This is a genomic window from Streptomyces sp. WY228, assembly GCF_019287315.1.
Lineage (GTDB): Bacteria > Actinomycetota > Actinomycetes > Streptomycetales > Streptomycetaceae > Streptomyces > Streptomyces caviscabies.
The window spans coordinates 5,805,986-5,863,017 of the sequence record NZ_CP079114.1 but is presented as its reverse complement, the minus strand read 5'-3'; the positions used below and the strand labels follow the sequence as shown (position 1 = coordinate 5,863,017).

General features: G+C 71.6%; 50 protein-coding genes and 1 pseudogene (2 of these 51 running past the window's edge). 25 read left to right on the top strand and 26 right to left on the bottom strand.

Annotation, left to right across the window (positions count from 1 at the left end; translation table 11 throughout):
* Positions 1-2,686, bottom strand: the 5' portion of a protein-coding gene (locus KV381_RS25825; protein ID WP_218787300.1) for a nitrate- and nitrite sensing domain-containing protein. 611 nt of this gene lie to the left of the window's left edge; 2,686 of the gene's 3,297 nt are visible here — the first part of the coding sequence; it begins with the start codon at positions 2,684-2,686; the stop codon falls past the left edge of the window.
* 364 nt (positions 2,687-3,050) lie between these two features.
* On the opposite strand from KV381_RS25825, the gene KV381_RS25820 reads away from it, so the two are divergent.
* Positions 3,051-3,845 carry a hypothetical protein gene (locus KV381_RS25820; RefSeq protein WP_218786456.1) on the top strand — a complete coding sequence of 265 codons (795 nt, stop codon included), beginning with the start codon at positions 3,051-3,053 and terminating at the stop codon, positions 3,843-3,845.
* A 118-nt stretch (positions 3,846-3,963) separates the two neighbouring features.
* On the opposite strand, the gene KV381_RS25815 is transcribed toward KV381_RS25820, so the two are convergent.
* Complete coding sequence (locus tag KV381_RS25815; protein ID WP_193462506.1) at positions 3,964-4,446, bottom strand: MarR family winged helix-turn-helix transcriptional regulator; 483 nt, start codon at positions 4,444-4,446, stop codon at positions 3,964-3,966.
* 313 nt (positions 4,447-4,759) lie between these two features.
* Here KV381_RS25815 and KV381_RS25810 point away from each other — a divergent pair, with 313 nt between their 5' ends.
* The gene (locus KV381_RS25810; RefSeq protein WP_179889548.1) at positions 4,760-5,512 is read left to right on the top strand and encodes a polysaccharide deacetylase family protein; all 753 of its coding nucleotides are present in this window, start codon (positions 4,760-4,762) and stop codon (positions 5,510-5,512) included.
* Between the two features lie 145 nt (positions 5,513-5,657).
* On the opposite strand, the gene lon is transcribed toward KV381_RS25810, so the two are convergent.
* The gene (gene lon / locus KV381_RS25805) at positions 5,658-8,075 is read right to left on the bottom strand and encodes an endopeptidase La (RefSeq protein WP_218786454.1); all 2,418 of its coding nucleotides are present in this window, start codon (positions 8,073-8,075) and stop codon (positions 5,658-5,660) included.
* Positions 8,076-8,317: 242 nt separating this feature from the next.
* On the opposite strand from lon, the gene KV381_RS25800 reads away from it, so the two are divergent.
* From KV381_RS25800 to KV381_RS25785, 4 genes are all read left to right on the top strand, one after another.
* Entirely contained in the window at positions 8,318-9,046 is a 729-nt protein-coding gene (locus KV381_RS25800) for a spermidine synthase (RefSeq protein ID WP_030626153.1), read from the top strand.
* Between the two features lie 234 nt (positions 9,047-9,280).
* Positions 9,281-10,018 (top strand): response regulator transcription factor, encoded by a 738-nt coding sequence (locus KV381_RS25795; protein ID WP_030079431.1) that lies wholly within the window; start codon positions 9,281-9,283, stop codon positions 10,016-10,018.
* A complete protein-coding gene (locus tag KV381_RS25790) occupies positions 10,015-11,091 on the top strand; it encodes a HAMP domain-containing sensor histidine kinase (RefSeq protein WP_030626151.1) in 1,077 nt (358 codons plus the stop codon). The genes KV381_RS25795 and KV381_RS25790 overlap by 4 nt, the downstream gene beginning before the upstream one ends.
* A gap of 282 nt (positions 11,092-11,373) precedes the next feature.
* On the top strand, positions 11,374-15,180 hold the full coding sequence (locus KV381_RS25785; RefSeq protein ID WP_030079435.1) for a multifunctional oxoglutarate decarboxylase/oxoglutarate dehydrogenase thiamine pyrophosphate-binding subunit/dihydrolipoyllysine-residue succinyltransferase subunit: 3,807 nt from the start codon (positions 11,374-11,376) through the stop codon (positions 15,178-15,180).
* Between the two features lie 86 nt (positions 15,181-15,266).
* Here the strand turns inward: KV381_RS25785 and fxsT are convergent, their stop codons facing one another.
* From fxsT to KV381_RS25750, 7 genes are all read right to left on the bottom strand, one after another.
* Positions 15,267-18,245, bottom strand: coding sequence for an FxSxx-COOH system tetratricopeptide repeat protein (gene fxsT, locus KV381_RS25780; RefSeq protein ID WP_218786451.1), 2,979 nt, complete (start codon positions 18,243-18,245; stop codon positions 15,267-15,269).
* A 109-nt stretch (positions 18,246-18,354) separates the two neighbouring features.
* Positions 18,355-19,587, bottom strand: a complete 1,233-nt coding sequence (locus KV381_RS25775) for an FxsB family cyclophane-forming radical SAM/SPASM peptide maturase (protein WP_086777091.1) — start codon at positions 19,585-19,587, stop codon at positions 18,355-18,357.
* Positions 19,584-19,760 (bottom strand): YxD-tail cyclophane-containing RiPP peptide, encoded by a 177-nt coding sequence (locus KV381_RS25770; RefSeq protein ID WP_158101220.1) that lies wholly within the window; start codon positions 19,758-19,760, stop codon positions 19,584-19,586. Before KV381_RS25770 ends, KV381_RS25775 begins: the two co-directional genes overlap by 4 nt.
* Entirely contained in the window at positions 19,757-23,062 is a 3,306-nt protein-coding gene (locus KV381_RS25765; RefSeq protein WP_266490025.1) for an SAV_2336 N-terminal domain-related protein, read from the bottom strand. The genes KV381_RS25770 and KV381_RS25765 overlap by 4 nt, the downstream gene beginning before the upstream one ends.
* 97 nt (positions 23,063-23,159) lie before the next feature.
* Positions 23,160-24,179 carry a MoxR family ATPase gene (locus KV381_RS25760; protein ID WP_086777093.1) on the bottom strand — a complete coding sequence of 340 codons (1,020 nt, stop codon included), beginning with the start codon at positions 24,177-24,179 and terminating at the stop codon, positions 23,160-23,162.
* Between the two features lie 127 nt (positions 24,180-24,306).
* The gene (locus KV381_RS25755; protein ID WP_158101221.1) at positions 24,307-26,184 is read right to left on the bottom strand and encodes a trypsin-like peptidase domain-containing protein; all 1,878 of its coding nucleotides are present in this window, start codon (positions 26,182-26,184) and stop codon (positions 24,307-24,309) included.
* A 79-nt stretch (positions 26,185-26,263) separates the two neighbouring features.
* Positions 26,264-26,620 (bottom strand): CU044_2847 family protein, encoded by a 357-nt coding sequence (locus tag KV381_RS25750; protein WP_086777095.1) that lies wholly within the window; start codon positions 26,618-26,620, stop codon positions 26,264-26,266.
* Between the two features lie 178 nt (positions 26,621-26,798).
* On the opposite strand from KV381_RS25750, the gene KV381_RS25745 reads away from it, so the two are divergent.
* Positions 26,799-26,984 (top strand): DUF6104 family protein, encoded by a 186-nt coding sequence (locus KV381_RS25745; RefSeq protein WP_010061466.1) that lies wholly within the window; start codon positions 26,799-26,801, stop codon positions 26,982-26,984.
* 41 nt (positions 26,985-27,025) lie between these two features.
* Here KV381_RS25745 and KV381_RS25740 read toward each other — a convergent pair whose 3' ends face one another.
* Positions 27,026-27,850, bottom strand: coding sequence for a hypothetical protein (locus tag KV381_RS25740; RefSeq protein WP_030626145.1), 825 nt, complete (start codon positions 27,848-27,850; stop codon positions 27,026-27,028).
* Between the two features lie 153 nt (positions 27,851-28,003).
* Between KV381_RS25740 and KV381_RS25735 the strand changes: the two genes are divergently transcribed.
* Together KV381_RS25735 and KV381_RS25730 are read left to right on the top strand one after the other, a co-directional pair.
* Positions 28,004-28,861, top strand: coding sequence for a DUF4097 family beta strand repeat-containing protein (locus tag KV381_RS25735; protein ID WP_030626143.1), 858 nt, complete (start codon positions 28,004-28,006; stop codon positions 28,859-28,861).
* Between the two features lies 1 nt (position 28,862).
* The gene (locus KV381_RS25730; protein ID WP_086777096.1) at positions 28,863-29,924 is read left to right on the top strand and encodes a PadR family transcriptional regulator; all 1,062 of its coding nucleotides are present in this window, start codon (positions 28,863-28,865) and stop codon (positions 29,922-29,924) included.
* Positions 29,925-30,096: 172 nt separating this feature from the next.
* On the opposite strand, the gene KV381_RS25725 is transcribed toward KV381_RS25730, so the two are convergent.
* From KV381_RS25725 to KV381_RS25700, 6 genes are all read right to left on the bottom strand, one after another.
* On the bottom strand, positions 30,097-30,696 hold the full coding sequence (locus KV381_RS25725; RefSeq protein ID WP_218786449.1) for a Clp protease N-terminal domain-containing protein: 600 nt from the start codon (positions 30,694-30,696) through the stop codon (positions 30,097-30,099).
* Positions 30,696-30,905, bottom strand: coding sequence for a sigma factor-like helix-turn-helix DNA-binding protein (locus KV381_RS25720; protein WP_006127526.1), 210 nt, complete (start codon positions 30,903-30,905; stop codon positions 30,696-30,698). The genes KV381_RS25725 and KV381_RS25720 overlap by 1 nt, the downstream gene beginning before the upstream one ends.
* A 31-nt stretch (positions 30,906-30,936) precedes the next feature.
* Complete coding sequence (locus tag KV381_RS25715; RefSeq protein ID WP_218786447.1) at positions 30,937-31,476, bottom strand: GNAT family N-acetyltransferase; 540 nt, start codon at positions 31,474-31,476, stop codon at positions 30,937-30,939.
* Complete coding sequence (locus KV381_RS25710) at positions 31,454-32,875, bottom strand: cellulase family glycosylhydrolase (protein ID WP_218786445.1); 1,422 nt, start codon at positions 32,873-32,875, stop codon at positions 31,454-31,456. The genes KV381_RS25715 and KV381_RS25710 overlap by 23 nt, the downstream gene beginning before the upstream one ends.
* An 87-nt stretch (positions 32,876-32,962) precedes the next feature.
* The gene (locus KV381_RS25705; protein ID WP_218786442.1) at positions 32,963-33,931 is read right to left on the bottom strand and encodes a zinc-binding dehydrogenase; all 969 of its coding nucleotides are present in this window, start codon (positions 33,929-33,931) and stop codon (positions 32,963-32,965) included.
* A gap of 433 nt (positions 33,932-34,364) precedes the next feature.
* Positions 34,365-35,606, bottom strand: coding sequence for an NADP-dependent malic enzyme (locus KV381_RS25700; RefSeq protein WP_098025096.1), 1,242 nt, complete (start codon positions 35,604-35,606; stop codon positions 34,365-34,367).
* 523 nt (positions 35,607-36,129) lie between these two features.
* On the opposite strand from KV381_RS25700, the gene KV381_RS25695 reads away from it, so the two are divergent.
* From KV381_RS25695 to KV381_RS25685, 3 genes are read left to right on the top strand one after another with little or no spacing between them, the layout of a single operon-like run.
* Positions 36,130-37,092: an ABC transporter substrate-binding protein gene (locus tag KV381_RS25695; RefSeq protein WP_218786440.1), complete on the top strand. Its 963-nt coding sequence runs from the start codon at positions 36,130-36,132 to the stop codon at positions 37,090-37,092.
* Between the two features lie 28 nt (positions 37,093-37,120).
* Positions 37,121-38,089 (top strand): amino acid ABC transporter permease, encoded by a 969-nt coding sequence (locus KV381_RS25690; RefSeq protein WP_098025098.1) that lies wholly within the window; start codon positions 37,121-37,123, stop codon positions 38,087-38,089.
* Positions 38,086-38,850, top strand: a complete 765-nt coding sequence (locus KV381_RS25685; RefSeq protein ID WP_283782616.1) for an amino acid ABC transporter ATP-binding protein — start codon at positions 38,086-38,088, stop codon at positions 38,848-38,850. The genes KV381_RS25690 and KV381_RS25685 overlap by 4 nt, the downstream gene beginning before the upstream one ends.
* 81 nt (positions 38,851-38,931) lie before the next feature.
* Here the strand turns inward: KV381_RS25685 and KV381_RS25680 are convergent, their stop codons facing one another.
* Positions 38,932-39,693: a trans-aconitate 2-methyltransferase gene (locus KV381_RS25680; RefSeq protein ID WP_098025100.1), complete on the bottom strand. Its 762-nt coding sequence runs from the start codon at positions 39,691-39,693 to the stop codon at positions 38,932-38,934.
* An 88-nt stretch (positions 39,694-39,781) separates the two neighbouring features.
* Here KV381_RS25680 and KV381_RS25675 point away from each other — a divergent pair, with 88 nt between their 5' ends.
* Positions 39,782-40,402 carry an ABATE domain-containing protein gene (locus KV381_RS25675; RefSeq protein ID WP_030079464.1) on the top strand — a complete coding sequence of 207 codons (621 nt, stop codon included), beginning with the start codon at positions 39,782-39,784 and terminating at the stop codon, positions 40,400-40,402.
* Here KV381_RS25675 and sodX read toward each other — a convergent pair.
* Positions 40,315-40,743, bottom strand: coding sequence for a nickel-type superoxide dismutase maturation protease (gene sodX, locus KV381_RS25670; RefSeq protein WP_249625985.1), 429 nt, complete (start codon positions 40,741-40,743; stop codon positions 40,315-40,317). The two genes, KV381_RS25675 and sodX, sit on opposite strands and share 88 nt — an antisense overlap.
* Before the next feature lie 189 nt (positions 40,744-40,932).
* Here sodX and sodN point away from each other — a divergent pair, with 189 nt between their 5' ends.
* Positions 40,933-41,328, top strand: coding sequence for a superoxide dismutase, Ni (gene sodN, locus KV381_RS25665; RefSeq protein ID WP_015611295.1), 396 nt, complete (start codon positions 40,933-40,935; stop codon positions 41,326-41,328).
* 151 nt (positions 41,329-41,479) lie between these two features.
* Here the strand turns inward: sodN and KV381_RS25660 are convergent, their stop codons facing one another.
* Positions 41,480-41,749, bottom strand: a complete 270-nt coding sequence (locus tag KV381_RS25660) for a hypothetical protein (RefSeq protein ID WP_179889448.1) — start codon at positions 41,747-41,749, stop codon at positions 41,480-41,482.
* Here KV381_RS25660 and KV381_RS25655 point away from each other — a divergent pair.
* From KV381_RS25655 to KV381_RS25645, 3 genes are all read left to right on the top strand, one after another.
* On the top strand, positions 41,742-41,882 hold the full coding sequence (locus KV381_RS25655) for a hypothetical protein (RefSeq protein WP_179889449.1): 141 nt from the start codon (positions 41,742-41,744) through the stop codon (positions 41,880-41,882). The two genes, KV381_RS25660 and KV381_RS25655, sit on opposite strands and share 8 nt — an antisense overlap.
* Before the next feature lie 163 nt (positions 41,883-42,045).
* Entirely contained in the window at positions 42,046-42,228 is a 183-nt protein-coding gene (locus KV381_RS25650; RefSeq protein WP_256995152.1) for a S1 RNA-binding domain-containing protein, read from the top strand.
* A gap of 231 nt (positions 42,229-42,459) precedes the next feature.
* A complete protein-coding gene (locus KV381_RS25645; RefSeq protein ID WP_218786438.1) occupies positions 42,460-43,506 on the top strand; it encodes a hypothetical protein in 1,047 nt (348 codons plus the stop codon).
* A gap of 289 nt (positions 43,507-43,795) precedes the next feature.
* On the opposite strand, the gene KV381_RS25640 is transcribed toward KV381_RS25645, so the two are convergent.
* From KV381_RS25640 to KV381_RS25630, 3 genes and pseudogenes are all read right to left on the bottom strand, one after another.
* Complete coding sequence (locus KV381_RS25640; RefSeq protein WP_218786436.1) at positions 43,796-44,344, bottom strand: DUF4262 domain-containing protein; 549 nt, start codon at positions 44,342-44,344, stop codon at positions 43,796-43,798.
* A gap of 235 nt (positions 44,345-44,579) precedes the next feature.
* A pseudogene (locus KV381_RS25635) lies at positions 44,580-44,993 on the bottom strand (aldo/keto reductase); the annotation flags it as partial.
* A gap of 56 nt (positions 44,994-45,049) precedes the next feature.
* A complete protein-coding gene (locus KV381_RS25630) occupies positions 45,050-46,093 on the bottom strand; it encodes a trans-acting enoyl reductase family protein (protein ID WP_218786434.1) in 1,044 nt (347 codons plus the stop codon).
* Between the two features lie 134 nt (positions 46,094-46,227).
* Here KV381_RS25630 and KV381_RS25625 point away from each other — a divergent pair, with 134 nt between their 5' ends.
* The 8 genes from KV381_RS25625 to KV381_RS25590 all read left to right on the top strand — a co-directional run bounded on the left by KV381_RS25625 (position 46,228) and on the right by KV381_RS25590 (position 54,897).
* Positions 46,228-47,163, top strand: a complete 936-nt coding sequence (locus KV381_RS25625) for a helix-turn-helix domain-containing protein (protein ID WP_218786432.1) — start codon at positions 46,228-46,230, stop codon at positions 47,161-47,163.
* A gap of 144 nt (positions 47,164-47,307) precedes the next feature.
* Complete coding sequence (locus tag KV381_RS25620) at positions 47,308-48,180, top strand: alpha/beta fold hydrolase (protein WP_218787297.1); 873 nt, start codon at positions 47,308-47,310, stop codon at positions 48,178-48,180.
* 139 nt (positions 48,181-48,319) lie between these two features.
* Positions 48,320-49,285, top strand: a complete 966-nt coding sequence (locus tag KV381_RS25615) for an alpha/beta hydrolase (protein ID WP_218786430.1) — start codon at positions 48,320-48,322, stop codon at positions 49,283-49,285.
* Positions 49,282-50,454: an acyltransferase gene (locus KV381_RS25610; protein WP_218786428.1), complete on the top strand. Its 1,173-nt coding sequence runs from the start codon at positions 49,282-49,284 to the stop codon at positions 50,452-50,454. Before KV381_RS25615 ends, KV381_RS25610 begins: the two co-directional genes overlap by 4 nt.
* A gap of 28 nt (positions 50,455-50,482) precedes the next feature.
* Positions 50,483-51,811 (top strand): sensor histidine kinase, encoded by a 1,329-nt coding sequence (locus tag KV381_RS25605; RefSeq protein ID WP_218786426.1) that lies wholly within the window; start codon positions 50,483-50,485, stop codon positions 51,809-51,811.
* Positions 51,808-52,482, top strand: a complete 675-nt coding sequence (locus KV381_RS25600; RefSeq protein ID WP_030626100.1) for a response regulator transcription factor — start codon at positions 51,808-51,810, stop codon at positions 52,480-52,482. Before KV381_RS25605 ends, KV381_RS25600 begins: the two co-directional genes overlap by 4 nt.
* Positions 52,483-52,525: 43 nt before the next feature.
* A complete protein-coding gene (locus tag KV381_RS25595; RefSeq protein WP_030626098.1) occupies positions 52,526-53,704 on the top strand; it encodes a DUF1266 domain-containing protein in 1,179 nt (392 codons plus the stop codon).
* On the top strand, positions 53,701-54,897 hold the full coding sequence (locus KV381_RS25590) for a DUF1266 domain-containing protein (protein ID WP_030079490.1): 1,197 nt from the start codon (positions 53,701-53,703) through the stop codon (positions 54,895-54,897). Before KV381_RS25595 ends, KV381_RS25590 begins: the two co-directional genes overlap by 4 nt.
* 15 nt (positions 54,898-54,912) lie before the next feature.
* On the opposite strand, the gene KV381_RS25585 is transcribed toward KV381_RS25590, so the two are convergent.
* The 3 genes in view from KV381_RS25585 to KV381_RS25575 are tightly spaced (at most 33 nt apart) and all read right to left on the bottom strand, a layout consistent with a single transcriptional unit that may run on beyond the window.
* A complete protein-coding gene (locus KV381_RS25585; RefSeq protein WP_030079492.1) occupies positions 54,913-55,794 on the bottom strand; it encodes an SDR family oxidoreductase in 882 nt (293 codons plus the stop codon).
* The gene (locus KV381_RS25580; protein ID WP_030079494.1) at positions 55,791-56,159 is read right to left on the bottom strand and encodes a DUF952 domain-containing protein; all 369 of its coding nucleotides are present in this window, start codon (positions 56,157-56,159) and stop codon (positions 55,791-55,793) included. Before KV381_RS25580 ends, KV381_RS25585 begins: the two co-directional genes overlap by 4 nt.
* A 33-nt stretch (positions 56,160-56,192) precedes the next feature.
* Positions 56,193-57,032: the 3' portion of a choice-of-anchor A family protein gene (locus KV381_RS25575; protein ID WP_256995151.1), read on the bottom strand. It continues 672 nt past the right edge of the window; only the last 840 of its 1,512 coding nucleotides appear in the window; its start codon lies off the right edge, out of view — the gene reads right to left on this strand; it ends in the stop codon at positions 56,193-56,195.

Here is a 57,032-nt window from a genome sequence, read left to right as displayed (position 1 = left end):
TGGCCGGGGTGGCCGGGGTGGCCGGGTCGCCCGGCGGCTTCGGCAGGCGGACCTGCAGCGTGATCTCGGACTCCGACTCGACGTCCGGCTCGGTGCCCGGCCCGGTGTCGGTGCCCGGCCCGGTGTCGGTCGCGGCGGCGGGCTCGGCTTCGGGCTCGGCCCCCGCGAACGGCTGCTGTGCGTCCTGCTCCTGCGGTACGGCGGTGGCTTCCGGGGTCTCGTCGGCCCCTGCCTCCCCGGCTGCGGCGTTCTCGGCGGCGTTCTCACGGATCGTCCGCTCGGCGGCGGCGATCATCGGGTCCACGGCGGGCAGCGCCTCGGCCTCCGGCTCGGCGGCCGGCCCCGGGGCGGTCACCTCGTCGCGGTCCGACGGGTCAAGCAGGTCCGACGGGTCCGACAGGTCCGACGGGTCCAGCGGGTCCGACGCGGCCTCGGCCGGCGTGCCCGGCTCCGGCGCGGCCGCCGGGAGCGGTGAACGCCGGGGCAGGGCATTGGAGTTGGCCTCGGCCACCGAGCCCGGCAGGTTGAGCGTGGGCGCGTCGCCGGGCAGTTGCACGGCGGGCGGGGTGGCGGCGGGCAGGGTCTTGGGCAGCAGGGCCTGCGGCAGGACGACGACGGCCGTCACTCCACTCCCCTTCTGCTCGCGCAGCTGGACCCGTACGCCGTGCCGGGCGGCCAGCAACGACGTCACCTGGAGACCGAGTCCGGCGCCGTCGGCATTCTGTTCACCGGCCTCGAACGAGGCCGGGTCGGCCAGCCTGGCATTCAGCTCGTCCATCCGGACCGCCGACATGCCGATGCCCTCGTCCGACACGGAGAGCATCACCTCACCGCTCTCCAGCAGCCAGCCGGACAGCTCGACATGGGAGTCCGGCGGCGAGAAGGAGGTGGCGTTCTCCAGGAGTTCGGCCAGCAGGTGGCTGAGGTCGTCGGCGGCGAACCCGGCGATCTGGGCGTGCGGCGGCAGGGACTGGATGGTCACCCGCTCGTACCGCTCGATCTCGCTGACGGCGGCGCGCGCCACGTCGACCAGCGGGATCGGACCGGCGTGGCCGTGGCCGTGCTCGGCGCCCGCGAGGACGAGCATGTTCTCGCTGTGGCGGCGCATGACCGTGGCCATGTGGTCCAGCTTGAACAGGGTGGCCAGGCGCTCCGGATCCTGCTCGCGCTCCTCCAGCCCCTCGATGACGCCGAGCTGCCGCTCGACCAGGCCGAGGGTGCGCAGGGAGAGGTTGACGAAGGTGTGGTTGACCGTGTTCCGCAGCTGCTCCAGCTGGGTGGTCAGCTCGGCGGTCCGCTCCCGGAGTTCGGTCCGCTGCCGGTCCAGGGTCTCCCGGCTCTTGATCAGGCCGGACCGTTCGGCGGTGAGGCTTTCGACGCGTCCGCCGAGGTCCTGGTGCAGGGTGGTGAGCCGGCCGTGCAGGGCGTTCATCGACCGTACGACCTGGGCGAACTCGTCGTTGCGGCCGGTGTAGCGGACCGGTTCGGCGTTCTCGGGGTCCTCGGCGAGGCGGGCGGCGCCGATACGCAGGACGGCGAGCGGCTGGGTGAGGGTGCGGGCGACGGCGGTGGAGACGCCGACGGCGAGCAGGAAGCAGCCGCCGAGCAGGGCGATGCTCAGTTCGAGGGCGGTGACGTCGTCGTCGCGCAGGCCCTCCAGATGCCGGACCTGGCCGGTGGTCAGGGCGGACTCGACGCTGCGCATCCGGTCGACGCGGGCGGAGAGCGCGGCCTCCAGCTTCCTGGGGCTGACCCTGCGCTCGGCGTCCGAGAGTTCGGGGCGGTCGGTGAGGCGGGTGAGGTACTTCTCCGCGTCGTTGACCTCGGGTCCGGTGACGGTGGCGGAGAGCTTGTCGCGGGCCTCCGGGTCCGCCGCCTGGTCGAAGTCGGCGAGCGCGGCCAGCTCCCGGACGCGGGCCTGCTGGGCGGCGGCGCTCAGCTCGTCGCGTTCGCGGTCGGCCCGGGTGGCGTCCTCGTCCTGGGTCTGCACGGGCAGCCCGGTGAAGGGATCGGTTCGCGGGGCCGTCGGCTCGGGGCTGGGCACGGCGAGCGCGGCGAGGAGGAGCCCGCGGGTGGCGGAGGCCTGTTCGGACGCGCCGCCGAGGGTGAGCGGGGCCCGGGTGGCGTCGGCGGCGCGCGGCGGGGTCTTCTCCGCCAGTTCGGCGGCGATGCCGTGCAGCTTGGCGATGACGTCGGAGTACGCCTGGTGCGCCTCCAGGGCCGAGCCCTTGCCGGTCAGCGCGTCACGGCGCAGCGAGGCGACCGTCGAGAGGTCACGGCGCAGGGCCGCGGAGGCCGCCTCGTGGATCTCGTCGATCTGCTGGTCGACACGGGTGGTGCGGGCGGCGCGGTTCTTCGCGCCGTCCTTGTCGTCGGCGTCCTCGTCGCGGCCGTCGGCGATGTACGCGGTGACGGCGTCACGTTCGTCGGCGAGGGAGTGCGCGAGGGTGACCGCCTGCTGGTTCAGCTCGGCGAGGGTGACCAGCCGCTGGGACTCGGTCAGATCGGCGGAAGCCCCGAGCGCGGCAGGGGCGCCCGCCGCCAGGACGATGACGCCGACGACCGCGACACCGGCGACCAGTCGGCTGCGTACCCGCACGGTCCGCTTGTCCGCGCCGGGTGCCGGAGGCGTCGCCCCGGAACCGTCGCGCGTCGTGCCCTTGCTCCGCGGCCGCTTCTTCTGCACCGGTGCTCGCAATCTTGACTCGTCCACCCTTGAAGCAGAGGTGACGCACGGTCACATGGAAGGGCGCCCCGCTCCTGGTACGGCTTCCGACCATTCCAGCGCTTATGAGAGGGGGGCGCGCATCAACCGCTCCGCCACTCGAAGGAGTGAACATCACTCCGGAGTTGGCGAACAAGTCTGCCCTGGTGCGTCTCTGACCATGCGTGGACCATGGGGTGGAACTTCCGCTCCGCCTTTGGCAGGATGCCCGCCCGCAATCGGTCCGGAGCAGCTCCTTCCGGCCGGTGCGCACCCTTTGACCTGCTGGTACAGGCCATATCCGGTCGCGTGCGGGGACGGTGAAGGGCTCGTGCAGACTGGCTGTATGCGCATCGAACTCGCCACCGTTCCCGGCAGTCCCGAACGCCCCAACGAGGACTGGGCGTCCGGGTCTCTTCCCGCGTCCGGCCAGGGTGGGGTGCTGGTCCTGCTCGACGGCGTCACCCCGCCGCGCGGGGACGACGGTTGTGTGCACTCGGTCCCGTGGTTCACCGCACGGCTGGGCGGCGCGCTGGTGGAACTGTCCGGTTCCCGCCCTGATCTGACCCTGACCGGGATTCTGGCGGCGGCCATCTCGCGTACAGCCGACGCCCATCGGGTCACCTGTGACCTTTCTCACGTGCGTACGCCTCAGGCGACCGTGGTCCTGGCGCGTTGGAACGAACAGGCGATCGAGCACCTGGTGCTCTCCGACTCGGCCCTGCTGCTGGAGTCCTCCGACGGTACGGTCCGGGCGGTTCTCGACGACCGGCTGGACCGGCTGCCGCCGGGCTCGCTCGCGTCGCACGAGATCGCCGACTCCACGGTCCGCAACAAGGAGGGCGGCTTCTTCACGGCCGCCGCGGATCCGTCGGTGGCCGCGCGGGCGGTGACGGGCAGCACCCCGGCGGCCGGCGTCCGGGCCCTCGCCGCGCTCACGGACGGGGCGAGCCGCTGGACGGAGGTGTTCGACGAGGGCGACTGGGCGGGCGCGCTGGGGCTGCTGCGGAAGGCGGGGCCGCAGGGGCTGATCGACCGGGTGCGGGAGCTGGAGCTCGCCGACGTGGAGGCGGGGCGGGTACGGCTGGGACGGAGCAAGACGCACGACGACGCGACCGCGCTCCTGGTGGAGTTGGGCTAGCGGCCGCAGGCCGGTTCGGGCATCCCGCGCCGCAGGCCGGTTCGGGCATCCCGCGCCGCAGGCCGGTTCGGGCATCCCGCGCCGCAGGCCGGTGCCGCGGGCCCGCGCGGCAGGCGGGTCAGCTCTCCGCGCGGCTGTTCAGCTGGTGCAGCAGCCGGGCCAGCTCGGCGATCTCGGCCCGGTCCCAGTCGGCCAGCTTGCGCACATAGCGCCCGCGACGGGCGTCCCGGACGCTGCGGAAGCGGGCCAGGCCGTCGTCGGTGAGGTGGACGAGCCAGGCGCGCCCGTCGGCCGGGTCGGGCTCGCGGGCCACCAGCCCGAGGTTCTCCAGGGAGTGCAGCTGGCGGCTCACGGTGGCCTTGCCGACGCCGAAGTAGGCGGCCAGATCGGTGGCCCGCTGCCGGCCCGCCGCCTCCAGGCGGACGAGCAGTCCGTAGGCGGCGGGCTCCAGTTCGGGGTGGACCTCCCGGGCCATCTCGCCCGAGCTGGCCCGCGCCCGGCGCAGGAACACCGCCAGCTCGCGCTCCAGCGCCAGGAACTCATGGTCCACGCCGCTCTCGTCGGGCGTGCCCGGCTCCGGCTCGATGTCGTTCCCGCGCACGTCGGTACCCCTCATACGGTGCCCTGCCGATTCCTGCGGCGTCCTGCCGATCCCCACGGCGTACCGCCGATTCCCACGGCGTCCCGCCGGTGAAGGTTTCGTCCGCGACCGGTCGGCCCCGCAGCCCGGACAGTATTCCGCAGAAGGGGACCGACGGCGGCACCTGAACCCGCTTCCCCACCCAGGTCACCGGGCTCTTCGCGGTCCGAGGCCCCACTATGCACCCAGCGTATACATGCTGTGTATAGTCCTCGGCGTACCGCACGCCTGTGCGGATTTCCGCACAGAGGAGTGATGCGTCGTGCCCAGAAAGATGCCGTTGTCGGGGATGGGGTTGGCCGCGGCGCTGGTGACGGCGCTCACACTGACGCTGAGCGGCTGCTCGATGGACACGACGGCACCGGGCTCGGCACGGGGCGAGGCGGCCTCGGACGCCAAGGGCTCGTTCGGTCCGGTGGACTGCCGCAAGGCCAAGTGCATCGCCCTGACCTTCGACGCGGGCCCGGGCAAGGACACACCGAGGCTGCTGGACATCCTCAAGGAGAAGAAGGTGCACGCCACCTTCTTCCTGCTGGGCAAGCACCACGTCATCAAGCACCCCGACGTGGTGCAGCGCATCGAGGACGAGGGCCACGAGGTCGCCAACCACACCTGGACGCACCAGGTCCTGACCGACCGGAAGCCGGACGAGATACGGGCCGAGCTGGAGAAGACACAGCTGGCCATCGAGAAGATCACCGGCAAGAAGCCCCGGCTGATGCGCCCGCCGCAGGGCCGCACCGACGACACGGTCTCGGAGATCAGCAAGGACCTGGGGCTCTCCCAGGTGCTGTGGAGCGCCACCGCCAAGGACTACTCGACCAACGACTCCGCGCTGATCAAGAAGCGGATCCTGGACCAGGCGAGCAAGGACGGCATCATCCTGCTCCACGACATCTACAAGGGCACCGTGCCCGCCGTGCCCGGGATCATCGACGCGCTCCAGAAGGACGGCTACACCTTCGTGACCGTCCCCGAGCTGATGGCCCCCGCCGAGCCGGAGCCGGGCACGATCTACCGCCCCTGAGCCCCTGAGCCCCTGAGCCCCTGAGGAACGGTCCGGAGCCCGGCCGGCCCTCACGGCACGCGGAACGGCCCGCCCCCGTTGACTCGGGAAGCGGGCCGTCCGTACCGGTCGCGCACCTGATGCCGCGCCCGTCACTGCGTGGCGGTCAGGCCGCGGCCGGGATCCTTTCCGCCGGGGCCGAGGCCGGGGCGAGGGCGATCTCCAGCACCTGGCGGACGTCGGTGACCGGGTGGACGTCCAGCTTCTCCAGCACCTCGGCCGGTACGTCGTCCAGGTCGGCCTCGTTGCGCTGGGGGATCACCACGGTGGTGATGCCCGCGCGGTGGGCCGCCAGCAGCTTCTGCTTGAGGCCGCCGATCGGCAGCACCCGTCCGGTCAGCGACACCTCACCGGTCATCGCCACATCCGTACGGACCAGCCGTCCGGAGAGCAGCGAGGCCAGCGCGGTCGTCAGGGTGATACCGGCGCTCGGGCCGTCCTTGGGCACCGCGCCCGCCGGGAAGTGGATGTGCACACCCCGGTCCTTGAGGTCCGCGACCGGCAGCTCCAGCTCCGCGCCGTGCGACCGCAGGAAGCTCAGCGCGATCTGCGCCGACTCCTTCATGACGTCGCCGAGCTGACCGGTCAGGGTCAGTCCGGACGCCCCGGTCTCCGGATCGGCGAGCGACGCCTCGACGAAGAGGACGTCACCGCCCGCCCCGGTCACCGCGAGCCCGGTGGCCACGCCCGGCACCGCCGTACGGCGCTCGGCCGGGTCCTGGGCGGACTCGGGCACGTGGTGCGGCCGGCCGATGAGGCCGCGCAGATCCGCGTCGGTCACCGTGAACGGCAGCTCGCGGTCGCCCAGTTCGTGCTGGGCCGCGACCTTGCGGAGCAGCCGGGCGACGGCCCGCTCCAGATTCCGTACGCCCGCCTCGCGGGTGTACTCGCCGGCCAGCTTGCGCAGCGCCGACTCCTCCAGAGCGACCTCGTCCTTCTCCAGACCCGCCCGTTCCAGCTGGCGCGGGAGCAGGTGGTCCCGGGCGATGACGACCTTCTCGTCCTCGGTGTAGCCGTCGAGCCGGACCAGCTCCATGCGGTCGAGCAGGGCCTCGGGGATGGCTTCGAGCACGTTGGCGGTGGCGAGGAAGACGACGTCGCTGAGGTCGAGCTCGACCTCCAGGTAGTGGTCGCGGAAGGTGTGGTTCTGCGCCGGGTCGAGCACTTCGAGGAGGGCGGCGGCCGGGTCGCCCCGGAAGTCGGAGCCGACCTTGTCGATCTCGTCGAGCAGGACGACCGGGTTCATCGAACCGGCCTCCTTGATGGCCCGCACGATGCGTCCGGGGAGGGCACCCAAGTACGTACGCCGGTGGCCGCGGATCTCCGCCTCGTCCCGGACACCGCCGAGCGCGACCCGGACGAACTTGCGGCCCATGGCGTGCGCGACGGACTCGCCGAGCGAGGTCTTGCCGACGCCGGGCGGCCCGACGAGGGCGAGGACCGCGCCGCCACGGCGGCCGCCCACCACACCAAGACCCCGGTCGGCACGGCGCTTGCGCACCGCCAGGTACTCCGTGATGCGCTCCTTCACGTCGGCGAGGCCGGCGTGCTCGGCGTCCAGGACCTCCTGGGCGCCGCGGATGTCGTAGGCGTCCTCGGTCCGCTCGGTCCACGGCAGTTCGAGGACGGTGTCCAGCCAGGTGCGGATCCAGGCGCCCTCGGGCGACTGGTCGCTGGAGCGCTCCAGCTTCTCGACCTCCTTGAGCGCGGCCTCGCGGACGTGCTCGGGCAGGTCGGCGGCCTCGACGCGGGCCCGGTAGTCGTCGGACTCGTCCTCCGGGTCGCCGTTCAGCTCGGCGAGCTCCTTGCGTACGGCGTCGAGCTGGCGGCGCAGCAGGAACTCGCGCTGCTGCTTGTCGACGCCGTCCTGGACGTCCTTGGCGATGGACTCGGCCACGTCCTGTTCGGCGAGGTGCTCGCTCAGCCACTGGATGGCGAGCTTCAGCCGGGCGATCGGGTCCACGGTCTCCAGGAGCTGGACCTTCTGGGCGGTGGAGAGGAACGGCGAGTATCCGGAGTTGTCGGCGAGCGCGGAGACGTCGTCGATCTGCTGGACCCGGTCCACGACCTGCCAGGCGCCGCGCTTCTTCAGCCAGCTGGTGGCGAGCGCCTTGTACTCCTTGACGAGTTCGGCGGCGGATCCGGGCAGCGGGTCGGGGGCGGCGGTGTCGAGGACGGTGCCCTCGACCCAGAGCGCCCGGCCGGGGCCGCTGGTCCCGGCGCCGATGCGGACCCGGTCACGGGCCCGGATGAGCGCGCCCGGGTCGCCGTCCGACAGGCGTCCGACCTGCTCGACGGTGCCGAGGACGCCGGTCCCCGTGTACGTACCGTCGATCCGCGGGACCAGCAGCACCTCGGGCTTTCCGCCGCCGGGGCGGGCGGCGGCCTGCGCTGCCTCGACGGCGGCGCGGACCTCGGTGTCGGACAGGTCGAGCGGCACCACCATGCCGGGCAGGACGACCTCGTCGTCGAGCGGCAGCACGGGCAGGTCGATCGGTGTGAACGCCTGGGACTCGTTAGTCATGATCTCCCCTTCGGCAGGCAAGTTGAGCTATGTGGACTCAATGCTCCTGAGCCGCCGAATGTTCCCCAGGGCCTGTTCGCTCTGAGCGATCAGCCACGCAGGCTCCGCCCGTCTACGGGAGCACCGCGGGGCGGACGCTTGTTCCCGCCCCGCGGAGTGCGGAACCCGCTGGCACTCGGCCCGGGCGGCGGGACAGGATGGCGGACACCGACCACCACGACCGGAGACCGGAGAGACCCACGATGTCTGCGACGGCCGCGACGCCCTCGACGCCCGCCCCCGACCCGCTGCCGACGCGCCCGGCCGACGCCCCCGTCGTCCTCGACCGCCGCGAAGGGCCGTTCGGCGAGGTCGTGCTGCGGGAGCGCGGGGAGCACTTCGAGATCATCGCCAACGGCTGCTTCCTGATGGACACCTCCGACGGGCGCTCCGAGCGGCTGCTGATCGACGCCGCGCTCGCGGCGCTGCCCGCCGGACGGACGGGCCCCTCGGTGCTGATCGGCGGCCTGGGCGTCGGCTTCTCCCTGGTCCGGGCCGCCGAGGAGGAGCGCTGGGGGCGGATCGCGGTCGTGGAGCGGGAGCAGGCGATCGTGGACTGGCACCGGGGCGGGCCGCTGGACCGGATCTCCGGGCCCGCGCTGGCGGACCCGCGGACCGAGATCCTGCACACGGATCTCGTCGCCCACCTCCGTACGGCCACGGAGCGTTACGACGCGCTCTGCCTGGACATCGACAACGGGCCCGACTGGACCGTCACGGAGGACAACGGACACCTCTACTCCGCCGCCGGTCTGGCGCACTGCCACGACCGGCTGACCCCGGGCGGCGTGCTCGCCGTCTGGTCCGCTCAGCCGTCGCCGGCCTTCGAACAGGCGTTGCGGAATGCCGGGTTCAGCGGGGTTAGGACGGAAGAGGTGGCCGTTGCCCGAGGTGTGCCCGACGTGGTCCATCTCGCACTCCGGGCCGCCTGAACCCCCCTCCCGGTATGCGGGACCCGGCGGTGGCACGGGCCAACCGGCACAAGGGCGACGATCCGGTTGCCCGGTGGGCGTGAACTCGCACGGCCGGGCAACACCCTGCGTAGCCGGGAGCCCTCCGCTGCCTTTACGCTGCTGACCGGCACACGGGATCACCCACGAAAACCACGAGCGAAGACCGTGCCTTGCGGGGGAATGGCTCCCGCGAGAACGGGCAGGGGCGGGGCGATGGAACAGACACACACCACCCACAACGGCGTCGCGGCCACCCCGGGGGCTCAGCGCCGGGTGCTGGTGGTCGAGGACGACGCCACGATCGTCGACGCCATTTCCGCCCGGCTGCGGGCGGAGGGCTTCCTGGTGCAGACCGCGCTGGACGGCCCCGCGGCCGTGGACGCGGCCGAGGCCTGGCAGCCCGACCTGATGGTGCTCGACATCATGCTTCCGGGCTTCGACGGCCTGGAGGTCTGCCGCCGGGTGCAGGCGCAGCGTCCGGTACCGGTGCTGATGCTCACGGCACGCGACGACGAGACCGACATGCTCGTCGGGCTCGGGGTCGGCGCCGACGACTACATGACCAAGCCGTTCTCCATGCGGGAGCTGGCCGCCCGGGTGCACGTGCTGCTGCGCCGGGTGGAGCGGGCCGCGCTGGCCGCCGTGACCCCGCGCAGCGGGATACTGCGCCTGGGTGAGCTGGAGATCGACCACGCGCAGCGCCGGGTCCGGGTGCGCGCGGAGGACGTCCACCTCACGCCGACCGAGTTCGACCTGCTCGTCTGCCTCGCCAACACCCCGCGCGCCGTGCTCTCCCGGGAGCAGCTGCTGGCCGAGGTGTGGGACTGGGCGGACGCCTCGGGCACCCGCACGGTCGACAGCCACATCAAGGCGCTGCGCCGGAAGATCGGCGCGGAGCGGATCCGTACGGTGCACGGCGTGGGCTACGCCCTGGAGACTCCGGCGCCATGACCTGGCCAGGGCCCGGAATGCGGCCCTTCTCCATCAAGGCCAAGCTCGGCACGCTCGTCGTGGTCTCGGTGTTCATCACCACCGGGCTGCTGATCGTCGCCCTGCGGACCCGGACCGAGTTCCAGTTCATCACCGTGTTCTCGGTGATCGCGACGCTGCTGATCACGCAGTTCGTGGCGCACGGTCTGACCGCGCCGCTGGACGAGATGCGAGCGGTGGCCCGGTCGATCTCGCACGGCGACTACACGCGCCGGGTGAGCGGCGCCGGGCGGCGGGACGAGCTGGGCGATCTGGCGCAGACGATCAACCGCATGGCGGACGATCTGGAGGCGGAGGACCGGCACCGCAAGGAGTTGGTCGCCAATGTCAGCCATGAGCTGCGTACGCCGATCGCGGCGCTGAGAGCCGTGCTGGAGAACGTGGTGGACGGGGTGTCCGCCGCCGATCCGGAGACGATGCGCACGGCGCTGAAGCAGACGGAGCGGCTGGGCCGGCTGGTCGAGACGCTGCTGGACCTGTCGCGGCTGGACAACGGGGTGGTGGCGCTCAAGTCACGCCGTTTCGAGGTGTGGCCGTATCTCTCGGGCGTACTGAAAGAGGCCAATCTCGCGGCCTCCCAGCGACGTCTGTCGTCGGGCTCGGGCAATCACTCCCGTACGGACGTCCATCTGCACCTGGACGTCTCGCCGCCGGAGCTCACCGCGCACGCGGACGCCGAGCGGCTGCACCAGGTGGTCGCCAACCTCATCGACAACGCCGTCAAGCACAGCCCGCCGCACGGCCGGGTGACGGTGCTCGCGCGGCGCGGGGTGTATCCCGAGTCGCTGGAGCTGGAGGTCATGGACGAGGGGCCCGGCATCCCGGAGGCGGAGCGCCACCGGGTGTTCGAGCGCTTCAACCGGGGCCAGGCGCCGTCCCCGCACGGTCCGGGCAGCGACGGCGGTACGGGACTGGGTCTGGCCATCGCCCGCTGGGCGGTCGATCTGCACGGCGGCCGGATCGGGGTGGCCGAATCCGCGCGGGGTTGCCGCATCCAGGTCACCCTCCCGGGAATCCCCGAGCAGCGCGGTTGACGGCGTCGTTGACATAGGGTCGAACCGGAAGGGCACGTTCATCCGTGTCCTGCCAGCTGGGGACCGCAAGGGGATACGGTCGGAGGACCGTACCCACGGTCCTGCGTACCCGGAGTGCAGTGGAACCTCGCTTGTTTCCCGCCATTTCCTGCGCCGAAACCCGCCCTTCGATGTGATGTGCACGACGAAGCACCGGCCCGGTCTGCAAGGAACGGTTCGGGGGGCGTAGCCTTGATTTCCGCTGTCCATCACCTTGTGAAGCGGAAGAGGGCGGTTGCCGCCGTGTCGTCTCAGTCCCCCAGTAACTCGAGCATCTCGACCGACCAAGCCAGCCCGGGCACCAACCCGGCCGCGGCTTTCGGCGCCAATGAATGGCTCGTCGACGAGATCTACCAGCAGTACCTCCAGGATCCCAGTTCGGTCGATCGCGCCTGGTGGGACTTCTTCGCCGACTACAAGCCGGGTGCCACCGGCACGGCGGACAAGCCCGCTCCCGGCGCCGGGGCCTCGGGGGCTCCGGCGGCCGAGGCCGCGCCCGCCCCGGCGGCCGCTCCGGCTCCGGTGAAGGCCGCGCCCGCAGCCGCTCCGGCGGCTCCCGCGCAGCCCGCCCCGGCCAAGGCCGCCCCGGCGGCCCCGGCCCCGGCGAAGCCCGCGGCGGCGAAGCCCGCCGCCGCGCCCGCCAAGCCCAAGGCGAAGGCCGACGAGTCCACCGAGGCCCCGGCAGGACCGGAGTACGTGACGCTGCGCGGCCCCTCGGCCGCCGTCGCGAAGAACATGAACGCCTCGCTGGAGCTGCCGACGGCCACATCCGTCCGCGCGGTCCCGGTGAAGCTGCTCTTCGACAACCGCATCGTCATCAACAACCACCTCAAGCGCGCCCGCGGCGGGAAGATCTCCTTCACGCACCTCATCGGGTACGCGATGGTGCAGGCCCTCAAGGCCATGCCGTCGATGAACTACTCCTTCGCGGAGAGGGACGGCAAGCCCACCCTGGTCAAGCCGGAGCACATCAACCTGGGTCTGGCCATCGACCTGGTGAAGCCGAACGGCGACCGCCAGCTGGTCGTCGCGGCCATCAAGAAGGCCGAGACGCTCAACTTCTTCGAGTTCTGGCAGGCGTACGAGGACATCGTCCGGCGCGCCCGCATCGGCAAGCTCGGCATGGACGACTTCACCGGCGTCACCGCCTCGCTGACCAACCCCGGCGGGATCGGCACCGTCCACTCGGTGCCCCGCCTGATGCCCGGTCAGGGCCTCATCATGGGCGTCGGCGCGATGGACTACCCGGCGGAGTTCCAGGGCACCTCGCAGGACACCCTCAACAAGCTCGGCATCTCGAAGGTCATGACGCTCACGTCGACCTACGACCACCGGGTCATCCAGGGCGCCGCCTCCGGCGAGTTCCTGCGCGTCCTCTCCCAGCTGCTGCTCGGCGAGAACGAGTTCTACGACGAGATCTTCAAGGCGCTGCGCATCCCCTACGAGCCGGTCCGCTGGCTCAAGGACATCGACGCCTCGCACGACGACGACGTCACCAAGGCCGCGCGGGTCTTCGAGCTGATCCACTCCTACCGGGTCCGCGGCCACGTCATGGCCGACACCGACCCGCTGGAGTACCACCAGCGCAAGCACCCCGACCTCGACATCACCGAGCACGGCCTCACCCTGTGGGACCTGGAGCGGGACTTCGCGGTCGGCGGGTTCGCCGGCAAGACGATGATGAAGCTCCGCGACATCCTCGGTGTGCTCCGCGAGTCGTACTGCCGCACCACCGGCATCGAGTTCATGCACATCCAGGACCCGAAGCAGCGCAAGTGGCTCCAGGACCGGGTCGAGCGCCCGCGCCCGAAGCCCGAGCGCGAGGAGCAGCTGCGGATCCTGCGCCGGCTGAACGCCGCGGAGGCGTTCGAGACCTTCCTGCAGACGAAGTACGTCGGCCAGAAGCGGTTCTCGCTGGAGGGCGGCGAGTCCGTCATCCCGCTGCTCGACGCGGTCATCGACTCCGCCGCCGAGGCCCGCCTCGACGAGGTCGTCATCGGCATGGCCCACCGCGGCCGGCTGAACGTCCTGGCGAACATCGTCGGCAAGTCGTACGCCCAGATCTTCCGCGAGTTCGAGGGCAATCTCGACCCGCGCTCGATGCACGGCTCCGGCGACGTCAAGTACCACCTGGGCGCCGAGGGCACCTTCACCGGTCTGGACGGCGAGCAGATCAAGGTCTCGCTGGCCGCCAACCCCTCGCACCTGGAGGCGGTCGACCCGGTCCTGGAGGGCATCGCCCGCGCCAAGCAGGACATCATCAACAAGGGCGGCACGGACTTCACGGTCCTGCCGGTCGCGCTCCACGGCGACGCGGCCTTCGCGGGCCAGGGCGTCGTCGCCGAGACGCTCAACATGTCGCAGCTGCGCGGCTACCGCACCGGCGGCACCGTGCACGTGGTGATCAACAACCAGGTCGGCTTCACCGCCGCCCCGGAGTCCTCGCGCTCCTCGATGTACGCCACCGACGTGGCGCGCATGATCGAGGCGCCGATCATCCACGTCAACGGCGACGACCCGGAGGCCGTGGTCCGCGTCGCGCGGCTCGCCTTCGAGTTCCGGCAGGCGTTCAACAAGGACGTCGTGATCGACCTCATCTGCTACCGCCGCCGCGGTCACAACGAGGGCGACAACCCGGAGTTCACCAACCCGCAGATGTACACCCTGATCGACAAGAAGCGCTCGGTGCGCAAGCTCTACACCGAGTCGCTGATCGGTCGCGGCGACATCACGCTGGAAGAGGCGGAGCAGGCGCTCCAGGACTTCCAGGGCCAGCTGGAGAAGGTCTTCGCGGAGGTCCGCGAGGCCACCTCGCAGCCCGCCTCCCCGCACGTCCCGGAGCCGCAGGCCGCGTTCCCGGTGGCCGTGGAGACCGCGGTCTCCGCCGAGGTCGTCAAGCGGATCGCCGAGTCGCAGGTCAACATCCCCGAGTCGATCACCGTCCACCCCCGTCTGATGCCGCAGATGCAGCGTCGCGCGGCCTCGGTGGAGAACGGCACGATCGACTGGGGCATGGGCGAGACCCTGGCCATCGGTTCGCTGCTGATGGAGGGCACCCCGGTCCGGCTCGCCGGCCAGGACACCCGCCGCGGCACGTTCGGCCAGCGCCACGCGGTCCTGGTCGACCAGGTCACCGGCGAGGACTACACCCCGCTGCTGTACCTGGCCGACGACCAGGCCCGGTACAACGTCTACGACTCGCTGCTCTCGGAGTACGCGGCGATGGGCTTCGAGTACGGCTACTCGCTGGCCCGTCCGGAGTCGCTGGTCATCTGGGAGGCCCAGTTCGGTGACTTCGTCAACGGCGCGCAGACCGTCGTCGACGAGTTCATCTCCTCGGCCGAGCAGAAGTGGGGCCAGACCTCCGGCGTCACGCTGCTGCTGCCGCACGGCTACGAGGGCCAGGGCCCGGACCACTCGTCCGCCCGCCCGGAGCGCTTCCTCCAGATGTGCGCGCAGGACAACATGACGGTCGCGATGCCGACCCTGCCGTCGAACTACTTCCACCTGCTGCGCTGGCAGGTGCACAACCCGCACCACAAGCCGCTCATCGTCTTCACCCCGAAGTCGATGCTGCGTCTGAAGGCGGCGGCCTCGTCCATCGAGGAGTTCACCACCGGCGGCTTCCGCCCGGTGATCGGCGACGCGTCGGTCAAGGCCGAGGACGTCCGCAAGGTCGTCTTCGTCTCCGGCAAGCTGTACTACGACCTGGACGCCGAGCGGGAGAAGCGCGGCGACACGGAGACGGCGATCATCCGCCTGGAGCGCCTGTACCCGCTGCCGGGTGCGGAGATCCAGGCCGAGATCGCGAAGTACCCGAACGCCGAGAAGTACCTCTGGGCGCAGGAGGAGCCGGCGAACCAGGGTGCGTGGCCGTTCATCGCGCTCAACCTGATCGACCACCTGGACCTCGCGGTCGGCTCGGACGTGCCGCACGGCGAGCGCCTGCGCCGCATCTCGCGGCCGCACGGCTCGTCCCCGGCGGTCGGCTCGGCCAAGCGCCACCAGGCGGAGCAGACGCAGCTGGTCAACGAGGTCTTCGAGGCCTGATCATTCACACGGGACCGTGCGAACGCCCCGGCCCTCCCACCGCGAACCTTGCGGGGGAGGGCCGGGGCGTTTTCTGATCGGCCGGGTCAGATCGGCTGAGGCTCGAAGTCCCAGTAGGGCCGCTCGCCCGACGCCAGGAACCGGGCTTGGCCGTGTTCCTTCCCGGACGTCCGGGCGAACATCTGCGCCACTTCGTCGGTGAGCAGCCCGGCCTCCCGCGCAAGGCCCGTCGTCCGCAGGTCCAGGGCGAGCCCCGCCTTGAGACCTGCCGTCAGGATGTGATCACCGCCAACGGCGTCTTCGGCCCGTTCCAGAGCCTCGCGTCCCAGCTCGATCGCACCCTCGGGATCGCCCGTGGCAGCACGGGCCGAGGACGCGTTGACAGCGCAGCCGATGCTCCAGGGATGGTCCGCGCCCAAGACGGCCGCCATCGCCGTCCGTGTCTCCTCACCGATTACCCGTGCGGCCTCGTGCTCGCCGAGGGTCCGCAGGATGACGCCGCAGTTGTCCCGGGCTCCGATGGCGTACGGGTGCTTCTCTCCAAGCCGCGCGGCGTACGTGCGGGCTGTGGACTCGGCGATGCTCCACGCCTCGTCGACGAGACCCATGTCCCGCAGGAGCATGGCGTAGTCGGTGGAAATGAGCAGTGTCTCCGGGTGGTGGCTGCCCCGGCGGTGCGTCACTCTCTCCCGGACCCGCTTCATCAGGGACTTGGCGAACGGAAGATTGCCCTCCCGGCGAGCGCACAGCGCCAGATTGTGCTGGGCCAACAGGGTCTGGGAGTGCTCCCGATCGAGCACTTGGCTGTGCAGGGAGGTGTTGCGTTCCTGGAGCGCGAAGGCTTCCGGATAGCGGCCCAGCAGGCGGAGCGTCCACGCGGTGTGCAGCGCCGAAAGCAACGTCAGGGCGTTACGGGGGCCGAGCAGCCGGACGCGTGCTTCCATGATCGACTGGTGCCGACCGAGCGAGTCCTCGTAGTGGCCGCACAGAGCGATGGCCTGGGCCAGGTTGCTGCGCAGGGCAAGAGTGCGCGGCACCGTGCTGTCGCCCAGACGCTCGATGGCCATGGCGGTCGCCGACTCGTAGAGGCGGTGCGCCTCGTCGTACTTTCCGAGAGCCATCAGCGTGCCGCCGAGCCCGTTCATGGCGCGCAGCAGCTCGATGCCCTGGGCCTCCGGTACGAGGTACAGCCGCTCCAGGATGTCCCGGCCGACGTCCTCGGCCTCGGCGTACCTTCCCAGGCGCCGCAGCATGTTGGCGTACTGGTGGGTCGCGACCAGGACGGTCCGGTCGGTGGGCTTCGACACCGTACGCCAGCGGTCGAGAGCCTTGCGGGTGATATCCCAGCCGTCGGCGTACTCGCCCCGCATACGGAGATACTCGACACAGTTGAGAACGAAGCTGCGCACGTCCTCGTCCGCCGACTCCAGGGCGCCCGAGGGCTCCAGGTGGGGAATCAGGTCCGCGTAGCGTCGCCAGTGGCGGGGCGCTGTCGGGTCCCGGGGATCGGCCGCGACCAGAACCCTGCAGGCGGTCTCGGAGGCCCGTTCGCGGTCGCGGGGCGACAGTGTGCTGCGGACGAAGCGGTGGAAGAGTCCATGCATCCGCAAGAAGCCGACGGTGAGGATGTCGTTCTGCGGTCCGGTCTCGTACTCCAGGGACATGGCGGTCGTCTCCGAGAGCCTGCGCAGCGCGGAATTCCAGGCGCTCGGCTCGCCGACCAGGCGGGCCAGGTGAGCAGGCAGGTCGGAGGCGCGCGCCGCCCGGAGCAGGCCGACCGGAACCATGTCGGCGGAGAAGTGGGCCATCAGTTTGAGGAGTTCATGGACGTGAGGCGCCTCCTCGTCGAGGGAGTTGAGTGTGGTGGACCACACGGCCTGGAACCGCTGCGGGTCGCCGCCCGAGGGCACGACTCCGAGGGCATGTGGGTCCCCCTCGCGGATGTCCGCGACATAGCGCCTGACGTCGATGAGCGGATACGCCTCCAGCCAGGCGGCTGTCTGGTCGAGAAGCAGCGGCAGGTCCTCGACCACCTCGGCGAGCTGATCGGCATCCTCCTCGCTGAGCCTGGGGGCCCTGCGGCAGACGAAGTCGATACTCTCGGCCCGGTCGAAACGGGGCAGAGCCACCACGTCGGCCCCGTGCGCGGACCACGAGGCGTCGCGTGTGGTGATCAACACGTGGCCCGAGCCGTGGGGAATGAGTTCCGCCAGGTCCTGCGGCTTCTCCGCCCCGTCGAACACGAGGAGCCAGCGCTGCCGGAGGCCTGCGAGGCGTTGCTGGGCTGCGGCGATAAGACCGCGCAGTTCGTCGCCGTCGGCGACGTGGAGCGCGGCGGCGAGCTCCGCGAAGTCCTCCCGGGCCATGAGCGGGGTGTGGGATCTGACCCACCAGACAAGGTCGTAATCACCTGCGTACCGGTGGGTGTACTCGCGGGCCACCTCCGTCTTGCCGATGCCCCCTGAACCCTGCAGGGCAACCAGGGCCGAACGGTCGGATGCGGTTGTCCCGCCTCCTCCCTGAAGAAGTCGGTGCAGCCGTTCCAGCACCCGGTCGCGCCCTGCGAAACGCCGATTGCGCCGCTCCACGTTCGACACCGGCGGGGGCTCGTCCGGGAACCTCAGCCCGCGATCGAGGTCGACCCCGGCGCGTTCGTCCAGGTCCAGTCCGCAGACGGTGAGCAGTCGCTGTTTGGCTTCCTCTCGCCGAACACCGTGCAGGCTGACCGGATCCAGGCTGCGGGCGGCCTCGGGGAGGCGATGCGGGGTAACGGTGACCGCACGGATCCGTGACCGGTGTGTGGGGAGCAGCTCGCCGAGCACGGCGGCCCAGGCCCGGTACCGTCCCGCGTCGAAGCGGAGGTACCAGTCGTCCAGCACGAGCAGTACACGTTCTTCGGCAAGCAGTTCGGTGAGTGCCTCACTGGGGGGAGGACGGCGCAGAGGATCCCAGCGGACGAGCCGCGTGACGATGCCCGCGGTCCCGCATTCCTCCTCGACCCACTTGGCCCAGGATTCGCTCTGGCCGGCGAAAAGGACGGTGATGCGGTCGGAACCATCGGTCATACGGGAACCTCCTCGGCCCACCTGTCCACCTGCGCCCAAACAATCCCATTGTGCGTCAGATATTGTGCGAGACACGGCAGTTGACGACCAATTGGCTCTGTCTGCCGCATCACACCGCGGTGCCGCCGCCCCTCGGTGTCCCCGTGCGGACCGGTGTCCCGTCCAGCCGTCGCGCTATGTGCCGGATGAGGTGTTCAAGGTCGGCGCAGTAGACGCTGGGGTGCAGGAAGCCGCTGGCGGGGGCATATCGGTGGGCGTAGTTGCCGCCTCCGCACACCCGGAGCACCGGGCAGACTCGGCACTCGGGCGCGAGCCCTTCCTCGCCGAGCTGCCGGGCGGCGATGCCCGGGTGGTGCAGCGCCTCGTCGAAGGAGTTGGAGAACACGTCGAGACCGGTTTCCGGGGCGCCCGCGTAGGCGGACTTGAGCGAGTCGACCTGTTCTATGGCGCCGTCGGTGTCGACCACGACGGCCACCATCGGGGAGAGACCGACAGCTTCGGCCGCACTCTCCCACCCCAGCAGCAGGGCCAGGATCTCGGTGAACAGCCGGACTTCCACCTGAACCCCGTCCGACTGCCACCAGAGGTCGAAGACCTCCGCCAGCCACTGCCCGTAGGGTGCCGGGCTCGGCCGGTGACGGCCGGGCGGGCCGGCTGCCCGACCGGCCGGGGGCGCCCCCCAATTGGCATGCGGCAGAAGGAAGTCCAGCCCGGACGGCCCCAGCTCCAGCAGCGAGGAGTACACCTCGCTCGGACCGCTGTCGAGATCGATCGTGCTGAGAATGCCCGCGTACTGGGTGCCGCGCCGGGCCAGCAGTGCGGCGGCACGGGCAACGGCCGGCCAGGAGGACCGTCCCCCATGACTCACTCGCCTCCGATTGAGCAGGGCGCTCCCGCCATCGAGGCTGAGGCCGACCCGGACGCCTTCGGTGGCAAGCCGGTCCAGGACCGGTCCGGTGAGCAACGTTCCATTGGTCTGGACGGTCGGTGCCACCTCGCAGTCGGCGGGGACAGCCAGGCGGATGGCCCGGACCTGGTCCAGGAGCGGTTCGGGGCCCGCCAACAAGGGTTCACCACCGTGCAGTTCCACCCGGATACGGTTCAGCCCATGGGTACGCGCATGCTCGCCGATCCGCTCCGCGGTGCGGATCATGGTCTCGTGCGCAACCCGGGGCGGACGCTCGCGCCAGCTCTGATCGGGGCTGCGGTATACGTAACAGTAGGAGCAGGCGAGATTGCACCGGCTGTGCACCTTGATCACGAACTGCCGCAGCGGGACCGGGGTCAGCCCGGCGCTGCTCAGCGTCCGGTGGGGCCACAGCGGCAGGGTGCGAGCCGTCACGGGGCGTCCTCGTAGTACGCGACCGGATTTCCGGCGTCGGCGGTACGTTGACGGAGTCCGGTGAGAACGGCGTCCAGCACCGGGTGGCCGGTCGTGCCACCGCCCTCGGCCAGTGCGACCAACTGCCCGAAAGAGGGCAGGGGGTTGCTGCTGTCCTCGCACGTCGCCGTCATTCGTCACCAGCTCCGAGCCTGCGCACGGACTCTCTCAGCCGGGACGCGACCGGGGAGTTCTCCTCGCCGTGGTCCGTCAGAACGGTCAGTGCCCGGTCGTACTCGACACGTGCGCGGTCCGGGCCGGCGATCCGTTCCAGCATCCTGGCCCGGCTCTCCAGGTGCGCAGCGGCTACGGACACCGACCCGGCAGCGAGCCAGCTGTCAGCGGCCTGCAGGTAGTGGGCCGCCGCCTCGGCGAACCGTATCTCGGCCGTGGTGGCGAGTCCGAGCTCCTCGGCCACCTCACCCCGGGCCCCGTACGCGAGGGCCCGTGTCTCGGCGTGGTCCGTGCCCCGCCCCGCCGCCCCGATGATCCAATCGGCCTCATAGAGGTCGACCACTGCTCCCGCGACCCGGTAGCGGTACAGCAGGGCACGCCCCAGGTCGAGCCTCCGTACGGCTAGTTCGGGGCTCTTCTCCGAGGTCTCCGCCACGCTCCGGCGCAGTACCCGGACGGCGTCGAACAACCCGTCCTCGGAGCCGTCGAGCTGGCCCCGCAGCATCAGCGCCACCCCGTGGCTGTGCAGACTTCCCGCGCGGCTCGGGTCGAATTCGGGTGTGCGTTCCAGCACTTCGGCCCAGGCACCCACGATCCGGTCGAGGGCCGACCGCCGGTCGATTCCCGGCACCCGGGAGCGCCGCATTTCGACGAGCGCCCTCGCCTCCAGACAACGCAGCAGAGTTGCGTCACGGTGACCGCCGGGCGGCAGTGCCTCGGCGAGCGCGAGGGCTTCGGCGAGGTCGGCCAGAGCTTGCTCCTGCCCGGTGGCCACGCCCCTCCCGAACCAGGCCAGCTCGTGGGCCTCCGCCAGGGCTTTCCACCCCTCGACGAGGTCGGTGGGCTCGGGTGCCCAGGCCCACTCCCAGTCCAGGCCCGTCCTTCCGCCGTCGGTGGTGGTGGCGTGGTCCATTCGGGCGAGCGACTGAGCCAGGTCGAGGGCGGCCGGGCCGGCGAGGGCCCGGACACGCTCGTGGTCCCCGGTCGTCGGGCGGTCCACCCGATCCGCGAAGTGCCGGGCGAGCAGAACCCGTGAGCGGCCCCGCAGATGGACCAGCGCAGGTGACGGGCTCGACGCGATCAGAGCGTCGAGCACCTCCAGCGACTGGAAAGCCATCGTCCGGTACCACTGGTCCGGCGCCTCCGGGGGCGGGTGGTAAAGGCGCAGCGCCTGATCGCCGAAATCCCGGCCCAGCTGCTGGAGCACCCGGATACGAGCGATCGCCGCCGACCGTCCGGAAGCACCGTCCTCGGAGGCCGCACGGTCCAGAACTCGCTGAGCTTCGTCCAGCAGCAGGAACCGTACGGCCTCCACGTCACCAGGCGCGCCGGCCTCGGCGGCCCGCTGCCAGTACCGCTCCGGCACGGCATCGGTACCGGCTCCCCCCACCGCCAACTCCTCGGACAGAGTCCGCAGAACGGTGGCGAGAGTCCCGTACGCCTGAGGCACGCCGGGGATCGCGCGCTCGGCGGCGGCCAGCGCGCCGCCGAGATCCTCGCCGAGACGGCGCGCCTCCCACCGCTCGACGAAGGCGACGGCGAGGTCGGCGAAGAGCCGATAGCGGTCGGGGCGCCGCCGTTCCGCCTCCGTGGCCTTGGCCAGCAGGGAAATGCCGAGGTCGAGATCGCGGGCGGTTCGCTGCCGCCGGAAGCGTCCGAGCCTTCTCCGGGCATCGGCCGCCAGCTCACCGGGAGTCTGTGCCTCGCTGGTCCGGGTTTGTGGGAGCGAACCACGCAGAACCTGAGCGGATACGATGGCGAACTCCCGCTGCAAGGGGTCGTCCAGGCCATCCGGCGGGCCGGGCGGGTCGACCGTACCGGAGAGGTAGGCCACAGCCATAGCGGGAAAGTTTCGGGCGGTGCGTCCCCAGCGTCCCTCCACGTAGCGGGAGAGATGGTTCAGGGCCCGGCCGGCATCCCCGGGGGCGAGCCTGCGGTGCAGTTCGTCCCAGACTCCCTCGCGGAACGCGTAGGCGAGGCCATCTCCGGGTTCCCGCTCGACCCGGGTGAGCAGGCCGCCCAGGAGCACTTCCGCGAGGGCATCGGGTCCGCTCTCGGGGAGCATGGCGCGCTGGAGGTGCTGCATGACCGGCAGTTCCAGCGGGGTTGTGGTCAGCCACTGGGCAAGCCTGACCGCGGTAGGAGAAGCGTGCCGGCGAAAGACCCGGACCCGCTCCGAGGCCGGGACAGCGGCTGAGCCCGCGGGCTTGGCGGCGGGGACCATCCCGGGACCGACCCACGCCGCGGCGGCGCGCTGCGTCAGCTGTCCGGCGCCGGACAGCATCCGCGCCCAGGCCCCCATCGACACGTGATGCAGGGCAAGTACGGGAACCGGAACCGTGCGCGGTGGCCTGTCCCCTGCGGAGACGAACTCCAGCCGTCCGGCCTGCCGTTCGGGCCGAAGGAGCAGGCCGGGCCGAGCAGGCAGGTGAGTGCTGCGCCACATGCGCTGGGGCAGCGGCTGGACGACCGCGACCGGCATGGCTGCGGCCCAGCAGTGCAGCAGCCGGTGCATGGCGCCGCTGCGCCACATCGGCCCGGCGCAGTCGCTGAGCAGCAGCGTGAGCTGGCGGCCAGTGGGATCGGTCAGCTGAGCCGGGGACGGCAGAGGGCTGGTGGGCGGGCGGAAATCGGTGGAGATGCCTGGGGCGCCGTCCTGGTCCTCGTGAAGGTAGTGGACGCGGACTTCACGGAACGCGCCACACCGCAGAAAGGTCTCCCGCAATTCGTCGAGCGTCTGTTCCCACACTGCGGTCGAGGACGAGACGTCCATGAGTAACTGGGCTCGTGCCTCACGGCGGTGTGCGGGACGCAGCACCGGCTGCAGTACCCCCGTCTCCGCCGCCCGGTGCACCGTGGCATTCTCGTCGAGCGTGCCCCGCCCGGACGGCGACGGTGAGTGGAAGCCCTGCAAAGGACGCAGGGCCCGCTGCAGGGCGAGCGGGTCGGGCAAGGTCGATGCGGTGGGAACCCGTACATGCGCCGCGGCCAGGCCTCGGCCTGCGTCGCCGCGGCGCCTTCTGTCACCGGCGGGGACGTGCAGGGCCGCACGCTCTGCGGGCGGGGTGTCGGAGGCGTTCGACGGCACACGAGGTGCCGGTGAAGGGCGCCCTTCACTCTCCGGGACCGTGGGGCCCTCGGGCACGCTCCGTTCCTGCTTCGTCCATGCCTCCGGCCGGCGCGGGAAGGGGTCCGTCCACTGGGCCAGCCACAAGGCGTCCGCGACGTCTTCGGCGGTGGCGTCGAGCCCGGCCTCCCGCATGCGCGCGACCAGGGCCGTGAGTGTGCTGGGTGGCCGGCCGAGGGCCTCGTCGGGAGCGGGCCGGGAGCCTTGAGGGGCTGCGGGGGTCATGGCGATGTCACCGCTGCGGCGGATGCTGCTCCAAGGGGCGCATCAGCAGCCGGGCGATTTCCTCCCGCCGGTTGCCTCCCTTGGCGTCGGTGTGCTGGGTGAGGAAGATCGCGTTGAGCAGCTCGTCCGTGGGACGCAGCCCATCGTCGCCCCGGCCGAAACGCTCCAGAAGATCGCGGTTGACCTCGTGGGCTCCCTCCCCGAAGTGGGCGTGCACCAGCGCGGCGAGCCGTTCGTTGCGCGGTGGCTCCAGGTGCAGACGAATGCAGCGACGGAGCAGTGGCCGAGGAAAGTCCCGCTCACCGTTGCTCGTCATCACGACGAAGGGAAAAGCACGGCAGCGGACCCTGCCGCCACTGACGGGGACCGTCCGGCCGTCATCGTCCAGGACCTCCGTGGCCGCGCCGCCCTCGCGCTTGGCCGCACGCTCCAGCTCGGGAATCCGGAACTCGCCCTCCTCCAGTACGTTCAGGAGATCGTTGGGCAGGTCGATGTCGCTCTTGTCCAGCTCGTCGATGAGCAGGACCCGGGGCCGTTCGGCGGGCAGAAGTGCCGTGCCCAGCGGACCGAGTTTGATGTACTCGCCGATGCCTTGTGCGCCGGGGGCATCCGGTCCGCCACGCTCGCGGGAGAGCTGGGCGTCCTGGAGGCGGGCGATCGCGTCGTACTCGTACAGCCCCTGCTTCAGCTCCGTACGGCTGACGACGGACCACTGCAGGACCCGTCCGAGGCCGAGTTCCTGGGCGACGGCATGGGCGAGGGTGCTCTTGCCTGAGCCGGGTTCACCGGTCACCAGGAGCGGTCGGCGCAGATACAGCGCGGCGTTGATGAGTTGGATCGCTTCCTCGTCCTGGACGGGCAGGAGCGGACGCCCGCCGAGGCGGCGTGTGGTCGAGGAGTCCGGCTCGGGGACCGGAAGCCCGGTCGGCTCGCCTGCGAAGGTCCGCCAAGGGGGTGGGGGCGGAAGCGCGCCGATCCGGTCCGGGGCCGGATCGCCCTCGCCCCGGTAAATCAGCCAGTCGCTCATCTTCCACTCCTCGTCGGCGATCGGTGCCTTTCCACGCTCCGGCCGACGGGGGCGGGGAGCGCCCGTGAGGGACTCCGGGAAATGTACCCCCGCGGTGCCGGGCCAAAGCTGCTTTCCGGCCACATCGTCATGGCGAATCCACCGGCCATGCCGGACGTTCGGGGATCGGTCGGCGCGGGTCGTCGTACAGGACGGCGACGGCCTCGGCCCAGTGCCCGGCCGTTCGCCCCTCGTGGATCTCCTCCCTGATCCGGCGCAGCCGGTCGGGAAGTTCGGGAGCCGATCCGGTTCCGGCCAGCATTTCGGCCACACCCTTGTGCAGATCCTCGCAGTCGGCGCCGCACGGCCCGCTGTCATGACCGTCGATGCGCCACAGGGCGATGCCGTGCCCTGCGGCGAGCAGGGACTCCATCGCCCGATTGCCGGTCCCCAGGCCCGCTCGGTGGCAGAGCACCGGGATGCCCGACGGCGGGAGTCCTGAGATGTGGCGCTCCCTCAGGAGCCCTCCGGCGGGCGGGATCCGGCCTGCGGAGAACGGGCCGGAGCCCACTGCGGCCGACCACCGTTCCAAGCGGTGCCGGTCGGGCTCCCCACGCCGGTCCACGTTCCGGAGAACGATCCGTCGCCGCACGCCCACCGGCAGGTGGGCCGGGTCACCGAGGGGTGCCTCGTCCGCCAGTTGCCAGCGGTGCACCGGCGTGTCGAAGTACGAGGCGGGGAGCACGACTTCGCACGGCGCCGGTGCTCCGCCGCTCGCTTGATCGGCGATACGGAACGCCTGGACGAGGGGGTCACGCAGATGAGTCCGGAGCCGGGCGGGCACCACCCCATTGGGGTCCTCCTCGGCGGCGAAGATCTCGTCGTCGGCGCTGCCGTCGTCGATTCTGATCTGCCAGTGCAGGGTCCCGTAAGGCAGTTCGTCAAGCTCGACGACGACGATGTGGCCGGGATCGTCGGGGCCAGGGTAGGGGATGACGATCCGCTCCGCGCTCCGCGTGTCGGGCAGTTGAGCCTGTTCGACGAGACGGCGCAACTGTGGGGGGAGCTGGTGGAGCCGGCGGGCGAGCCAGCTGTCGAGCCGGCCGGTGTCGGCCCCGTAGCCCCGGGCGAGCAGGGCAGCGAGCCGTAGGTAGTGCATGAAGACGTAGGCGGGCAGCGGTCTGCCGTCCTCGTCGTAGAGCAGTCCGTGGCCGTCCCGCCAGGTGACGGGGCCCGGGTCGATGCGGGGCAGACGCTGGTCGCGTACGTGCGAGGCCAGGTCGGCCACGACGCCTTCCGGTGGCGGAGCGAGGGCGGCCAGGTGGTTGAGGGCCTGAACCCTGTCATCGCTGGACCATCGCTCGGCCCCGGCGCTCTCGGCGGCCTCCAGTCGCGCTTGGTGCGCGATCCAGCTGCCGGTGTCCTCACGCCGCGCGTGGTGCCAGCGGTCGTGGGCGTCCATCACCTCGCGGTAGAGGGGGCCGAATCCGCGCAGGGCGGCAGCCGACACAGCCCGGCCGCCGTCCTGCCCCACACGGCCGGATTTGACGATCTCCCGTACGGCGCCGGTGGCGGGATCGAGGACGGGGCCGCCTGAGACTCCTGGCGGAAACTCGGCCTGTGGGCCGAACCGGACGGCAACGGCACCGTCATCCACGTTGGCCCGGACCTCGCCGCGCCAGAGCCCGTACACCCGGTCGTCCTCGTCCGATGTCGGCCGGAACCCGAAGGAAACCCGGTCTCCGCCCGTCGAGGCTGCGCTGTCGCCCAGCCAGACGCACTCGTGGTCGATGTGTCCGTCGAGCAGCTGCACCAGCGCCAGGTCCCGCTGGGCCGGGACCGAGTCGCTCCACACGTCGCTGACGAGCCACTGCCGCAGCCTCACACGCGTCGGCGCGACGCCGTAGCGCTGTTCGTCGCCAGCCGCCCAGAAGGGCCGGTCGGTGTCCTCGCGCAGGTATGGCAGGAGCACGTGCGCGGCGGTCACGATCCAGCCCGGTGCGACGAAGAAGCCGCTGCCCCACATTTGGGCATTGTCCGGATCGTCGTCCGGAAGGAAGCGGACCGTAGCTGCCCGGACAAGGGCATCAAGGCTGGTCAGGCCCTCAGGCATCCGTGCCGGCCGGCCCCTCCGGGGCCTGCTCGCCCAACTGCCAGACGAGGGTGACCTGCACCGATGCCTTGGCCTCGCCATCCGCCAGGATCGCGATCGCCTTGCCTGGCTTGGCAGTCAGTTCCACCCCGAAGGTCACCGACGCCTCATGTGGCTTCACGGCCGCGGCGGCGCGGAGCACCGTGCCACCGACACGCGAGATCAGTTCGTCGAGCTGCTCCAGGCGGGCCACCGCGCCGTCGGCGACGCCGACGTCCCGGTCGGAGGAGCCGTAACCTGTGGCGGCGCTCACGCGCGCATGGACAATATTGCCGTCACCGAGATCGATTCTTTGTACGCGACCACTCACGGCTCCCCCGATCCGCGCGTCAAGGCGCTGGCCCTGCAGATGACTTGATGCGGTCGCCAAGATTACGTGTCCGAAGCCCGCCGGGCGAGAGGGCTTCCACGGACACCGTCGATATCCGGCCGCAGCGGTGACGTCCTACCCTTCAGGTGAGAACATCCGCAGGCATCAGGAGCACGTCTTGTACTTCACGGACCGTGGCATCGAGGAACTGGAGAAGCGGCGCGGCGAGGAGGAGGTCACCTTCGAGTGGCTCGCCGAGCAGCTGCGGACGTTCGTCGATCTCAACCCCGACTTCGAGGTGCCCGTCGAGCGCCTCGCGACCTGGCTGGCCCGGCTGGACGACGAGGACGACGAGGACGAGTGATCATCCTCAGGGTCTGATCCTCAGACCCTGATCCACCCGGCTCAGGAAGTGCCCGCCCTGGCCCGTTCGTACGCGAGTCCCAGCGCGCCCTGGGCCAGGAGCACCGCGCCGGCCGCCGCCCAGCCGCCGCTGCGACGGCGGGCGCCCCACAGCAGGAGCGGGAGGCCGGCCGCGAGCTGGACGGCGGCGACGGCCCGGGCGCGGGGGCCGCGCACCCACGGGCCGATCCGGCTGCTCTCGACCGCGTCCAGCTCTACGCGTACGGCATCGCGCCAGCCGGCCCACTCGACGCGCTCCACCCCGCGCTGCACCGCCGCGACGCTGCGCAGCCGGTCGGCGCTCTCGCCCGGTGAGAGTCCGGCGGGCAGGGCGAGCCCCGTGCCGGTGAGGACGGCGAGCAGTCCGCGCAGCCTGGCTTCCGCGCCCGCCTCCGGGTCGGGGCGGGTGAGTCCTTCCAGCGCCTGTACGTCCAGCACCGGGTCGAGGCCGAGGCGGACCGCGAAGGTGCGCATGGCCTCGTCCTCGCCCACCGGGGTGCCGTCGGTCAGCCAGATGTAGCCCACGGGCCGGCGGAACCCGGCGGCGAGGGTGTATCCGGCCCGGTCGGCGTCCCACCACAGGGCGAGCACCGGCCAGGTGGAGCCGACCGCGAGGGCGGTGGCCCAGCCGCCCAGGACCCGGTCCACCGGCTCGGCGTCCTGCTCCGGGCCCCCGTTCCGCCAGGGCTTCCCCTCCGGGACGAGCACGCTCCACTCCTCGCCCGCGCGGGCCAGCAGCATCTGCTCGCGCAGCAGGTGGGCGAGCGGCCGTACGGTCTCGGGGTCGGCCCGGCAGAGCAGGAGGGCCCCGGTGGATGTCGCGTTCATGGCTCACACGCTAGGGCAATTTGTCATGGTTTGGCGTTCTTGATACTGCTCGACCGCCTCTCGCTCGGCCTTGACTTCACCGATCCGCGATATATCGTGTTCCGTACGAGACGCGATATGTTGCGTCGTCACGCGTTCCGGGAGGTCACATCCATGCCTGTGTCGACATGGACCATCGCCGAGCCGCGGAAGCTCGCCTTCGACGATCCGGTGGCGGCGCTCCATGTGCGCATCGTCGACGGCACGGTCAACGTGGTCGGGAGCGACGAGCCGGACGCCCGGCTGGAGATCTCCGCGGTCGAGGGGCCGCCGCTGATCGTGACCCAGGAGGACGGCCGGCTGACCGTGGCCTACGAGGATCTGCCCTGGCAGGACCTTCTGCGCTGGTTCGACCCCAAGGGCCGCCGCCGCAGCGCCGTCGTCACGCTCGTCGTGCCGGCCGCCTCCTCGGTCGAGGTCGGCGTGATCGGCGCCGGGGCCGTCGTCTCCGGGATCAGCGGCCGCACCGAGGTCCGCGGCATCACCGGCGACTCCACGCTCGTCGGGCTGACCGGCGCGGTGCGCGGCGAGTCGGTCTCGGGCAGCCTGGAGGCCCAGCGCGTCACCGGGGATCTGCGCTTCCACTCGGTGTCCGGCGATCTGACGGTGGTCGACGGGGCGGGGACCTCGGTCCGGGCCGAGTCGGTCACCGGCGACATGGTGCTGGACGTCGACCCCTCCGGGAAGCCGACGGACATCCGGCTGACCACGGTGTCCGGCGAGATCGCGATCCGGCTGCCGCACCCGGCCGACGCCAGGGTCGAGGCGAACACCGCGAGCGGGACCGTCTCCACCGCCTTCGAGGACCTGCGGGTCGGCGGGCAGTGGGGCGCGAAGAAGATCACCGGCACGCTGGGCGCCGGGACCGGGACCCTGCGGGCGACGACCGTCTCCGGTTCGATCGCCCTGTTGCGCAGGCCGCCCGCCGAGGACGACGCCCGCACCGCCGAGCCGACCGGAAAGGTTCTCTGACATGGCTCCCGTTTTCGCCCACGGCCGTCTGCGGCTGTATCTCCTCAAGCTCCTGGACGAGGCTCCGCGCCACGGTTACGAGGTCATCCGGCTGCTGGAGGAGCGCTTCCAGGGTCTGTACGCCCCGTCCGCCGGCACGGTCTACCCCCGGCTGGCCAAGCTGGAGGCCGAGGGCCTGGTCACCCATGCCACCGAGGGCGGCCGCAAGGTCTACTCGATCACCGACGCCGGCCGCGAGGAGCTGGCGGGCCGCAGCGGTGAACTGGCCGATCTGGAGCTGGAGATCCGCGACTCGGTCTCCGAGCTGGCCGCCGAGATACGCGACGACGTACGAGGCGCCGCGGGCCGGCTCCGCAGCGACATGCGGGCCGCCGCCTCGGAGTCCCGGCACGGTACGGGTACGGGGGCCGAGGACCGCAAGGGCCGGAGCAAGGGCATCCCGTCCTCCCCCTTCGGCGACTTCGGCGACTTCGGCAATCTGGGCGACCTCGGCGACAGCGAGGCGTGGCGTACGGCGAAGGAGGAGCTGCGCCGGGCCAAGCAGGAGTGGAAGGAGCAGGCGCGCCGGGCGAAGGACGAGTCCCGGCGCGCCCGCGAGGACGCCCAGCAGGCCCGCCGTCAGGCCAAGGAGGCCCAGGAGAAGGCGCGCGAGCAGATGCAGACCGCCGCCCGCCAGGTCCAGGAGCACTTCGCGCGGGGCGACTGGCCCTCCGGCGTACGGGAAGGCCTCGCGGAGATCACCGGCCAGCTCGGCGGCTTCGCCCGGTCCGGCGCCTGGCCGCCGTTCGGCAAGCCCGAGCCGGAGACCGCCCCGCCCGTCCAGGACCCGGCTCCCGGTGCGGACTGGGGGCAGGACGCGCCGACGACCGGCGACCCGGTGCGCGATCTGGACCGCCTGCTGGACCGTTTCCGCGACGGCATCCGGGACGCGGCCCGCGATCACGGGGTGACGGAGCCCCAGCTCGCGGAGGCCCGCCGCCACCTGGGTGCGGCGACGGCGCGGATCGAGGCGCTGCTGACGGCGGAGGGCGAGGACCGGGACGAAGGCGAGAGGAAGGGCTAGCGGCGACGGGGAAGGGCTGGGGCGCCCTGCCTACCGGCCTGGCGCACTCGGGGTACCGGGCTGGGGCGCCTGAGCTACCGGGCTGGGGCGCCCTGCCTACCGGCCTGGGGCACTCGGGGTACCGGGCTGGGGCGCCCGGGTACCGGCCTGGAGTGGGATGGGGGCCGCCCCCTCACCCGGCCTTGGCGTGCCCCTGGCCCCCGTCGCGTCCGTCGCCCCCGTCCGCGTCGGGGCCGTACAGCGCGCGCTGCACGGCCGCGTAGGTCGCGCCGTGCTCGGCGAGGACGTCGGCGACGACTCCGGGCTTCGCGGTGAGGGCCAGGAGCAGGTGTTCCTCGCCGATGAACCGGTCGCAGCGGCCGAGGGCCACCCGTAGCGAGTTCTCCAGCACGGTCTTCGCGCCCGGGGTGAAGGCGCGGTGCCCGGACCACCACCGGCGGCTGCGGCGGTCGGCGTCCAGGACCCCCTCGCCATGGACCCCCTCGACCTGGGACACGATGGCGCCGACGTCGATCCCGATGCCGGCGAGGGCGTCGGTGTCGGCCCTGGTGAGCCCGCCACGGCGGCGGGCCTCGGCGAAGGAGGCCTCCAGGGAGGCCCGGCGGTCGTGGAGGCCGAGGGCGGTGGCGGCGAACGCGGCCCGGCCGCTCCCCTGTTCCAGCAGCGCGAGCAGCAGATGTTCCTCGGTGACCGAGTCGGCCCCGGTGCGCTCGGCCCGGCCCACGGCGCCCTTCACGGTCGCACGGGCCCCTCGGGTGAATCGTTCGAACATCAACGCCTCCCGTACTTCTTGTGCACGGCCTGCCGGCTGACGCCCAGCTCGGCGGCGATCTCCTGCCAGGACCAGCCCTGCACGCGGGCACTTCTGACTTGTACGGCTTCGAGCTGCTCCAGCAGTCGCCGCAGTGCGGCCACCGCCCGCAGCCCGACGCGCGGGTCGCGGTCACCGGCGCGTGCGGCCAGATCCGTTGCTTCGGTCATGATGTCAACCTACATTGACACCACTCACTCGTCAATGAAAGTTGACATCATCGTCGGCCAGGCGCGCGTGCCGCTCGACGTCGTAGCGGACGTCGCCGTACCGCAGCTTGGCCCGGTCGATGCCCTCGGGTGCGAATCCGGACCGGAGCGCGACCCGGCAGGAGGCCGGGTTGTCGGTGCGGTGGCCCAGCTCCAGCCGGTACAGCCCGAGCTCGTCGAAGGCCCAGCGCGCCAGTGCCCGCACTCCGGCCGCGGCGACGCCCCGGCCGCGGGCCGACTCGGTGGTCCAGTAGGAGACCCAGCCGGTGTCATGCGTCCGGTTGACGGCGTTGAGCGCCACACAGCCGAGCGCCTCGCCCTCCTCCCCCACGACGGCCCAGGAGTAGCCGGTGCGCGCTCCCCGTTCCCGCGTGCGCTCCGCGATCCAGGCCACCGCCCCGGACCGGTCGTCCACGGGCCGGTCCGTCTGGCGGTCCATCTCCGCCGGGGCGAAGGCGCGGAGCACCGCCGAGGCGTCGTCGGGCAGCCAGGGGCGCAGCAGAAACCCTTCAGGGGTGGTCAGTTCGTCCATACGGGCCAGCTTCCCGCACGGTCACCACCACCTCCGCCCCGGGCCGTGCCACGACGAGCGGCCACCCACCGCGCGAGGGGGCGCCGAGGACGTGCGCGGGACCCGTGACGGTGACCCGCCACCCCTCGGGCGAGGGCGGCAGCGACAGCTCCGTCACCCCGGGACGGGCGGCCGCCCGGTAGGCGAGGCGGTAGGTGCGGGTGCCGGGGTCGTACGCCCCGGAGCGGACGGTTCCGGCGACGGCCGGGGCGTACGGGGTGGCCGTCCGCTCCTTGTTCGTACGGAAGCGGCCGCGTTCGTCGACCGCGCAGTAGCCGCCGCCGTAGCACCAGACGTAACCCGCCCAGCCGGAGCTGTAGCGGTCCAGGGAGGCGACGGCCTCGCGGTAGAAGCGGCCCATGTTCGGGAGGGCGTTGTTCAGCGGCCCCCACTCCCCCACGACCACGGGCATCCCGTACCGGGCCGGGTAGGCGGTGACGGCGGCCTCGTACGCCTCGATCCAGCCCGCGTCCGGGTCGTAGTCGGCGCCCGCCTCCATGGCGGTGTTGTAGAAGTGCGGGGCGTAGACGGTTCGCCGGTCCCGGATGCGCCCGAGACCCGTGGGCACGCCCTCGCCGACGATGGGGGTCGGCTCGACGAAGAGCCAGGTGTCGCGGTCCTTCGCCCGGACGGCTCGGGCCAGCCGGTTGTACATCGGCGTGAGGTGTTCGGCCTCGATCCGGCGGGCGGCGGTGGGCAGGTCCTCGCCCGCGCGCGGTTCCCCCATCGGCTCGTTGATCAGGTCGTAGCCGATGACGGCCGGGTGGTCGCGGAAGCGGGTCGCGAGGACCTGCCACATGGCGGCCTGGGCGCGCTGGAGGTCGGGGTCCTCGTAGAGGTGGGTGAAGGCCCGCTGCACGGCGGGCTGGAAATACTCGGAGAACCAGTCGTCGGGGTTGGGGGTGAACGGCAGCCCGTCGGTCCTGGTGGCCCATTCCGGGATGCCCCGGTGCCCGAACGCGGGTCCGAAGACGTCCTGGTGGGCGTCGATGAGGACATGGATGCGGTGCTTGCGGGCCCAGTCCAGGATGCGTTCGACGCGCCGGAGGTAGCGCTCGCTGTACTGGCCGCGCCGGGGCTCCAGATCGTCCCAGAACACCAGCAGCCGCGCGAAGTTGAAGCCGCCTGCGCGCAGGTCGCGGAAGTGGCGTTCGGTGATGGCGGTGAGGGCGTCCTCGCCGCGGTTGGCCTTGTCCTCGACGTTCCAGCCGCGGAGGGTCAGGGTGCGGCCCCGGTCGTCGGTGAGGGGCGGGATGGCGCGTTCGTACGAGGAGGGGGACGAGGAGACGGGTGCGGGGCGCGCCGAGGCGACGGGGGCGGGGGCCCCGGCCGCGAGCACGGACGCGACGACAACTGCCATGAGTGCTCTGCCCATTCGCATGGGCAGAGCACATCAGGAAAGCTGAGCATCCCTCAAGTATCTGTCACCGACGAGTTCTTGGCGGAACTAGGAGGTCGGCGTGAGCACGATCTTCCCGAAGAGGTCGCCCGACTCCAGGCGTTGGAAACCCTCCCGGGCCCGGTCCAACGGCAGCACCTTGTCGATGACCGGGCGCACCCCGGTGGTCGCGCAGAACGCGAGCAGGTCCTCCAGCTCGTCCTTGGACCCCATGGTGGAGCCGACGACCTTCAGCTCCAGGAAGAAGATCCGGGTCAGCTCGGCGTGCGTGGGCCGGTCGCCGCTGGTGGCCCCGGAGATGACGAGGGTGCCGCCGGGGCGCAGCGACTTCACGGAGTGGGACCAGGTGGCGGCGCCGACGGTCTCGATGACGGCGTCCACCCGCTGCGGCAGCCGGGCGCCGGGCTCGTACGCCTCCAGCGCGCCGAGTTCGACGGCCCGCTCGCGCTTGGCCTTGTCCCGGCTGGTGGCGAAGACCCGCAGCCCGGCGGCCTTCCCGAGGACGATCGCGGCGGTGGCGACACCGCCGCCGGCGCCCTGGACGAGCACGGAGTCACCGGGCCGCACCCCGGCGTTGGTGAACAGCATCCGGTACGCGGTGAGCCAGGCGGTCGGCAGACAGGCGGCCTCCTCGAAGCTGAGCTCCTTCGGCTTGGGCAGCACGTTCCAGGCGGGGACGGTGACCTGTTCGGCGAAGGTGCCCTGGTAGCGCTCGGTGAGGATGGAGCGGGGCTCCTTCGGCCCGACGCCGTGCCCCGACTGCCCGATGACGGAGTGCAGGACGACCTCGTTGCCGTCCTGGTCGACGCCGGCGGCGTCGCAGCCGAGGATCATCGGCAGCCGGTCCTGCGAGAGGCCCACGCCGCGCAGGGACCAGAGGTCGTGGTGGTTGAGGGAGGCGGCCCGAACGGTGACGGTGGACCACCCGGGACGCGCCTCGGGGGCGGGACGGTCGCCCAGCTCCAGCCCGTCGAGCGGCTGGTCGGGGTCGATGCGGGCTGCGTAGGCGGCGAACATGGCTCGACGATAGGCGGGGCGGGGCGACCACGAAACCGCCTACGCGTGTGACGCACACCAACTGGGGCGCACCCGCACCCAGCGCCTGCGGCACTTGAGCCGCACAATCAAGCCCCTCCGGCGCCAGAGGAGCACGGCGAGCCCACTCAAGTCCCTCCAGCGATCGAGGAGGACGGCGAGCGCCACTCAAGCCCCTCCGGCGATTGAGGAGCGGGGGCCCGAACCACCAGCCTCTGCGGCGATTGAGCAGCGGGGGTCTGGGGGCGGGCGCTGCCCGGACCCCGCTGCTCAATCGCCGCAGAGGCTGGAGTGGGCGACCCCGCTGCTCAATCGCCGCAGAGGCTCGAGGAAACCGCCGGAGCGGCTGAAACGCACAGGCGGGGCCCGTACCCCGTACAGGCCCCGCCCGATCACACACCGCTCAAACGCGGACTCAGCGCCGAGCCACACCCTCCGCCCGCGCAGCCGCCGCAACCGCCGCGGTGACCGCCGGAGCGACCCGCTCGTCGAACGGCGACGGGATCACGTAGTCCGCCGCCAGCTCGTCGCCGACCACGTCGGCCAGCGCGTTGGCCGCCGCGATCTTCATGCCCTCCGTGATCCGGGAGGCCCGGACCTGGAGCGCACCCGCGAAGATGCCCGGGAAGGCCAGCACGTTGTTGATCTGGTTCGGGAAGTCCGACCGCCCGGTCGCCACGACGGCCGCGTACTTGTGCGCGACCTCCGGGTGGACCTCCGGGTTCGGGTTGGCCATCGCGAAGACGTACGCGCCGGGCGCCATCGAGGCCACCGCCGCCTCCGGGACCGTACCGCCGGAGACGCCGATGAAGACGTCCGCACCGGCGAGCGCCTGCTCCAGCGAACCGGACAGGCCCGCCCGGTTGGTGAGCTCCGCCAGCTCGCGCTTGACCTCGGTGAGGTCGTCGCGGTCGCGGCTGACGATGCCCTTGCGGTCGGCCACCGCGATGTCGCCGATCCCCGCCTCCAGCAGGAACTTGGCGATGGCCACGCCCGCCGCGCCCGCGCCGGAGATCACGCCGCGCAGATCGCCGAGCGTCCGCCCGGAGAGCTTGGCGGCGTTGCGCAGGGCGGCGAGGGTGACGACGGCGGTGCCGTGCTGGTCGTCGTGGAAGACCGGGATGTCCAGCCGCTCCTGGAGCTTGCGCTCGATCTCGAAGCAGCGGGGCGCCGAGATGTCCTCCAGGTTCACGCCGCCGAAGGACGGGGCGAGCCGGACGACGGTGTCGACGATCTCGTCGGCGTCGGTGGTCGCGAGCGCGATCGGCACCGCGTCGACGCCGCCGAACTGCTTGAAGAGGATGGCCTTGCCCTCCATGACGGGGAGGGACGCCTCGGGCCCGATGTCGCCGAGGCCGAGCACGGCGGTGCCGTCCGTCACGACGGCCACGACCTGCGACTTCCAGGTGTAGTCGTGGACGAGCTCGGGGTTGTCGGCGATGGCGCTGCACACTTTCGCCACACCGGGCGTGTACGCCAGGGAAAGGTCGTCCTTGTCCCGGATCGGGACGGTGGCCTGCACGGCCATCTTCCCGCCCCGGTGGAGGGCGAAGGCCGGATCGAAGGGCTCGTCGGCCCCGGTGTCCGCTGCGCTCGTGCGCTGGATGCCACTGTCGGTGGTGCTGTCGCTGCGAGGATTGACGATCTCCGCTGCCATGGTGTTGACCCCTTAAGTCTTCATCGTTTGAGGGTGGCCACTCCTGGTTGAGGAGGGGTGGGCGGGCACCGCGTACGTGCCCCGCACCGAGCGGTTGGCCCGCCCCGGCAGGGAGAGGTACATACGCGCGGGCGCGCCGCACACGCGCCCTGAGCCCCGGATGAGGGGTGTAAACGTCTTTCTTACCGGACGAACGGTGTTACGGACGAGTCCATATCGACGCGGTGACGTGACTCATAGTCGAATATCTGGACAAGTCGGCAAACCGGTATAAATGCCGTCCACTGGTCGAGACGTACCGAAGATTCTCCGGCGAGGGGAATGAATCCCCATAGAAGGTCCGGTCCTGGCGTACCGGCCGTTGATGTTCGGGGGTCGCCCGTTATCCGATTTTGACATGGCGGGACCCCTGAATGGGCCAGTCCGAATGGCAGGATGCCGTTCACACGAGGTGGCGACACTCGAAGGTGCGTGCCAAGCCGCCCCACCAGCACCTCACCCTCACCTGCCGGAGGATCCCGACATGACCGCAAGCACCACGCGTCGTACGACCGCCAGGGCCCGGATCGCGGCGGTCGGCGCCATCGCGGTCGCCGGCACGCTGCTCCTCACCGCCTGTGGCGACCAGACCGACAGCGCCTCCCAGGAGAGCGGCAGCGGCAAGGAGACCAAGAGCGGTGCGCCGCTCTTCTCGAAGCTGCCGGAGAAGTACCAGAAGTCCGGTGTGATCAAGGTCGGCACGAATGCCGAATACGCCCCGATGGAGTCCGTCGAGAACGGAAAGATCGTGGGTGTCGACCCCGATCTGGCCGAGGCGCTCGGCAAGCAGCTCGGCGTGAAGTTCGAGTTCACCTCGGGTTCCTTCGACGGCCTCATCACCGCCCTGAACTCCGGCCGCCACGACATCGCGATGTCGTCGATCACGGACAACAAGCAGCGCCAGGAGGGCCTGGACGACTCCGGCAAGAAGCTGGGCGAGGGCGTCGACTTCGTCGACTACTTCCTCGCGGGTACCGCCGTGTACACGAAGAAGGGCAACCCGCAGAACATCAAGTCCATCGAGGACCTGTGCGGCAAGCCGGCGGCGGTGCAGCGCGGCACCACGTACGAGGAGGCCCTCAAGAAGCAGTCGAAGGCCTGTACGGACGGCGGCGAGAAGGCCATCAAGATCGAGTCGTTCGAGAACGACACCGAGGCCCAGACCCGCGTGAAGTCCGGCGGCTCGGTCGCGGGCGTCAACGACTACCCGGTCGCGGTCGACCTGGCCCGCAAGGCCGACGGCGGCAAGGCGTTCGAGGTCGTGGGCGAGCAGGTCGACGCCGGCCCGTTCGGCATCGCCGTCAAGAAGGACAACACGGGTCTGCGCGACGCCCTGAAGGAAGCCGTCGACGCGATCATCGCCGACGGTTCGTACCAGAAGGTGCTCGACAAGTGGGGCGCCGGTACGGGAGCGATCGAGAAGGCCGCCATCAACGGCGGCAAGTGACCGGACGCTTCACCGAAGGGCAGTCACCATGACTGACAAGCTCGACAAGACGCCCCCCGGCTCACCGGCCGGCCAGGTGTCCGTCTCCAAGGCCGCCACCACGGCCCCGGAGAACATCAAGGCCATTCCCGTCCGCCATGTCGGCCGTTGGATCAGCGGCGTCGTGGTCATCGGCCTCCTCGTCGCCCTCGTGTACGCCTTCTCGCAGGGCAACATCCAGTGGCAGGCCGTCGGCGACAAGCTGTTCGACAGCACCGTCGTCGCCGGTGCGGGCCGCACCCTGCTGATCAGCGTCCTCGCGATGATCCTCGGCGTGATCCTCGGCGTCGTGCTGGCCGTGATGCGGCTGTCGAAGAACCCGGTCACCAGCTGGGTGGCCTGGCTGTACATCTGGTTCTTCCGCGGCACCCCGGTCTACGTACAGCTGCTGCTCTGGTTCAACCTGGCGCTGATCTTCCCGGTCCTGAACATCCCGTTCATCTACAAGGACGAGATGACGGACGTCATGACCCCGTTCATGTGCGCCCTGCTGGGTCTCGCGCTGAACGAGGCCGCCTACATGGCGGAGATCTGCCGCGCCGGTATCCAGTCGGTCGACGAGGGCCAGACGGAGGCCTCGCACGCGCTGGGCATGACCCAGGGCAAGACCATGCGCCGCGTGGTCCTCCCGCAGGCGCTGCGCGTGATCATCCCGCCGACCGGCAACGAGTTCATCAACATGCTGAAGACCTCCTCGCTGGTCTACGCGGTCACGTACAACGAGCTGCTCCGCTCCACCTCGCAGATCGGCTCCACGTCGTACGCGGTGATGGAGATGCTGTTCGTCGCGTCCATCTGGTACATCGTGATGACCAGTGTGTTCAGCGTCGGCCAGTACTACCTGGAGCGCCGTTACGCCCGCGGCTCGCTGCGTTCGCTGCCGCTCACCCCGTGGCAGCGCGTCAAGGTCAACCTCGCCGCGTTCGGCAACCGGCCCTCCGGAGGTGTCTCCGCATGACCACCCCCATGGTGAAGGCCGAGGGCGTCCACAAGTCCTTCGGCGCCGCCCACATCCTCAAGGGCATCGACCTGGAGGTCGCCCCGCGTGAGGTGTTCTGCCTGATCGGCCCGTCCGGCTCCGGCAAGTCGACCTTCCTCCGGTGCATCAACCACCTGGAGAAGATCAACGCCGGCCGGCTCTCGGTCGACGGCGAGCTGGTCGGCTACCGGCAGAAGGGCGACAAGCTCTACGAGCTGAAGGACAGCGAGGTCGCCCTCCAGCGCCGTGACATCGGCATGGTCTTCCAGCGCTTCAACCTGTTCCCGCACATGACGGCGATCGAGAACGTCATGGAGGCGCCGATCCAGGTCAAGGGCGAGGCCAAGGCGGTCGCCCGGGCCCGCGCCGAGAAGCTGCTGGACCGGGTGGGCCTCGCCGACAAGGCGGGCAACTTCCCCTCGCAGCTCTCCGGCGGCCAGCAGCAGCGCGTCGCCATCGCCCGCGCGCTGGCGATGGAGCCGAAGCTGATGCTCTTCGACGAGCCGACCTCCGCGCTCGACCCGGAGCTGGTCGGCGACGTCCTGGACGTCATGCGGGGCCTCGCCGAGGACGGCATGACGATGATCGTCGTCACCCATGAGATGGGCTTCGCCCGCGAGGTGGGCGACGCGCTGGTCTTCATGGACGACGGTGTGGTGGTCGAGTCGGGCCACCCGCGGGAGGTGCTGACCAACCCGCAGCACGACCGGACGAAGTCGTTCCTGTCGAAGGTGCTGTAGGACCGCCCGCCGTACGTACGCGGACGAGAGCGCCCCGGACCCCATCGGTCCGGGGCGCTCTCGCGTACGGACGCCGACGGCCTACTTCACGGCGAGCACCAGGGTGTCCGAGGGGGACGCCCAGACCGCGCGGGCCTCACCGAAGCCGGAGGCGATGAGCGTACGGGCGTGCCAGTCGGCGGAGGGCATGTCGCCGTCCGCGTGCTCGCCGTAGATCGCGAACCGCTCGGCGGTGGGCGCGGCGAGGACCGGGTCCTTCGCGGCGACGGCCCACCACTCCGCCCAGTCCAGCGCCCCGGCGGCCTTGGCCCGGTCCATCGCGGCGTGCCGGTGGGCGCGCTCGGCGGCGTTGATCCGGGGCGTGCCGGTGTCGATCATGTGGTCGGCGTTCATGAACACCCCGCCGTCCCGGACGAGCCCGCCGATCTGCCCGTAGAGGACCGCCAGCGGCTCGGCGTGCAGCCAGTGCAGGGCGGTGGCGGTGAGGACGGCGTCGTACGAGGTGTGGGGCAGCCGGGCGGTCCACTCCGGGTCCTTGAGGTCGGCGGTGACGAAGGAGACCCGGTCGTCGCCGTCGAAGGTGCCGCGGGCGATGGCCAGCAGCGCGGGGTCGAGGTCGACGCCGGTGCTCGTGGCGTTCGGGAACCGCTTGAGGAGCCGGTCCGTAATACTTCCCGTACCGCACGCGAGGTCCAGCACCCGCGGTTCCGGTCCGACGACCGCCTCGACCATGTCCAGCATCACCCGGAACCGCTCCTCGCGGTCGGGCATGTACCACTCCTGCTGCCGGTCCCAGCTCTCCTGCCAGGACTGCCAGTCGGTGCCCGTAGCCGTCTCCGTCACGCCAACCTCCACGTAATACCCATACCTGCATCTCGACCATTACACTGAACGCAACTCCGACTCTAGACCGACACCGTAAGGACTACAAGTGGAACTGGCCTCTTACTCGGACTATGCCGTGCGCCTGGTCAACACCGAGGAGCCGGCCCGCAACAAGGACACGCTCACCTCCGTCGAGGCGGTCCGTGAGCTGTTCGGCGGCAGCCGGCAGGCGGCACGGCGGGCCACGGAGGCGGACGTGACCCGGTTCCGTTCCGTACGGGCACGGCTGCGCGCGGTCTTCGAGGCGGCCGACGACGGCGAGGAGACGCTCGCGGTCGACCTGCTGAACTCGCTGCTGCTGGAGTTCCCGGTGAGCCCGCAGATCTCGGGGCACGAGGTGCGGGACGAGGACGGCCGGCCGGACTGGCACATGCACCTGGCGGACCATCCGTCGAACGCCACCGCCGGTTACGCGGCCATCGCGGCGATGGGCCTGGCCTTCCACCTCACCGGGCACGGCGTGGACCGCCTCGGCCTCTGCGAGGCGGCCCCCTGCCGCAACGCCTACCTGGACACGTCCACCAACCGCTCCAGGCGCTACTGCTCGGACCGCTGTGCGACCCGGGCGAACGTGGCCGCCTACCGGGCCCGCAAGCGCGAGGAGGCCGAGCGCACCGGCCGCAGCGCGGAGACCGCCCAGCCCAGCACCGCCGTCACCGACCGCTGACCCTTCGCCAGGGGCCGGTAGCGGGCCCGCACCCGGGCCAGCACCAGCTCCTCCGGCACGGTCCCGTAATCCGTGCTGTCCCCGCCCGCGAAGGTGTTGTCGCCCCGCACCCACCAGCCACCGGGCCGCCGCTCGGTGGCCCGCTTCACCACCAGCAGGTCCTGCTGGAAGGGGTGACGCAGGATCACCACGTCACCGGGGCGCACGAGCGCTCCGTACTGCACGAGCAGCAGGTCACCGTGGTAGAGCGTGGGCACCATCGAGGGGCCCGTCACCTCCACGACCTGCAACGGACGCCGCGTCACCCGCCTGCCTCCGGACACCTGTCGCCGCTCCGGCATCTCCGACACCTCCCGCTTCCTCCTCCAGCACATCGTCAGTACATCGCGCCGGGTGCGGCCCCGTACATTCGGCCGACGGCCCGATTCCCACCCCGGACTTTTGACCTAAGCCCCTGGGGCAGCCACGGAAAGCGGCGCTCCACGGAGTAATGTCCCACCTGAGAAGACGATCACGAGGAGGACAGCTCCATGCTTTCCCGCCTGTTTGCCCCCAAGGTGAAGGTCAGCGCCCACTGCGACCTGCCCTGCGGCGTGTACGACCCGGCCCAGGCCCGCATCGAGGCCGAGTCGGTCAAGGCCGTCCAGGAGAAGTACCAGGCCAACGAGGACGCGGACTTCCGCACCCGCGCCATCCTGATCAAGGAGCAGCGCGCCGAGCTCGCGAAGCACCACGTGTCGGTGCTCTGGAGCGACTACTTCAAGCCCCCGCACTTCGAGAAGTACCCGGAGCTGCACCAGCTGATCAACGACACCCTGAAGGCGCTCTCCGCGGCCAAGGGCTCGAACGACCCGAAGACGGGCCAGAAGGCCCTGGACCTCATCGCCGAGGTCGACCGGATCTTCTGGGAGACCAAGAAGGCCTGATCTTCGGCCGGGCCGTCTGACCCGCGGTTTCGCAGGTCAGACCGCCCACCGGTCCGCACCCGGTCCGCAGGCCGCCGAGAACGGCGGCCATGGCGGGTCGGGTGCGGTCTTCTTCACGGGCCTTCCGTTCAGTTCCGGACGGCGTACCGGATCAGCCGGAGCGCTGAGCAATTGCCTGAAGGTGCTCGCGGAGGAAGGGCTCGTCGAGACGTGCGTCGATGACACGACCGCGTACTTCGGTGAGAAGCCGGCCCAGCAGTTCGGCAGTGGCGTCGTACTCATCGTGGAAGCCCATGCGCAAGTCGGTGATCTCGAACTCGAACATCACGTCGTCGACGAGGTCTGCCACGTGCGCGTCAGCGGCTGGGGTACTGGTCGCGGTCCATGTGTTCAGCCAAGGACGCAGACTGTCGGTGACCACGGTGATGAAGCTGAGGGAATACCTGGTGGGCACGGGACTGGGGTGGGTGTGCAGTGTGCTCTGCCACCAGGCGGACCAGACGTCCCGTAGAGCCTCGGCCAAGGGCAAGTCCCAGGCGGTCCAGCCCGCCTGAACCAGGCGGGCGGCGATGAGATCCTCGTCGACGTGGAGCCGGTCGGTGACGAGTGAGCGAATGATGCGCGGGGCGAGGCGGCCGTAGAGGCGAGGGAAGTCTTCCCAATGACCAGGCCGGACGCGTCACCACAGGGCGAATCACCAAGATCATTCCCTTCGGTGTGCTGGTACAGCTTGCTCCGGAGGTCGAAGGGCTCCTTCACATCTCAGAGCTGACCGACGAGCCGGTTGAGACCCCTGCCCAACTCGTCCGCGAAGGCGAGCTGATCGCAGTGAAGATCGCCGAGGTCGACCTTCAGCGTCACCGGGTGCGACTGTGCGCTGCTGACGGAGCAGGCAACTAGTGACCCGAGTCGGAGGTTCCTGAGAGTTTCGCCCTCCTCCCCGCACTGCGGCAAGTGATGCCGCGACAAGCCGAACCTCGATCGGAAGCAGACCCGACCACCGACCGATAGAGGTCGAGAACTACCGAGCAACATCCGACCCAGGTCACTGGAGTCATTCCGAAATCCGGTGGATCCTCCGCTGCCGGCGAGTCACAATCCGCCTGGGAACTGGGCCGAGGGGGAGCTTGTTTGGACGTGTTCGCGTGTGCCGAGTGCGGCACGGAGCTGACGGTGCTGGTGTCCCGGGTTGCCCTCCCTGTCCACGCTCACCACGGCGGATGGGAGGAACTCCATCCGCCGCTGATGGAGCCCGCCACGTATGCCGTCGACCCCCGGCCCACTGGACCACCCTGGCGGTTGTGGGAGGAGGTCGGAGAAGACGCGGCCGCCCGACAGGGTGTCTACGCCCCTGTGCACGCGGTCTCCTTCGGCGCGCGGAACAGGATCGTCATCGCTCCCGGCGACTCCCGGTCCATGGCCCTGATCCCCGAGAAGTGCGAGGGCTACTGCCAGGGTCTGGACGGCCGGGACGGTCCCAACCTGGCGTGCGAGGGGTGCGGGCGAGCCGCGGCGACCCGCATGGACGACTGCGGCTCGTGGCAGGCGGTGTGGCTGGAGCCCGACGCGGTCGTAGCCCGTCCCTCGGAACACCTGGCCGGTCCACCTTCCGGCTGGGACGACCTGGAGCGTGTCGAGCACCGCGTCCCACCCGTCGAACCCGACGGGTCGTGGAGTCGCCGCTGGGAGGCGGCGGTCGGAGTCGCGCTGGCCCACCTCGTGGCGACCACCGAGGGGCGCCCGGTGGCACTCCCTTCCGGCCCCGTCGCCGAGCTGCTCGGCCACGCCGTCAACCAGTACCTACCCGCCGGGCCCGGAACTCGGTCCGTGGGGCTGGCCGGCCCGGGGATCCGCACGCCCCGGCCCCGTCCCGACGTCCTCCTCGTCCCCCGCCACCCCCTTACGGGCGCGCCTTGGCGCCCGCTCGGCGACGTGGAGGCCGTGGTATCGCTGGACAGCGGAGTCTGGGCATACCTCGCCCACCCGGGCGAGACCTCGCCGATGCCCGCGACGGGGGTTCTACCGGAGGGCGTGCTGCGCGACGACTACCCTCTGCCGCCACTCCCCTGGTACCCGCTGACGCCCCACCACCGCGCCTTCGAGTCCACCTTGGTCGGGCTTCCCGCTGTACGAGGCACCCGGCTGCGCAGGTATCGCGACGCATCCCGCCAGACGTGAGCCGGAAGCTCCCCAGTAGTTCTCCGCCTCGGTCGATCGACGCCCGGTCCGCTTCCGGCCGCGGAATTCAGCTCACCTCGCATGACCGGCCACAGTTCCGGGAGTCGGACGAACCGCCTGAGGATCTCCGGCCCAGGTCACTGACGCCGGCCCGCTGAATCACGCGTCGGCCGTCACGTACTGGGTGGGGCCTGAGCCGCCCGAACCGGGAACGGATGCGATCCTGGCGGCTGGTTGGCTCTGCACACGAGGGAGGGTGTCGGTCTGGCACCGGCTGGCGCCTTCACGGTCAGAGCTCGGCCGTCCACGTCCCGACAAGGTGCTCACTCGGCGGCAGCCACAGCTGAGGTTGCGACTCTCGATGCCTCGCCTCAGCCTGCACTTCCCAAGGAAACCGGTCATCCACGTCGGGCCACGCAACTTGCAACACGGGGAAAGGAGGCCGCCGGTAGAACCCGATGGCCTGCCCGAAGAAGGTCCGATACCAGCGGAGATCCACCTGCCTGAGCGCGACGTGGTGGCCGTCGACAACGTCAGGATGCCTCTGGCCTTCAGTCAGTACAGTGCCTGCGGCGGACTTCACTCCGAGCCTGTTGAGTATGCGGTGCATGGCGTGGACATCGAGCCCGAACATGGCGAGTTCAGGTGCGCCGTGAGTGTGCGAGAGACCGATCGTGTAGGCGAATCCAGAACCGATCTCGTTCTCGGGAACCATCACGACGTGCCATCCGTGCTGCCGCACATTCTCGATGATTGTCAGACCAAGGCGGTCCGTTTCATCTCGATCACCGTAGTCATGGCAAAGGACACAACGGCACCGGAACGGATCACCAGTCATGTGCGGAGGCTACGAGGTGAGCGTTCAAGTCAGGCAGCCAGGGGTCGTGCCCCCTCAATGGAACGACGTCGTCACCCTCCGCGGCTGCTCCCCAAGATCTGTGCCAGAACCCGAGACTCGTGAACAGAGCCATGCTGGCCCCTGAACAGTCCGCAGGCCACCGACCCAGCCCATTACCAGGCGACCAAGAAGGCCTGATCTTCCCCGGGCCGCCCGGCCCGCGCTCGCGCGCGTCCGGGCGGCGGCGCAGGGCGGGCTCGATCAGTGAGCGCGGAGGGAGCGAGGCGGCGGGGTTGTAGAGGTTCGTCCCGGGGCGGACGATCTCGTCGATCCGGTCGAGGGCCGCGTCGTCCAGGGTGACCGGGGCGCCCTGGAGCAGGCTCTCCAGCTGTTCCATGGTCCGCGGCCCGATGATCGCCGAGGTGACGGCGGGGTGGGCTACCGTGAAGGCCACGGCGAGCTGCGGCAGGGTGCAGCCGATGCTCGTCGCGAGTTCGACGAGTTGTCCCACCGCGTCGAGCTTGGCCGCGTTCTCGGCGATCGCGGGGTCGAAGAACGCCGGCCGGATCGCGGCCCGGCCTGCTTCCAGGTCGATGGGCCGGCCTTTGCGGTGCTTGCCGGTGAGGAATCCGAAGGCGAGAGGTGTGAAGGCGTGAAGGCGTGACGCCTCCGGCCGACGGCACACGGCGGGCGCGCGGGCGCGGGTCAGGCGTCGGCCCTCCCCGGGTGCAGGTCGAGAGTGATGTGCGGCTCCAGTGCGCGCAGGAAGTCGCGGGCGTCGAAGATCTCGCCGGCGGGCACGACGCCGAGCGACCTGGTGCGGCCGGTCAGGACGCGGTCGAGGGCCTCGGCGACCAGGGGTGCGGTGACGGCGTAGATGTCCTGGCCGCTCGCGGTGGCCCGGCGTTCGGTGTCGCCGGAGCGGACCACGGCGTCGACGAGGAAGGTCTGGTCCGAGCGGCCGCTCCCGTCGGCGGCGGTGGGGGCCTGCGTGTCGGGTGAGACGACGTCCCGGGCGGCCTCGGCGCTCATGTACGTGGTCACGTCGGGGATCGCGAGGTGCTGGGGGACCGTGACGACGTCCGCCATCGTGAACTCCCCGATCACCGGCCGGCGGCCCACCGGTTCCGGGAACGTCCACTCCAGGGCGGGCGCGGCATCGGTGCGGCGCTCCCACCGCCCGCCCCGGTAGCGCAGGCGGTGGTCGCCGCGACGCTCGCGGGAGACCGCACCCGAGAGCCGGGTTCCGGCGGTGGGGTGCCAGCTGCTGAGCGCGTACGCGATGTGGGCCTCGTCGGCCCCGGCCCAGTCGCCCATCGCCGCCGTGACCAGCAGATCGCCGAGGCCGCCGAAGAAGGCCATGGCCGGGACGATCACCGCCCCGTCCTCCCGGGCACGCCCGCGGTAGTGGCCGAAGGTGTCGAGGTTGGCCTCCAGTTCGGCGGCCACGTCCAGGTAGGGGATCTCCGCGCGGAGCGCTGCCTCGATCATTGGGCCGGTGGTCGAGGCGAAGGGACCGGCGCAGTTGATGACCGCCACCGTGCCCGCCAGGGCCCGGTCCAGCGAGGCCGGGTCGTCGACCGACGCCACCCTGGGCTTCCAGCCTTGTCCGAGGGCCAGCTCTTCGAGGGCGTGCGCGTTGCGGCCGGACGGCACGGGGACGTAGCCGCGTGCGGCCAGCTCCGCCGTCACGAACTGGCCCGTGTGACCGTACGCTCCGAACACCGCAACCGGCTGACCTGACCCCATGGGACTCCCCTGACCACTGACTGCTCGAACGCCCGCCGCGGTGTCGCTCCGCCGGGGCTTGACACCTCTCATCCTGGTCGTGGGCCGCGCCCCGCGCGAGCGTCGGAAACGACATACCGCATACAGTTCCGGACATGCCCACTGTCGCCCTGGCCATCGTTGACGGCGTCCTCCACTACGAACTGTCCGTGGCCGTCGAGGTCTTCGGGGCCGACCTGGCCCACATCGTGGATCCCTGGTACGACTTCTCCCTCTGCGGGAGCGGTCCGGTGCGGGTCGACCGCTTCCGCCTGGAGCCGGACCACGGGCTCGACCACCTCGCACGTGCCGACACGGTGATCGTCCCCGGCTGGGCCGACACCGACCGCGAACCGCCCGCGGAGCTGGTCGAGGCGGTGCGCGCGGCCCACACGGCGGGGGCGCGGGTGGCCTCCCTGTGCACGGGCGCCTTCGTCCTGGGTGCGGCGGGGCTGCTCGACGGCAGACGCGCCACCACGCACTGGGGCCACACCCGGGAGCTGGCCCGGCGCCACCCGGCGACCACCGTCGACCCGGACGTCCTCTACGTCGACAACGGCGATGTGCTCACGTCCGCGGGCAAGGCCGCCGCCATGGACCTGTGCCTGCACCTGGTCCGGCTCGACCACGGCTCGGCGATCGCCAACAGGATCGCCCGGCGCCTGGTCGTCCCGCCGCACCGCGACGGCGGGCAGGCCCAGTTCATCGCCACCCCCGTCCCCGCCCCGGGCGGCCACCCCCTGAGCGACCTCTTCCCATGGGTGCTGGAGCGGCTGGACCAGCCGCTCACCGTGGAGGACCTGGCCCGCCGGGCCCGGATGAGCTCACGCCACCTCACCCGCCACTTCAAGCACCTGACCGGCACCACTCCGCTGCAGTGGCTGCATGCCCAACGCATCCGCCACGCGCAGGAGTTGCTGGAGACGACCGACGCCGGAGTGGACACCATCGCCGCGGCCGCCGGCATGGGCACGGCCACCACCCTGCGTCGCCACTTCCAGCGCAGCGTCGGCGTCCCGCCCGACACCTACCGCCGCACCTTCCGCCCCTGAGCCGCCCGCCGGAACCACCAGAACCACCGGCCACACCGTCGCCACTGGCTCCGAGGCTGACGATGAGCTACGCTGCACAAGCGGGATGAGACGATACGTACCGTCTCGCTCATGACCGCAGAGCACAGAACAGCGAGGTCCGCCATGGAACGCTCCATCGATGCCGCCCCCGGCGTGCGCCTCTGGGCCGAGGAGCGCGGTGCTCCGGACGCGCCTGCCCTGCTCCTGATCATGGGCGCGCAGGCGTCCGGGCTCGGCTGGCCCGACGAGTTGGTCGAGCTGCTGGCCGTACGGCACCGGGTCATCCGGTACGACCATCGGGACACCGGCCGCTCCACCGCCTCCTTCGACGAACAGCCCTATCCGCTCACCGCGTTGGCCGAGGACGCCATCGCCGTACTGGACGCCTTCGGTGTGGAGCGGGCACATGTCGTGGGGATGTCGATGGGCGGCATGCTCACGCAGTTGCTCGTCGCCGACCGCCCCGAGCGCTTGCTGAGCGCCACCGTCATCGGGACGAACGCGCTCAGCTCCACGCCGTACGCCGCGCCGGACGGACACCGCGTCCCGCCGGAGGAACTTCCCGGCGTATCGGCGGAGTTGATGGAGATGTGGTCGCGGCCCGTCGAGGACCTGGGGCCGGAGGCCGAGCTGGAGCGGCGGGTCGAGCACTGGCGGGTGCTCGGCGGTGACCTGATCCCGTTCGACGCCGCGTACGCGCGCGAGCTGGAACGGCGGATCATCGCGCACACCGGGCACCACCACGCCGGCACCGCGCACGCCCGCGCCGACTACTCCGGCATGGACCGCACCGAGCAGCTCGCCCGCACCCGGGTGCCCGCCCTCATCATCTCGGCCCCCGCCGAACCGGTCGCCCCTCCCCCGCACGCCGAGCACCTCGCCCAGGTGATCCGCGGCGCCCGGCTCGTCGAGATCCCCGGCATGGGCCACGCCCTTCCCCGCGAGGTCCACGCCCCGCTCGCGGCCGCGATCCTGGCCCACACCGGCCGGAGCTGACGCCGTGCCACATCGCCCGCGTCATACCTGAGAGCCACGTCGGAGGTGCCCCCTCCAGCGAGACGCCGACTACCACCCCCCGTCCATAACTTCCTTACCGGAAGCACCCCATGCCCCCGGTACGGAAGGACCTCGCCCCATGCCCGACCGCCCGCGCAGACCCCGTCTGCGCCGCACCCTGCTCGCCGCCCTGGTCACCTTCGCGGTGGCCGTGCCGGTGTCCGGAGCGGCCCGGCCCGCCGCCGTGCCCGCCCCCGCGGCGACCGCCCTCGGGCCGCTGCGGGACGCGAGCCCGGCGGGGTTGGCGGAGCGGTACGCGGTGAGTCGGCGGGACATCCGCGCGGCCGGGCGGGCGGCGGAGGCGCACGGGGACCTCAAGCGGGCCGCCTCGCTGCGGGCGATGGCCGCGCCGGGGCGGCAGTTCCTGTCCTTCGACGGGCGCGACGGCGGCCGGAGCGTGGAGGTCGTGGGCACGCTGTCCTCGGCCCGGCGGATCGCGGTGCTGGTTCCCGGTGCCGGCGTCGGGCTGGACGCGTACTGGCGGCTGCGGCGTGACGCCCGGGCGCTGCACCGGGAGTTGGGCGAGGGCGCGGCCGTCGTCGCCTGGCTGGGGTACCGCTCGCCCGCCACCATCAGCCCCGCCGCCCTGACCACCGGGCGGGCCGACGGGGCCGCGCCGGGGCTGCGGGCGCTGGTGGACGGGCTGCACGCGGTGCGGCCCGCCGCCCGGATCAGCCTGCTCTGCCACTCCTACGGTTCGGTGATCTGCGCCCGGGCCGCCTCCGGGACCCCGGCCGACGCCCTCGTCCTCTACGGCAGCCCCGGGGTCGGAGCCAAGAGCGCGGCCGCGCTGCGCACCGGTGCGCGGGTGTGGGCGGGCCGGAGCGGCGGGGACTGGATCGCCCGGGTGCCCCATGTGCGGGTGCGGGTGCCGTTCGTCGCCACGGTGGGGTTCGGGACCGATCCGGTGGCGGAACGGTTCGGGGCCGAGGTGTTCGACGCGGGCGACGGAGACCACAGCGACTATCTGCGGCCCGGGTCACGGTCGTTGACGAATCTCGCCCGGATCGCGGCGGGCACCGAACCACTGGAGGCCGCCCGATGACCGGCCTCGTCGCGCGCGTCGAGGCCGCCACCCCGCCCGGTCGTGACCGGGCCGTGGACGCCCTGCGGGCCCTGGCGATCCTGGGCGTGGTGGGCGGGCACTGGCTGGTCACCGCGCTGGTCGCCGACAGCGGCACCGTACGCGGGGCGAGCCCGCTGGCCCAGCTGCCCGAACTCGCCCCGGTCTCCTGGGTGTTCCAGACGCTCGCGGTGTTCTTCCTGGTGGGAGGGATGGTGGCGGCGGGGAGTTGGGCCTCGGCGCGGAAGCGGGGTGTGCCGTACGGGGCGTGGGTGGGCGGCCGGCTGGCGCGGCTGTTCCGGCCGGTGGCGGCGGTGCTCGTGGTGTGGGCGCTCGCGGCGGCCGTCATGCTGGTGGCCGGGGTGGGCGAGTCGACCGTGCGGGCGCTGGCCAAGCTGGTCTGGTCGCCGCTGTGGTTCCTGCTCGTCTTCGCCGCGCTGACCGCGCTGACGCCGCTGGTGGCCCGGCTGCACCCGCTGTGGCCGCTCGTGGTGGTGCTGCACGTCGATCTCGTACGGCTGGGTCTCGGCGGTCCGCGGGAGCTGGGGTGGATCAACGTGGTCGCGGGGTGGCTGGTGCCGTACTGCCTGGGGGCGCTGGTCGCCAGGGGCGGGCTGCGCGGCCGGACGGGCCGCTGGGCGCTGCTGCTCGGTGGGACGGCCGCGGCCGCGGCTCTCGTCCGGTGGGCGGGCTACCCGGCCTCCATGGTCGGCGTTCCGGGCGGCCGGATGTCGAATCTGGACCCGCCGAGCCTGGCCGCCGCCGCCTTCGGGCTGGCCCAGTGCGGGGCGGCGCTGCTGCTGCTCGGGCCACTGCGGCGGGTGCTGCGCAGGCCCGCCGTGTGGGCGGCGGTGGCGGTGGTGAACCTGTCGGCGATGACCGTGTTCCTCTGGCACCAGACCGCGATGATCATCGTCACGGCGAGCGCGCTGCTGATCGCGGACGGCCCGCTGCCGGGGCTCCACACCGTGCCCGACGACGCCGGCTGGGTGGTGGCCCGGCTGCTCTGGCTGCCGGTGTTCGCCCTGGCCCTGCTGGGGTGCTGGGCGGCGTTCCGGGGCTACGAGCAGGGCGGGCGGCGCGGCGGCGGGGGCTCCCTCGTCGTACGGGAGTCCGCCCCCGAGCGGAGGGGACGGGCGCGACGTGCCTAGTCTGTGGGCTGGTCGAGCCGAGGGGGCGGTGGGGGCCGTGACGTCATCGAGGGCGGTGCGTCTGCGGGCGGCGGTGCGCCGGGCGCCGCGTGCGCTGTACGAGGAGTTGTGGGCCGCGCCCGCCGACCGGGTGCCGCGCATGGGCGAGCCGGACGCGCCGGTGTGGCGGCCGTCGCTGCTGGTGCTGCTGATCATCGCGGCCGCCTGCTTCGCGGTGCCCCGTACCAATGAACTGGTCACGGAGGCGAGCGACGGAGTCAGCGGGTGGGCCGTGCTGGCCGCCCTGGCGCAGTCCGTGGTGCTGGTCGCCGGGATGATCCGCCCGGTCGGGGCGTGGTGGGCGGCGACCGCGCTGTCGGTGACCACGGTCCTGGTCACCGAGCCGGTCATGAGCCCGGACCGGCTGTTCCCCTGGAGCGTCATGGGGATGGTGTTCCAGGGCGGGGCGCTGTTCCTGCTGGCACTGCGCGTCCCGCTGAGCCGTGCGACGGGAGCACTGGCCCTCACGCTGCTGGCGGGCATGGCCCTCACGTTGCACCAGACCCAGCGGCACAACCTCGACCTGGACCGCTCCGCACCGGTGTTCGTCGTCGCCCTGGTCCTCGGCGCGGCATTGCGCAGCCTGCGCCTTGCTCGCAAAGACCTTGTCGTCCAGGCCGAGTTGACCGCCGAGGAGCGGGCCCGGCGCACCTTGCTGGAGGAGCGCAACCGGATCGCCCGGGAGCTGCACGACGTGGTCGCCCATCACATGTCGGTGATCTCCATCCAGGCGCAGGTCGCCCCGCATCTGGTGGAGCACCCCACCGAGGAGCTGCGGGAGAATCTGACCGGCATCCGCGAGAACGCCCTGGAAGCGCTGGCCGAACTGCGCCGGGTGCTGGGCGTCCTGCGCTCGGAGGACGCGCCCGCGCAGAGTGCGCGGCACGCCCCGCAGCCGGATCTCGACGGGATCGACGCGCTCCTCGCCACCGTGCGTTCCGCCGGTCTCGCCGTCACCGTCTCGACCACCGGCGCACCCCGCCCGCTCTCGCCGGGCGTCGAGCTGTCCGCGTACCGCATCGTGCAGGAGGCCCTGAGCAACGTGATGCGCCACGCGCCCGGGGCGAGCGCCGAGGTGGTGATCGGCCACCGGTCCACCGGGCTGACCGTCCGGGTCGTCAACTCCCCGCCCGACCGGCCGGCCACCCCCTCCGCCGGTGTCCGGCACGGTCTGCTGGGCATGCGCGAGCGCGCCGCGATGCTCGGCGGTGAGCTGGCCACCGGACCGACCCCCGACGGAGGCTGGGAAGTCACCGCGATCCTGCCCGCCGTCACCGGGACGACCGAGCCGGACACGACGACCGAGGACACCCCATGACCCCGCCCATCCGTGCCGTGATCGCCGACGACCAGATGATGGTCCGCCAGGGCTTCACGGTCCTGCTGAACGCCGAGCCGGACATCGAGGTCGTCGGCCAGGCCGTGAACGGGCTCGACGCGATCGACAAGGTCGCCGAACTCGCCCCGGACATCGTCCTGATGGACATTCGGATGCCCGAGCTGGGCGGCATCGAGGCGACCCGGCGGATCACCTCTCCCGAAGGCTCGACGGTGAAGGTCCTCGTCCTCACCACCTTCGATCTCGACGAGTACGTCTACGAGGCGCTGCGCGCGGGCGCCTCCGGCTTTCTGCTGAAGGACGCCTCCGCCGATGAACTCGCCCATGCCGTACGGGTGGTGGCGGCGGGCGACGCGCTGCTCTCGCCCAACATCACCAAGCGGCTGATCGTGGAGTTCTCGCGGACGGCCGGTGCCCCGCGCCCGCCGCTCAAGGCGCGGATCGGTGATCTGACCGAGCGCGAGACGGAGGTGCTGTCGCTGATCGCGGGCGGCCTGTCGAACGCGGAGATCGCCCGGGAGCTGATCGTCGCCGAGCAGACGGTGAAGACCCATGTGGGCCGCATCCTGGTCAAGTTGGGTGTCCGCGACCGGACCCAGGCGGCGGTGTTCGCGTACGAGTCGGGGCTGGTGCGCCCGGCGGGCCTCTGACCACCCGGGCCGGGCGCGGGGCCCGTTTCGTAGGATCGGCTCCGTGACAACGGGGAACGGGGCAGGAACAGAGAGCGGCGGAGCGGTGGCGCCCACCGGGATCGAGCGCGCGCTGGCCGCCGCGGTCGCGGGCGGCAGCGCCGAGGCGGTGGTGGAGGTGCTCGCGCGGACCCGGCTGTACGTCCTCGTCGCCCGGCTGCACGCGGACATCCCGGGCTGGACGGCCCCGCTGCCCACGATCCGCGACGAGGCCACCCGGCGGACCTGCGTCCCGGTCCTGACGCCGGGGGTGCTGCCGCCCTGGCATCCGGAGTGGGTGTTCCGCGCGGTGAGCCTCGGCGAGCTGGCCCGGACCTGGCCGTACGACGTGCGCCGGCTCGCGGTGAACCACGGCACCCCGTTCGCGGTGACGGTCGACGCCCGGCCCAAGCACCTGAAGGCCTGGCTGAAGGCCGACGAGCACTCCGGCGGGCCCGAGCACGGGGTGCTGCTCACCGACGACGGCGGTCCGCTGCACGGCCCGCTCGCCCACGGGCTGGCGCTCGGCGCCCATCTGGCCGTCACCAACGGCCTGATCTGGAACCGGCTGGGCGCCGTCTACGAGGACTACGCGACCGACCGGGCCCGGCTGCGCAGCCCGTGGGGCGTCCCGCACCGCGCCGAGTACCGCGACCGTCTCGCGTCGCTGATGAAGAACCAGCTGGTCGGGCGCGCCCAGGAGGCCGTCCTGCGCACCCGGCACACGCTGGCCGCCCGGCTGGGCCGTACGCCGGCGCGCGAGGAGTGGTCCGAGGCGGTGGCCCGTGCCGTAGCCGCGCGCGACGCCGGGGACCGGGCGCTGGCGGAACGGTCGCTGCACCACATCGCCCGGTACGAGGACCGGCTCCGGGCCGACGGCGCGCTGGCCCCGGACGGCCGCGTGGACACCCTGGCCGCCTTCGACCTCGGCCGGGCGGTCAACGTCGTACGGCTCGCGCTCGGCGCCCGGTACGGCGATCCGCACGAGGCCGAGCAGGACGTGCTGCGCCTCGGCGAACTGGCCCGGGGCGCCTACTCCTCGTGGGCGGACTTCTCCCTCGGCTACCTCATGGCCCGTATCGTCCACCGGGCCGAGGACGACGGCCCTCAGGCGGCGGAGTCCACGTACCGGCAGTCGCTCGCCGAGCACCGCACCCTGCTCCAGGACCCCACCAGCCCCTACCGGAACATCGCGTGGTCATGAACCCGATCCACCCGAACCAGCCGCCCCACTATCCGGCGGCCCCGGCTCCCCCGGCTGCCTGGGTTCCGCCGTCCGAGACCGAGCAGCTCCTGCACGAGGCGGCGCTGCGCGGCGACGGGCGGGCCCAACTGGCCGCCCTGGCCGGGGCCGAGCTGTACATCCCGGCCCCGCGCGCCGAGGTGGACGCGAGTCCGGACACCATCACCTGGCGCGCCCACCACGACCCGTCGGGCTTCGTCTGCCGGCCGGTGCTCACCCGGGGCATGCTGCCCGCGTGGCATCCGGACTGGGTCTTCCACGGGGTCTCGCTGCGCTGGGCCGCCGAGTTCGGGTGGTCCGACCCCCGCATGTTCCTCGGGGTGAACGTGGGCACGCCCGGCCAGCTGCTGCTGCCGACGGCCCCGACGGACCTGGCGCTGTGGCAGCGCGCCTACGCGGAGAACGACCGCCTCCGCGAGAACCGGCTGCTCGCGCTGCGCCACGGCGCGCTGCACGGACCGTTGGCGTACGGGCTGGCCTGCGGGGCGCATCTGGCGATCGGGAACGCGGTGCCGTGGAACGAGGTCGGCACGGTCTACCGCGAGTACACCACCGAGCGCGAGCTGCTGCGCGAGTCCTGGGGCATCACCGACCACGCGGAGTGGCGCAAGCAGCTGGACGCGCTGCTGGAGGCCGGCAACAGCCCGCCGGAGCCGGACTTCGTGCTGCGTACCCGCGACCAGCTGGCGTCCGCGCTGGGCGAGTTGCCCTCGGCCGACCTGTGGCGCGAGACCGCGGCGGGCCACGCCCAGGACCTGGGGGCGGACTCCGGCACGGTGAAGGGCATCGAGGAGCTGGTGCGCCGGATCATGCGGTACGAGGCCCGGTTCCGCGCGGACGGGCTGCTGCCGCCGGACGGCCGGGTGCACACGACGGTCGCCTACGACTACGGGCGGGCGGTGAACCTGGCGCGCTGGGGGCTGGCGGCGCGTTACTGCGCCCCCGCCGACGCGGAGCAGGCGATCGTCTACGCGGGGGCGCTGAGCAAGTCGGCCCACCGGTCCTGGGAGGAGTTCTCGGCGGGCTACTCGCTGGGGCGGGTGCTGCGGTTCGACGGGGAGGAGTACGGGCCGTTCTACGAGAAGAACGTCGTCGCCCACCGTCTGCTGGCGGAGAGCGAGGGCAGCCCGTGGCGGCACATCCCGTGGCGGTGAGACGGGGTCTGCCGGTCAGCCGCCGGGCAGCAGGTGGCGGTAGCTGTCCGGGTTCTCCACCAGGAACTCCGCGAAGCTCGTGGCCGGGTGGCCGGTGAGCGTGGGCACCGCGTCGGAGACGGCGGCCAGTTCGCCCTCGGCGATGGCCTCGTACGAGGTGACCCAGCCCGCCACTTCCCAGTCCTCGGCCCCGTAGCCGGCCCGCGACGCGTAGGCCTCCTCGCGGGTCTCGGGGACGTAGACGACGGGGCGTCCAGTGACGCGGCTCAGCTCCTCGGCCGCCTCGGCGAGGGTGAACGCCTCCGGTCCGGTGAGGTCGTAGACCCGGCCGTCGTGGTCCGTGCCCTCGTCCAGCAGCACGGCCGCCGCCGCGTCGGCGATGTCCTCGTGGGCGACGGCCGCCACCCGCCCGTCGCCGCCGGGCCCGCGCAGCACGCCGTCGGTCCCGGTCATGGCGGGGAGCCCGGCCAGATACCAGTTGTCGCGCAGGAAGGTGTGGCGCACCTCGGCCGTTCGGATGTGGGCCTCGGTGGCCCAGTGGTCGCGGGCGAAGGTGAACGTGGCGTCGGGCGCGGCCCCTTGGAAGGACACGTACACGATCCGCTCCACGCCCACCGCCACGGCGGCCTCGATCGCGGTGGTGTGCTCGCGCACCCGGGAGGGGCTTTCGTGGGCGGAGACCAGGAACAGGGTGTGGGCCCCGTCGAGGGCCCGGCGCATCGCCTCCCCGTCGCCGTAGGGGGCGGCGGGCGCATGGTCGGCGCCGGGCACGTCGGGCAGGCGGGCGGGGTCGCGGCCGAGGAGCCGTACGGGTACGCCGGTCCGGGCGAGCCGCCGGGCGACCCGGCCGCCGACCGCTCCGCTCGCTCCGGTCACCGCGGTGAGGGGGCCGATCACTGGGGTTCGTCTTCCTCTCGTCGTTCTCCGTCTCCGTGCCAGGGCCGCACCTCCACGACCGCGTCCACCGGGAGCGGTCCGTACAGATGCGGGAACTCCTCGCCGCCGGGCTTCATCGCCTCGTACCGGACGGGGTCGGCGAGGCGGCCGGGGTCGACGACCAGGACCACGAGGTCCCGGTCGTCGTCCCCGTACAGCATCCGGGCCACACCGGGAAGTTGGCGCGGCAGCGAGAGGTGGATGAAGCCCTCCTCCTGGAGGGTGCGGCCGCGGGTGGACATCTCGTACGTCCCCGACCCGCGGGCCGCCTCCCACAGAGGTGCTTCGGCGAGGTGCAGCAGGGGGCCGGTCGGCTGTTCGGTCATCGGACCACGCTAACCGGCGCTGCTCCGCGCCTGCTAGAAGGTGCGGCGACGCGCCCTGCGGGTGGCCACGAGGACCGTGCCGCCGGCGGCCACCAGCGCTGCCGCGATGGACCCGAGGATCCATTCGCCGCCCCGGGAGCCGGTGTCGGGCAGCTCACCCGGGTGGCTCGGCGAGTGCGTGGGGTGCGGCGTGTGGCCGGTGGGGGTGGGGGTCGGAGTCGGGTCCGTGGGGTCGGTGGGGGTCGGGGTGGGGTCGGTGGGGGTGGGGTCCGTGGGCGTCGGGGTGGGGTCCGTCGGCGTGGGCGTGGGATCCGTGGGCGTCGGCGTCGGGTCCGTCGGCGTGGGCGTCGGATCCGTCGGCGTGGGCGTCGGGTCCGTGGGGGTCGGCGTGGGATCCGTCGGAGTCGGCGTCGGGTCCGTCGGCGTGGGGGTCGGATCCGTCGGGGTCGGCGTGGGATCCGTCGGGGTCGGCGTCGGGTCGGGTGTGCAGGTGGGCAGATCGCCGTTGAAGGGGTACGCGTGGATCTCCTGGCCGCCGGACCTGCCCGACGAGGTGTGGGTGAGCGAACCCGCCGTGTAGAAGCGGCCGTTGGTACCGCTCATGCTGAGCACGGTGTTGCTCGTCGGCTGGCCGACCAGGATGCTGCCCTCGAACTGGGCCGGACCGGTCAGCGACAGATCGGTGGCGTCCGGGAAGTTCCACAGCAGGTTCTCGCGGAGGCCCTCGTTCGGGAACGAGCCCATGAACGTGGCGACGCTCCGGGTGCTGCCGTAGACGTTGACCAGGACGGTCGCGCCCGCGGGGATGCCGTTGAACACGAAGCCCGTGTTGCCGCCCGCCTCCGACTCCAGGTCCGCGTCCACGTCGAAGAT

Coding starts and splice junctions, on each gene's coding strand:
- KV381_RS25820 (WP_218786456.1), top strand. CDS start 3,051: ATGCGCATCGAACTCGCCACCGTTCCCGGCAGTCCCGAACGCCCCAAC.
- KV381_RS25810 (WP_179889548.1), top strand. CDS start 4,760: ATGCCGTTGTCGGGGATGGGGTTGGCCGCGGCGCTGGTGACGGCGCTC.
- lon (WP_218786454.1), bottom strand. CDS start 8,075: ATGACTAACGAGTCCCAGGCGTTCACACCGATCGACCTGCCCGTGCTG.
- KV381_RS25800 (WP_030626153.1), top strand. CDS start 8,318: ATGTCTGCGACGGCCGCGACGCCCTCGACGCCCGCCCCCGACCCGCTG.
- KV381_RS25795 (WP_030079431.1), top strand. CDS start 9,281: ATGGAACAGACACACACCACCCACAACGGCGTCGCGGCCACCCCGGGG.
- KV381_RS25790 (WP_030626151.1), top strand. CDS start 10,015: ATGACCTGGCCAGGGCCCGGAATGCGGCCCTTCTCCATCAAGGCCAAG.
- fxsT (WP_218786451.1), bottom strand. CDS start 18,245: ATGACCGATGGTTCCGACCGCATCACCGTCCTTTTCGCCGGCCAGAGC.
- KV381_RS25770 (WP_158101220.1), bottom strand. CDS start 19,760: ATGACGGCGACGTGCGAGGACAGCAGCAACCCCCTGCCCTCTTTCGGG.
- KV381_RS25765 (WP_266490025.1), bottom strand. CDS start 23,062: ATGCGGGAGGCCGGGCTCGACGCCACCGCCGAAGACGTCGCGGACGCC.
- KV381_RS25760 (WP_086777093.1), bottom strand. CDS start 24,179: ATGAGCGACTGGCTGATTTACCGGGGCGAGGGCGATCCGGCCCCGGAC.
- KV381_RS25755 (WP_158101221.1), bottom strand. CDS start 26,184: ATGTGGGGCAGCGGCTTCTTCGTCGCACCGGGCTGGATCGTGACCGCC.
- KV381_RS25740 (WP_030626145.1), bottom strand. CDS start 27,850: ATGAACGCGACATCCACCGGGGCCCTCCTGCTCTGCCGGGCCGACCCC.
- KV381_RS25735 (WP_030626143.1), top strand. CDS start 28,004: ATGCCTGTGTCGACATGGACCATCGCCGAGCCGCGGAAGCTCGCCTTC.
- KV381_RS25730 (WP_086777096.1), top strand. CDS start 28,863: ATGGCTCCCGTTTTCGCCCACGGCCGTCTGCGGCTGTATCTCCTCAAG.
- KV381_RS25725 (WP_218786449.1), bottom strand. CDS start 30,696: ATGTTCGAACGATTCACCCGAGGGGCCCGTGCGACCGTGAAGGGCGCC.
- KV381_RS25720 (WP_006127526.1), bottom strand. CDS start 30,905: ATGACCGAAGCAACGGATCTGGCCGCACGCGCCGGTGACCGCGACCCG.
- KV381_RS25715 (WP_218786447.1), bottom strand. CDS start 31,476: ATGGACGAACTGACCACCCCTGAAGGGTTTCTGCTGCGCCCCTGGCTG.
- KV381_RS25710 (WP_218786445.1), bottom strand. CDS start 32,875: ATGGCAGTTGTCGTCGCGTCCGTGCTCGCGGCCGGGGCCCCCGCCCCC.
- KV381_RS25705 (WP_218786442.1), bottom strand. CDS start 33,931: ATGTTCGCCGCCTACGCAGCCCGCATCGACCCCGACCAGCCGCTCGAC.
- KV381_RS25700 (WP_098025096.1), bottom strand. CDS start 35,606: ATGGCAGCGGAGATCGTCAATCCTCGCAGCGACAGCACCACCGACAGT.
- KV381_RS25695 (WP_218786440.1), top strand. CDS start 36,130: ATGACCGCAAGCACCACGCGTCGTACGACCGCCAGGGCCCGGATCGCG.
- KV381_RS25690 (WP_098025098.1), top strand. CDS start 37,121: ATGACTGACAAGCTCGACAAGACGCCCCCCGGCTCACCGGCCGGCCAG.
- KV381_RS25685 (WP_283782616.1), top strand. CDS start 38,086: ATGACCACCCCCATGGTGAAGGCCGAGGGCGTCCACAAGTCCTTCGGC.
- sodX (WP_249625985.1), bottom strand. CDS start 40,743: ATGCCGGAGCGGCGACAGGTGTCCGGAGGCAGGCGGGTGACGCGGCGT.
- sodN (WP_015611295.1), top strand. CDS start 40,933: ATGCTTTCCCGCCTGTTTGCCCCCAAGGTGAAGGTCAGCGCCCACTGC.
- KV381_RS25640 (WP_218786436.1), bottom strand. CDS start 44,344: ATGACTGGTGATCCGTTCCGGTGCCGTTGTGTCCTTTGCCATGACTAC.
- KV381_RS25630 (WP_218786434.1), bottom strand. CDS start 46,093: ATGGGGTCAGGTCAGCCGGTTGCGGTGTTCGGAGCGTACGGTCACACG.
- KV381_RS25625 (WP_218786432.1), top strand. CDS start 46,228: ATGCCCACTGTCGCCCTGGCCATCGTTGACGGCGTCCTCCACTACGAA.
- KV381_RS25620 (WP_218787297.1), top strand. CDS start 47,308: ATGGAACGCTCCATCGATGCCGCCCCCGGCGTGCGCCTCTGGGCCGAG.
- KV381_RS25615 (WP_218786430.1), top strand. CDS start 48,320: ATGCCCGACCGCCCGCGCAGACCCCGTCTGCGCCGCACCCTGCTCGCC.
- KV381_RS25610 (WP_218786428.1), top strand. CDS start 49,282: ATGACCGGCCTCGTCGCGCGCGTCGAGGCCGCCACCCCGCCCGGTCGT.
- KV381_RS25600 (WP_030626100.1), top strand. CDS start 51,808: ATGACCCCGCCCATCCGTGCCGTGATCGCCGACGACCAGATGATGGTC.
- KV381_RS25590 (WP_030079490.1), top strand. CDS start 53,701: ATGAACCCGATCCACCCGAACCAGCCGCCCCACTATCCGGCGGCCCCG.
- KV381_RS25580 (WP_030079494.1), bottom strand. CDS start 56,159: ATGACCGAACAGCCGACCGGCCCCCTGCTGCACCTCGCCGAAGCACCT.